Annotated in this window: 44 protein-coding genes (1 of these 44 running past the window's edge); 14 read left to right on the forward strand and 30 right to left on the reverse strand. The window is 71.0% G+C overall.

Annotation, left to right across the window (positions count from 1 at the left end; genetic code table 11):
- Nucleotides 1–264: 264 nt before the first annotated feature.
- From ettA to ABZV38_RS23950, 3 genes are read left to right on the forward strand one after another with little or no spacing between them, the layout of a single operon-like run.
- Nucleotides 265–1,929: an energy-dependent translational throttle protein EttA gene (gene ettA, locus ABZV38_RS23940; RefSeq protein ID WP_356330037.1), complete on the forward strand. Its 1,665-nt coding sequence runs from the start codon at nt 265–267 to the stop codon at nt 1,927–1,929.
- Between the two features lie 5 nt (nt 1,930–1,934).
- A complete protein-coding gene (locus tag ABZV38_RS23945; protein WP_356330039.1) occupies nt 1,935–2,357 on the forward strand; it encodes a thioesterase family protein in 423 nt (140 codons plus the stop codon).
- The gene (locus ABZV38_RS23950; RefSeq protein ID WP_356330041.1) at nt 2,354–3,052 is read left to right on the forward strand and encodes a hypothetical protein; all 699 of its coding nucleotides are present in this window, start codon (nt 2,354–2,356) and stop codon (nt 3,050–3,052) included. Before ABZV38_RS23945 ends, ABZV38_RS23950 begins: the two co-directional genes overlap by 4 nt.
- A gap of 37 nt (nt 3,053–3,089) precedes the next feature.
- Here the strand turns inward: ABZV38_RS23950 and ABZV38_RS23955 are convergent, their stop codons facing one another.
- From ABZV38_RS23955 to ABZV38_RS23970, 4 genes are all read right to left on the reverse strand, one after another.
- On the reverse strand, nt 3,090–4,052 hold the full coding sequence (locus tag ABZV38_RS23955; RefSeq protein WP_356330043.1) for an ABC transporter ATP-binding protein: 963 nt from the start codon (nt 4,050–4,052) through the stop codon (nt 3,090–3,092).
- Entirely contained in the window at nt 4,049–6,889 is a 2,841-nt protein-coding gene (locus ABZV38_RS23960; protein ID WP_356330045.1) for an FtsX-like permease family protein, read from the reverse strand. The genes ABZV38_RS23955 and ABZV38_RS23960 overlap by 4 nt, the downstream gene beginning before the upstream one ends.
- Nucleotide 6,890: 1 nt before the next feature.
- A complete protein-coding gene (locus tag ABZV38_RS23965; protein WP_356330047.1) occupies nt 6,891–10,205 on the reverse strand; it encodes an ABC transporter permease in 3,315 nt (1,104 codons plus the stop codon).
- 195 nt (nt 10,206–10,400) lie between these two features.
- On the reverse strand, nt 10,401–10,805 hold the full coding sequence (locus ABZV38_RS23970; RefSeq protein ID WP_356330049.1) for a globin: 405 nt from the start codon (nt 10,803–10,805) through the stop codon (nt 10,401–10,403).
- A gap of 109 nt (nt 10,806–10,914) precedes the next feature.
- Here ABZV38_RS23970 and ABZV38_RS23975 point away from each other — a divergent pair, with 109 nt between their 5' ends.
- On the forward strand, nt 10,915–11,907 hold the full coding sequence (locus tag ABZV38_RS23975) for a methyltransferase domain-containing protein (RefSeq protein WP_356330051.1): 993 nt from the start codon (nt 10,915–10,917) through the stop codon (nt 11,905–11,907).
- A gap of 9 nt (nt 11,908–11,916) precedes the next feature.
- On the opposite strand, the gene ABZV38_RS23980 is transcribed toward ABZV38_RS23975, so the two are convergent.
- The 14 genes from ABZV38_RS23980 to ABZV38_RS24045 all read right to left on the reverse strand — a co-directional run bounded on the left by ABZV38_RS23980 (nt 11,917) and on the right by ABZV38_RS24045 (nt 30,933).
- Nucleotides 11,917–12,993 (reverse strand): FHA domain-containing protein, encoded by a 1,077-nt coding sequence (locus ABZV38_RS23980; protein ID WP_356330052.1) that lies wholly within the window; start codon nt 12,991–12,993, stop codon nt 11,917–11,919.
- Between the two features lie 97 nt (nt 12,994–13,090).
- Nucleotides 13,091–14,452, reverse strand: a complete 1,362-nt coding sequence (locus ABZV38_RS23985) for a VWA domain-containing protein (RefSeq protein WP_356330054.1) — start codon at nt 14,450–14,452, stop codon at nt 13,091–13,093.
- A gap of 83 nt (nt 14,453–14,535) precedes the next feature.
- Nucleotides 14,536–15,951: a PP2C family serine/threonine-protein phosphatase gene (locus ABZV38_RS23990; protein ID WP_356330056.1), complete on the reverse strand. Its 1,416-nt coding sequence runs from the start codon at nt 15,949–15,951 to the stop codon at nt 14,536–14,538.
- 2 nt (nt 15,952–15,953) lie between these two features.
- Nucleotides 15,954–18,707, reverse strand: coding sequence for a tetratricopeptide repeat protein (locus ABZV38_RS23995; protein WP_356330058.1), 2,754 nt, complete (start codon nt 18,705–18,707; stop codon nt 15,954–15,956).
- A 67-nt stretch (nt 18,708–18,774) separates the two neighbouring features.
- Nucleotides 18,775–20,100 carry a hypothetical protein gene (locus ABZV38_RS24000; protein ID WP_356330060.1) on the reverse strand — a complete coding sequence of 442 codons (1,326 nt, stop codon included), beginning with the start codon at nt 20,098–20,100 and terminating at the stop codon, nt 18,775–18,777.
- Between the two features lie 50 nt (nt 20,101–20,150).
- Nucleotides 20,151–21,182 (reverse strand): glutamate ABC transporter substrate-binding protein, encoded by a 1,032-nt coding sequence (locus tag ABZV38_RS24005; protein ID WP_356330063.1) that lies wholly within the window; start codon nt 21,180–21,182, stop codon nt 20,151–20,153.
- Between the two features lie 11 nt (nt 21,183–21,193).
- Nucleotides 21,194–22,525 carry a hypothetical protein gene (locus ABZV38_RS24010; protein ID WP_356330130.1) on the reverse strand — a complete coding sequence of 444 codons (1,332 nt, stop codon included), beginning with the start codon at nt 22,523–22,525 and terminating at the stop codon, nt 21,194–21,196.
- A gap of 370 nt (nt 22,526–22,895) precedes the next feature.
- On the reverse strand, nt 22,896–23,879 hold the full coding sequence (locus ABZV38_RS24015) for a BadF/BadG/BcrA/BcrD ATPase family protein (protein ID WP_356330065.1): 984 nt from the start codon (nt 23,877–23,879) through the stop codon (nt 22,896–22,898).
- A complete protein-coding gene (locus tag ABZV38_RS24020) occupies nt 23,870–25,135 on the reverse strand; it encodes a 6-phospho-beta-glucosidase (RefSeq protein ID WP_356330067.1) in 1,266 nt (421 codons plus the stop codon). The genes ABZV38_RS24015 and ABZV38_RS24020 overlap by 10 nt, the downstream gene beginning before the upstream one ends.
- A gap of 3 nt (nt 25,136–25,138) precedes the next feature.
- Nucleotides 25,139–26,041 (reverse strand): carbohydrate ABC transporter permease, encoded by a 903-nt coding sequence (locus ABZV38_RS24025; protein WP_356330068.1) that lies wholly within the window; start codon nt 26,039–26,041, stop codon nt 25,139–25,141.
- A 1-nt stretch (nt 26,042) separates the two neighbouring features.
- Entirely contained in the window at nt 26,043–26,984 is a 942-nt protein-coding gene (locus tag ABZV38_RS24030; protein ID WP_356330070.1) for a sugar ABC transporter permease, read from the reverse strand.
- A 7-nt stretch (nt 26,985–26,991) separates the two neighbouring features.
- Complete coding sequence (locus ABZV38_RS24035; RefSeq protein ID WP_356330072.1) at nt 26,992–28,329, reverse strand: ABC transporter substrate-binding protein; 1,338 nt, start codon at nt 28,327–28,329, stop codon at nt 26,992–26,994.
- Nucleotides 28,330–28,430: 101 nt separating this feature from the next.
- Complete coding sequence (locus ABZV38_RS24040; RefSeq protein WP_356330074.1) at nt 28,431–29,654, reverse strand: ROK family transcriptional regulator; 1,224 nt, start codon at nt 29,652–29,654, stop codon at nt 28,431–28,433.
- 211 nt (nt 29,655–29,865) lie between these two features.
- Entirely contained in the window at nt 29,866–30,933 is a 1,068-nt protein-coding gene (locus tag ABZV38_RS24045) for a mechanosensitive ion channel family protein (protein ID WP_356330076.1), read from the reverse strand.
- 364 nt (nt 30,934–31,297) lie between these two features.
- Between ABZV38_RS24045 and ABZV38_RS24050 the strand changes: the two genes are divergently transcribed.
- Nucleotides 31,298–31,834, forward strand: coding sequence for an HNH endonuclease (locus ABZV38_RS24050; RefSeq protein ID WP_018552807.1), 537 nt, complete (start codon nt 31,298–31,300; stop codon nt 31,832–31,834).
- Between the two features lie 53 nt (nt 31,835–31,887).
- On the opposite strand, the gene ABZV38_RS24055 is transcribed toward ABZV38_RS24050, so the two are convergent.
- The 4 genes from ABZV38_RS24055 to ABZV38_RS24070 all read right to left on the reverse strand — a co-directional run bounded on the left by ABZV38_RS24055 (nt 31,888) and on the right by ABZV38_RS24070 (nt 37,628).
- Nucleotides 31,888–33,231, reverse strand: a complete 1,344-nt coding sequence (locus ABZV38_RS24055; protein WP_356330078.1) for an FtsX-like permease family protein — start codon at nt 33,229–33,231, stop codon at nt 31,888–31,890.
- Nucleotides 33,221–33,964: an ABC transporter ATP-binding protein gene (locus ABZV38_RS24060; protein ID WP_356330079.1), complete on the reverse strand. Its 744-nt coding sequence runs from the start codon at nt 33,962–33,964 to the stop codon at nt 33,221–33,223. Before ABZV38_RS24060 ends, ABZV38_RS24055 begins: the two co-directional genes overlap by 11 nt.
- Nucleotides 33,961–34,521 (reverse strand): PadR family transcriptional regulator, encoded by a 561-nt coding sequence (locus ABZV38_RS24065; RefSeq protein WP_356330081.1) that lies wholly within the window; start codon nt 34,519–34,521, stop codon nt 33,961–33,963. The genes ABZV38_RS24060 and ABZV38_RS24065 overlap by 4 nt, the downstream gene beginning before the upstream one ends.
- Nucleotides 34,522–34,634: 113 nt before the next feature.
- Nucleotides 34,635–37,628 carry a beta-N-acetylglucosaminidase domain-containing protein gene (locus ABZV38_RS24070; protein ID WP_356330083.1) on the reverse strand — a complete coding sequence of 998 codons (2,994 nt, stop codon included), beginning with the start codon at nt 37,626–37,628 and terminating at the stop codon, nt 34,635–34,637.
- Nucleotides 37,629–37,935: 307 nt separating this feature from the next.
- On the opposite strand from ABZV38_RS24070, the gene ABZV38_RS24075 reads away from it, so the two are divergent.
- From ABZV38_RS24075 to alc, 5 genes are all read left to right on the forward strand, one after another.
- Nucleotides 37,936–38,166, forward strand: a complete 231-nt coding sequence (locus ABZV38_RS24075; protein WP_356330085.1) for a hypothetical protein — start codon at nt 37,936–37,938, stop codon at nt 38,164–38,166.
- Nucleotides 38,167–40,473: a 4-alpha-glucanotransferase gene (malQ, locus tag ABZV38_RS24080; RefSeq protein WP_356330087.1), complete on the forward strand. Its 2,307-nt coding sequence runs from the start codon at nt 38,167–38,169 to the stop codon at nt 40,471–40,473. It begins immediately after the preceding gene.
- Nucleotides 40,474–40,493: 20 nt separating this feature from the next.
- Nucleotides 40,494–40,724: a hypothetical protein gene (locus ABZV38_RS24085; protein WP_078878836.1), complete on the forward strand. Its 231-nt coding sequence runs from the start codon at nt 40,494–40,496 to the stop codon at nt 40,722–40,724.
- Nucleotides 40,725–40,867: 143 nt separating this feature from the next.
- Nucleotides 40,868–41,788 carry a LysR substrate-binding domain-containing protein gene (locus ABZV38_RS24090; protein WP_356330089.1) on the forward strand — a complete coding sequence of 307 codons (921 nt, stop codon included), beginning with the start codon at nt 40,868–40,870 and terminating at the stop codon, nt 41,786–41,788.
- Between the two features lie 65 nt (nt 41,789–41,853).
- Entirely contained in the window at nt 41,854–42,999 is a 1,146-nt protein-coding gene (gene alc, locus ABZV38_RS24095) for an allantoicase (protein ID WP_356330091.1), read from the forward strand.
- A 134-nt stretch (nt 43,000–43,133) separates the two neighbouring features.
- Here alc and pepN (ABZV38_RS24100) read toward each other — a convergent pair whose 3' ends face one another.
- Nucleotides 43,134–45,710, reverse strand: coding sequence for an aminopeptidase N (pepN, locus tag ABZV38_RS24100; protein ID WP_356330092.1), 2,577 nt, complete (start codon nt 45,708–45,710; stop codon nt 43,134–43,136).
- Between the two features lie 103 nt (nt 45,711–45,813).
- Here pepN (ABZV38_RS24100) and ABZV38_RS24105 point away from each other — a divergent pair, with 103 nt between their 5' ends.
- Nucleotides 45,814–46,038 (forward strand): ribbon-helix-helix domain-containing protein, encoded by a 225-nt coding sequence (locus ABZV38_RS24105; protein WP_030921349.1) that lies wholly within the window; start codon nt 45,814–45,816, stop codon nt 46,036–46,038.
- Complete coding sequence (locus ABZV38_RS24110; RefSeq protein ID WP_356330094.1) at nt 46,031–46,378, forward strand: type II toxin-antitoxin system PemK/MazF family toxin; 348 nt, start codon at nt 46,031–46,033, stop codon at nt 46,376–46,378. Before ABZV38_RS24105 ends, ABZV38_RS24110 begins: the two co-directional genes overlap by 8 nt.
- A gap of 91 nt (nt 46,379–46,469) precedes the next feature.
- Here ABZV38_RS24110 and ABZV38_RS24115 read toward each other — a convergent pair whose 3' ends face one another.
- The 4 genes from ABZV38_RS24115 to pepN (ABZV38_RS24130) all read right to left on the reverse strand — a co-directional run bounded on the left by ABZV38_RS24115 (nt 46,470) and on the right by pepN (ABZV38_RS24130) (nt 55,075).
- A complete protein-coding gene (locus tag ABZV38_RS24115; protein ID WP_356330096.1) occupies nt 46,470–47,498 on the reverse strand; it encodes an aspartate-semialdehyde dehydrogenase in 1,029 nt (342 codons plus the stop codon).
- Nucleotides 47,499–47,683: 185 nt separating this feature from the next.
- The gene (locus ABZV38_RS24120; protein WP_356330098.1) at nt 47,684–50,980 is read right to left on the reverse strand and encodes a S8 family serine peptidase; all 3,297 of its coding nucleotides are present in this window, start codon (nt 50,978–50,980) and stop codon (nt 47,684–47,686) included.
- 168 nt (nt 50,981–51,148) lie between these two features.
- The gene (locus ABZV38_RS24125) at nt 51,149–52,204 is read right to left on the reverse strand and encodes a hypothetical protein (protein WP_356330100.1); all 1,056 of its coding nucleotides are present in this window, start codon (nt 52,202–52,204) and stop codon (nt 51,149–51,151) included.
- A 261-nt stretch (nt 52,205–52,465) separates the two neighbouring features.
- Nucleotides 52,466–55,075 (reverse strand): aminopeptidase N, encoded by a 2,610-nt coding sequence (pepN, locus tag ABZV38_RS24130; protein WP_356330102.1) that lies wholly within the window; start codon nt 55,073–55,075, stop codon nt 52,466–52,468.
- Between the two features lie 131 nt (nt 55,076–55,206).
- Here pepN (ABZV38_RS24130) and ABZV38_RS24135 point away from each other — a divergent pair, with 131 nt between their 5' ends.
- On the forward strand, nt 55,207–55,857 hold the full coding sequence (locus tag ABZV38_RS24135) for a DsbA family protein (protein ID WP_356330103.1): 651 nt from the start codon (nt 55,207–55,209) through the stop codon (nt 55,855–55,857).
- 155 nt (nt 55,858–56,012) lie between these two features.
- Here ABZV38_RS24135 and ABZV38_RS24140 read toward each other — a convergent pair whose 3' ends face one another.
- Genes ABZV38_RS24140 through ABZV38_RS24150 form a run of 3 tightly spaced genes read right to left on the reverse strand, consistent with a single transcriptional unit; the run spans nt 56,013 to nt 57,090 of the window.
- The gene (locus ABZV38_RS24140) at nt 56,013–56,510 is read right to left on the reverse strand and encodes a hypothetical protein (RefSeq protein ID WP_356330105.1); all 498 of its coding nucleotides are present in this window, start codon (nt 56,508–56,510) and stop codon (nt 56,013–56,015) included.
- Entirely contained in the window at nt 56,459–56,899 is a 441-nt protein-coding gene (locus ABZV38_RS24145; protein WP_356330107.1) for a TIGR03618 family F420-dependent PPOX class oxidoreductase, read from the reverse strand. The genes ABZV38_RS24140 and ABZV38_RS24145 overlap by 52 nt, the downstream gene beginning before the upstream one ends.
- Nucleotides 56,896–57,090, reverse strand: coding sequence for an NAD(P)H-binding protein (locus ABZV38_RS24150; RefSeq protein WP_356330109.1), 195 nt, complete (start codon nt 57,088–57,090; stop codon nt 56,896–56,898). Before ABZV38_RS24150 ends, ABZV38_RS24145 begins: the two co-directional genes overlap by 4 nt.
- A 79-nt stretch (nt 57,091–57,169) precedes the next feature.
- Here ABZV38_RS24150 and ABZV38_RS24155 point away from each other — a divergent pair, with 79 nt between their 5' ends.
- Nucleotides 57,170–57,671 carry the 5' portion of a TetR/AcrR family transcriptional regulator gene (locus ABZV38_RS24155; RefSeq protein WP_356330110.1) on the forward strand. Its footprint extends 77 nt past the window's final position, so only the first 502 of its 579 coding nucleotides appear in the window; the start codon lies at nt 57,170–57,172; its stop codon lies beyond the right edge, outside the window.

The raw sequence follows: 57,671 nt of genomic DNA on the forward strand, positions 1-57,671 counted from the left end.
CGCGGTGGAGCCATGAATCCCACCGCAAGACCGCCCGAGCCAAGACCGTCGAGGACCTCATCGCGGCGTAATCAACCGGCCACCCGACAGGCTCTAAGGGGGCAACGTCGACCGGTGACGACCGACAGTGACCGCCCTTCCGGGCTTGATCGTCCGTGCCGCCCTGATCAGGGGGCTCCGAGGTACCCGTTTCCGTCCTGGGGTGGACGTCAGGCAAGATGGGGTGTATCTGCCCACACCTCTATTGCTGCCGGACGGTTTCTCTTGGCTGAGTTCATCTACACCATGCGCAAGACGCGCAAGGCGCACGGCGACAAGGTGATCCTCGATGACGTCACCCTGAACTTCCTGCCCGGCGCGAAGATCGGTGTCGTTGGCCCCAACGGTGCCGGTAAGTCCACGGTGCTGAAGATCATGGCGGGCCTGGAGCAGCCGTCCAACGGTGACGCGTTCCTGTCGCCCGGGTTCAGCGTCGGCATCCTCATGCAGGAGCCGCTGCTCGACGAGTCGAAGACCGTGCTGGAGAACGTCCAGGACGGCGCCGCCGAGATCATGGGCAAGCTCACGCGCTTCAACGAGGTCGCCGAGCTCATGGCGACGGACTACTCGGACGCGCTGATGGAGGAGATGGGCAAGCTCCAGGAGGACCTGGACCACGCCAACGCGTGGGACCTGGACGCCCAGCTGGAGCAGGCCATGGACGCCCTGGGCTGCCCGCCCGGCGACTGGCCGGTCGTCAACCTCTCCGGTGGCGAGAAGCGCCGCGTCGCGCTCTGCAAGCTGCTGATCGAGGCCCCGGACCTGCTCCTCCTCGACGAGCCCACCAACCACCTCGACGCCGAGTCGGTGAACTGGCTGGAGCAGCACCTCTCGAAGTACGCGGGCGCCGTCGTCGCCGTCACGCACGACCGGTACTTCCTGAACAACGTCGCCGAGTGGATCCTCGAGCTGGACCGCGGCCGCGCGCTCCCGTACGAGGGCAACTACTCCACGTACCTCGACAAGAAGTCCACTCGCCTCAAGGTCGAAGGCCGCAAGGACGAGAAGCGCGCCAAGCGGCTCAAGGAAGAGCTGGAGTGGGTCCGCTCCAACGCCAAGGGCCGGCAGACCAAGTCCAAGGCACGTCTCGCCCGGTACGAGGAGATGGCGGCCGAGGCGGACAAGATGCGGAAGCTGGACTTCGAGGAGATCCAGATTCCGCCGGGCCCGCGGCTCGGTTCCATCGTCGTCGAGGTCAACAACCTCTCGAAGGCCTTCGGCGACAAGGTCCTCATCGACGACCTGTCGTTCACGCTGCCGCGCAACGGCATCGTCGGCGTCATCGGTCCGAACGGCGCGGGCAAGACCACGCTGTTCAAGATGATCCAGGGCCTGGAGACGCCGGACTCCGGCGCCATCAAGGTCGGCGAGACCGTCAAGATCTCCTACGTCGACCAGAGCCGCGCCAACATCGACCCCAAGAAGACCCTCTGGGCGGTCGTGTCGGACGAGCTCGACTACATCAACGTCGGTCAGGTCGAGATGCCGTCGCGGGCGTACGTCTCCGCGTTCGGCTTCAAGGGTCCGGACCAGCAGAAGCCGGCCGGTGTCCTGTCCGGTGGTGAGCGCAACCGCCTCAACCTGGCGCTGACGCTCAAGGAGGGCGGCAACCTGCTGCTCCTCGACGAGCCCACCAACGACCTCGACGTCGAGACCCTGTCCTCGCTGGAGAACGCACTCCTGGAGTTCCCGGGCGCCGCAGTGGTCATCTCCCACGACCGTTGGTTCCTGGACCGTGTCGCCACGCACATCCTGGCGTACGAGGGCGAGTCCAAGTGGTACTGGTTCGAGGGCAACTTCGAGTCGTACGAGAAGAACAAGGTCGAGCGTCTCGGTGCGGACGCGGCGCGTCCGCACCGCGCCACGTACAAGAAGCTCACGCGAGGCTGATCGTCTTGGCTCGTCATATCTACAGCTGCCCGCTGCGCTGGTCGGACATGGATGCCTTCGGCCACGTGAACAACGTGGTCTTCCTCCGCTACCTGGAGGAAGCGCGCATCGACTTCATGTTCCGGCTGGCGCCGGGGGACGGCTCGCCGTCCTTCGCGGGCGGGTCCGTCGTGGCCCGGCACGAGATCGACTACGTGCGCCCGCTGGTCCACCGGCACGCGCCGGTGACCGTCGAGTCGTGGGTCACGAAGATCGGTGCCGCGTCGCTGACGATCTCCTACGAGATCAAGGACCCGGACCAGGTGTACGTACGGGCCTCGACCGTCGTCGTGCCGTACAACCTGGCCGAGGAGCGGCCGCGGCGGATCTCCGCGGAGGAGAAGCTCTTCCTCCAGGAGTTCCTGGCGGAGGAGCCCGCCGCCGCATGACGGTTCCCGTGCAGTCGCTGGAGTTCGCCGACATGAGGGAGGCGGCGGATCTTGCCGCCTTCCTCGGCCGGCTGCTCCATTACGACCGGGCGGCCGCCGTACGGCTGCAGGCGGGCGGCGGCGCGCTGGCCGTGTTCGGCAGGCCGCCGTCGTTCGAGGTCCTCGCGATCCGGACGGCGCGGCTGCGCGGCACGCATGACCTCGACGTCACCGTGTCCGCCGGTGAGCTCCTCGAATCGCTCGACATCGAGGGCGGAAGCCACGAGGCGTACCGCGTGGGCGCCCTGCCCGCGCCCGTCACCGGGCCGCCGTGGACGGGGGTCCTCCCGCCACGCGGCGGCTGGCACGAACAGCCTGGACTGCCCGGCCCCGTCTCCCTGCGCGCCGAGCTGAACGCCGCGGTGGCGGAGTTCCGCTCCCGCGACGAGGCGCTGCCCGCGGACCGCCGCACCAGAGCGGAACGGGACCTGATCGGCCGCGAGATCTGGTCGCACACGGTCGGCGACACGGAACTCCCGCTGCGCGCCGTCCACGCCGCCCAGTCCCTGGGCTTCCTCCGCCCGGCCCCGGACTATCCCGTTGCCCTGCTCGCCTCGGGCCCCTGGCTGCGGCTGCGTACCCCGTTCGGCTCGATCGCCCTGCGCGGTGCGGGCGGCGGCCTCGGCGATCTCGGGGTGACCGTCGGCGCCCGCTGACGCCGCGGCCGGAACGGACCTGCGGGAGAGATGCCCGCTACCCGCGCTGCTGGTCGTCCGGCCACACCCCGATGTGGTCCTGCTCCAGCTCCAGCATCACGCGGTGCTCCATCCCGAGCGTCTCCGTGTAATCGGCGGGCAGTTGCAGTCGCCCCGCGCGGTCGAGCATCGCGTACTCGCGGGCCACCTGGGACTCCTGGCCCGTCGCCGCGTCCACCTCCGTACGGCGCAGCACCTCGGACGACGTACGGCCGTCGCGGATGGCGACCGTACGGCGGACCTCGCCCGCCACCGCCTGGTCGTGGGTGACGATCACGATCGTCGTTCCCAGCTCCTCGTTGGCCCGGCGGAACGCGGCGAAAATCCGCTCGCCCGTCGCCGAGTCCAGCTCGCCGGTCGGTTCGTCGGCGAGCAGCACCGAGGGGTTGTTGGCGAGCGCCACCGCGATCGCCACCCGCTGCTGCTGGCCGCCGGACATCTGCGCGGGCCTCCGGTCGCGGCAGTCCGCGACCTCCAGCATCTGCAGCAGCGACTCGGCGCGCGCGGCCCGTTCGCGGCTCCGGCCGCGGCCGCGCAGCTGCATGGGCAGCGTGACGTTCTGGACGGCGGTGAGGTAGGGGAGCAGATTGCGGGCGGTCTGCTGCCAGACGAACCCGACGACGTCCCGGCGGTAGCGGAGCCGTTCCTTCGGGCCCATCGAGAGCAGATCGCAGCCCCCGACCTTCGCCGACCCGGCCGTCGGCACGTCGAGGCCCGCCAGAATGTTCATCAGGGTCGACTTGCCGCTGCCGGACGCCCCGACGAGCGCCATCAACTCGCCCTTGGTGACCAGCAGATCGAGGCCCTGGAGGGCCTGCACCTCCACCCCGTCCAGGCTGAAGATGCGGACCAGCCGATCGCAGGCGATCAGCGCGTCGTGCCCGTACGAGGGCCGGTCGCGGCGTGCGGCGGCCCGCTGTTCGAGCTCCGCCAGCGTGGTCTCGGTCGTCGACGACGTCATGGGGTGTCTCCTGCCCTGAGTTCGGTGATCGATCCACGGCGCCCGGCCCACCAGGCCTGTACGGCTGCCACGGCGGCGGCGAGGGCGACCACGCCGAGCGCCGGCAGCGCCAGCGACCACGGGTCGGCCCGCAGCGGAGCGGTGTCGAATGCGTCGGAGCCCGGTGCGCTGGACAGCGCCAGCTGTACCAGGTCGACGCCGGGTGCCAGCAGGGCGATCGTCGCCCAGCCGACGAGCAGCCCGCCGACGGCGGCCAGCAGAGCCTGCGGCATCGCCTCGAGGCCGAGGAGCCGTCGGCCCTGCCGGAGCGTGAGGCCCATGGTCCGCAGCCGGGCCAGCAGCGCGGTGCGTTCCGGTGCGGTCTGCAGCAGCGACAGCAGTACGGCGAGCAGCGCGTAGCCCGCGCCGGCCGCGATCGCCGTCGCGTAGATCCGCTCCGCGCCCGATTGCATGGGGGTGTCGACGAACGCCGCGCGCTCCTCGGACCGCAGCTGCACGGAGAACGTCGAGCCCGCCCGGTGCGCGGCCGCGCGCAGCGCCTTCGCGTCGAGGGAGCCGCCGGTGACCAGCAGGGTGGTGGTCTGCCGGCGGGTGAGGGCCGCGGCGTCGACGATCAGGAAGTCGGCGTTGTCGACGGCCGGTGTACTCGGCACCGTTCCGACGACCCGCATCGTGAAGTCCCCGGCCTGCGCGTGGAGGTCGTGCGGCCGTTTGCCGAGACGCTCGGCCACGGCCGGTGAGGCGAGGACGGGCAGCACCCGGTCCTGCGACGGTCGCGTGCCCTTCTTGGGCGTTGCACCGTCGGCCTTCAACAGGTCCGTGGGGAACGGTCCGAGACCGGTCGCGCGCGCCAGCTTCGCGTACGTCCCCGGATCGACACCGACCAGCGTGGCACTCTTCGTGTCCTCGACGCCGTCGTCGGACGGCAGAGGTACGACGTACTCGATCTGGACCGGCGCCACATCCCGTACGCCGCCCGCCTCCCGTACGTCCCGGACCAGCCGGTCCGGCACCAGCCGGTTCGGCAGCGGCATCGCTTCGCCCCCGCCACTGATCCGGGCGTCCGCACCGGTGGCGCGCACCGCCGCGCCGTCCCGGGCGTCCGCGACCCCCGCCAGCACCGAGCCGCCGAACGCCGCCGTCGTCAGCGCGACCAGCAGCGCCAGCAGGGCCGGTGCGCCGCTCACCGACGCGCGCCCGGCACGGGCCAGTGCGAGGAAACCGACCGCGCCGCGCAGCCGTGCGACGGTGCGGGAGGCGAGCCGCAGCGGCAGCGGGTACAGGCGGGCGAGGACCAGAGCCGCGATCAGCCCGACCAGTACCGGAGCGGCGCTGACCAGGAAGTCCGTACTGCCGCCTGCGGCGGTACCGCGGCGGCGCAGCGCGGCGACCGCACCGACGGCCAGCACCAGCACGGTGAGTTCGGCAACCGTGCGCCGTCGGGACGGGCGGGCGGTCATCATGTCGTCGCGGCCGCCGTGCAGCTGTGGTCTGCGGTGAAGGAGCGTCGTACCCAGCGGCAGAGCAACACAGACCAGTACGGCGACGGCTGCGGCCCCGACGACCGCGGGCCACAGCCGGGCCCGGCCGATGGCGGCAACGGCCAGCAGCAGACCGAGCGCCGCCGCGGGCACCGTCGTCACCGCGGTCTCGGCGAGCAGCCGCCCGCCGATGCCGCGCAACGATCCGCCGCGCGAGCGCAGCAGGGCCAGTTCGCTGCGGCGGCGTGCGGCGAGCAGACCGCCCGTCATCAGCAGGACTACGGCGGCGACGGCACCGATCCCGACGGCGGCGACCGTGACGACCGGACTGATCGCCGAACGCAGCGCGTCGTACCGGGCGAGGACCACGTCCAGGTCGGTAGTCAGCGTCGCCGTCGGACCCGCCAGCGCACGCAGCTTCAGCAGCTCGGGGCCGCTCTCCAGAGATGCCACCCGGGAACGCAGCCGGTCCACCTCGAGCACGGTGAGCCGGGAGGGGTCCGGCGCGATCCGCCAGTACGGCTCGGGCGCACCGGTCGTGGCGAGCAGTGCGGGCGCCGCGTCCGGCGGCAGCAGCAGGGCCGCTATCCAGTAGTAGCGGGGAGGGCGCTGCATGACGTCCTGCGGGACCAGTGACGGGGTGCGCAGCAGGCGCTCGAACGCCCAGTAGGCGGTATCCGGAAGCTTCGGGGCGACGATGCCGGTGATCCGTACGGTCAGCGGCTCGCTGCCCCGGGTCGGCACTGCGATCGTCGAGCCCACCTTGAGCCCGAGGGTCTTGGCGGTTTCTTCGGTGACCGCGGCCTCGACGTCCTTCGTGGCAGTGGTGACCGCGCCGTGGACGGCGGGCCAGGCGCCGTCGCGCAGCGTGGCGTGGGCCGGGAGGGCCGACGGGGTCGCGTACGTCAGCTTGGGGTCGAGGCCATAGGGCCGGGCCAGCCATTTCTCCCCGGCGGCGATCGGCTCCGTCGTGCGGATGCCATACGAGGACTGGAAGGCGTCGGCGCGCACCGGTTCGGGCAGTCCGGCCAGCACCTTGCGGTGGACCGCCCCCAGCGCCGCCTCGCGCACTGCGGCCGCGCGCTCCGCCTCGACCCCGAGGGCCGGCGGCGGAGCGGTCAGCTCCAGGACGCTGCGCCTGGGGTCCTCGACGACCAGGTCGTGGCGCAGCCCCTTGCTCTCGTACGTGTCGACGGCCCGTGGGAACGCGGCGGCGAGGAATGCCGTGACCAGTACCAGCAACCCGAGCGCGCAGGCGGCCCCGGGCGCGGTACGCAGCCGGGTACGGACCCACGGGGCAAGGGCTGCGGCCCGGGCGACGGCTGCGGAACGACCGCTGTCGGAACGTGGGCTCATGTCAGTTGTCCCCCTGGTGGCGCAGCGAAATCACCGGGTCGGTGCGGCGCAGGGCGATCGTCGCCACGATCAGCAGCGGCAGCGCGGCGACGCCCGCCAGCAGCGCGGTGACCTGCCCGGCCGGCAGCTGCACCAGCACGGGCGGCACCGGCTGGGCGGCCTGCCCGGTCAGCACGATGAGTGGCACGACGGCCCTGGTCAGTACGGCCCCGAGCGCGAATCCGACCAGGAGCGCGATGGCGATCAGCACGCCCTGCTCGGTGGCGATCATCCGGGCCGGCCCGCGGCGCGGCGCCCCCAGCGCCCGCAGCACGGCGAATTCGGCGGACCGTTCGCGCTGCGATCCGACGGCGCTCACCGCGAAGCCGACCGCTGCCAGCGCGGCGGCGACGACCGCCACGGCGAGCAGCGCGGACTGCGGTCCGGCGCCCAGCGGGTCGCCCAGCAGATCCCGGGCCACCTCGTCGCGGACCAGGACCTGCGCCGGGTCGGTGTCGGGCTGCGCACGGAGCGCGGCGGCGACCTTCCCGGCCTGGCCGGGGTCGGTGCTCAGCCACCATTCGGTGGCGGTGAGGACCGCGTTCGGACGGTCCGCGAAGACCTGGCCGAGGGCTCTGAGGTCGAGCAGCAGCGCACCGCCGTCCCGGAGCCGCGACGCCCCGGCGGCAATGGCGGTGGCGGCGCCGCCCGGCCCGGTGGTGGGCACCTGACGGACCGTCCGCACGATCTTCACCCGGACCGTTTCGCCGGCCAGCGTGACATCGACGTCCTGCCCCACTTTCGCCCCGGACGCCTTCAGATAGGCGTCGGTGGCGACCCCGCGGAGCGGCGGGGCCTCGGCGCGGGCCGCAGCGATCCGCACGTTGAGGGTCGGCACGTTGTAGTCCGCTTCCCCGACCGGAACGGACCCGGTGTCGTATCCGAGCGTCAGCGGGTCCCGGTCCGACGCGGCCGTGTGGACGAGGGCGCCCGGCCGCGTCTCGTTGAGCAGACTGGTCGTCAGAGCACCCTGCCAGCCGAACCCGGCCGGGACGGGGACCGGCTGCTCGCCGCCGTCCGCGGTCACGGTCCGCAGCCGGCTCACGGCGACCCGGTGCGTCTCGGCGCGGCCGACGGGCTGCCTGCTGTCCAGCTCGAACCCGGTCACGGCCAGCTCACCGGCGGCCGCCACCGCGAGTGACAGAGGGTGCGCCCGGCCGTCGGCCGGTACGGGTCCGACGAGCACCTGGTACTGAATGCCGTAACGGTCCTCCAACTCCACGGTGACCAGCGGGGCCATGCCGGACGGCGACGTCCGGTGCGGCGCGGCGGCCACGGTGATCCGCAGGTCGAACCGGATCTCCCTGCTGCCCTTCGGCAGCAGCAGCCCGGTCCGCGCGGCCTTCGGCGGTCCGAGCGCGCCGAGCAGCCGGTCCACCGGCTCGCCGGCGAGATCGTCGCGCATCAGCATCCGCTCGTCGGCGTGCGCGGTGTCCAGGGCGACCACGTCGGCCGTGCGGTCGCCGGACAGATCCACCGTGGTACGGAATGCGGGCGCCGCTGCCCGTACCCCCGGCAGCTGTGCGTACGCCCCGGCCTTCGTCGGATCGCTGTTGTTTCCGCCCACCATGCGCACCGACGCGCCGGTTCTGAAGTCGGCCTGGTCGCCCTGCGAACGGTTCCAGGACGCGCTCTGTCCGATCGACAGCATCCCCATCGCGGCAGCCAGGACCAGCAGCAGCACCGGTCCGGCGCCGCGCAGCGGACGACGGCTGAACTGCCAGCCGGCCAGCGCGGTGGACAGTCCCCGGCCGCCCGCCGCACGGCGTTCCGCCAGCCTGGCCGCCGGCGGCAGCAGCCGGAGCGTCAGTACGGTGCCCGCGAGCAGCAGGAGCGCGGGTGCGGCGACGAGCAGTGGGTCGATGCCGAGATCGCCCTCCCGGTCACCGCTGAGCGCACCGTTGCCGGTCTGCCGGTCGAGCTGCCAGTACGCCACCGCCGCGATCAGCAGCAGCCCGATGTCGGCGCCCGCGCGCACCGGCCCGGGCAGTGCGGCGGCCCGGCTGCGGCTGCGCATCCCCGCGCTGGCAGCCAGCGCGGGCGCGACAACGGCCAGCGCACAGGCCAGTGCGACGGCGGCGGCCACCAGCCACACGGTGCCGGTCGCGCCCGCGTCGAGCCGCAGCCCGATCCGGGTCAGCTCACTGCGGTCAGCCAGCAGCCGGGTCAGCGGCCCGGCCAGCAGGGGGGCGATGACGGCGGCGGGCAGCGCCAGCAGCAGCGCCTCGATCGCGGCGAGCGAGGTGATCCGGCCGCGCGAACCGCCGCGGGCCCGCAGCAGTTCCGTCTCCCCGCCGCGCTCCGTGCTCAGCAGCCGGGCCACGAGCAGCAGCGCGTAACCGGCGAGCAGCACCAGCTGCACGGCGACGATCATCAGGGTCGAACGGGAGACCAGCAGCGCCCGGTCGATCTGGTCGAGGACCGTGGGCAGCGAGGTCTGCGCGGTGGCCCCGTCCTTGAACTCCGGGGCGGCGAGGAGCGCCTTCGGACCTCTGGTCGCTGCGGTGTGCAGGGCGTCGATGCGATCCGTGGTGACGGTACGGAAGTCGGCGGCGGCCAGCCACGACATCTCGCCGGGGCTGATCCGCCCGGAGCCGAGCACGGCGGGATCGGTGAGCAGCGGACCGTACGTGGTGAAGACGACCTTGCGGATGCCGCGCCCGCCGAGCTCGTCCAACTGCCAGTACGGGTCGGCCTGGTCGGCCGCCTCGTAGAGACCGGTGATCAGGACCGGCAGCCTGGCGCCGCCGGCGAGCCGGTCGGTGAGCGTGAGTCGCGCGCCGGGCTTCAGCTTCAGGACATCGGCGGCGACGGAGGGCAGGGCCACCTCGACGGGGGCGCCGCTCTTCCCGCTCCCGGCGCCGGGCATGCGGCCCGCGGTGAGACGGACGCGGCTGCGGTCGAGCGAGGCGAACCGGGTGAGATCGGGATCGCCGCGACGGGCCGCCGGAGCCTGCAGGCTCCGCGGCAGCGCGTACGGCCCCGAGGCCTCCAGCGTCCGTACGGTCACCGGCAGGCCGTCGAATGTCTCACGGGCGGCCTTGCGCGCGGACGCGTCGGCCGCCTCCCTCTCCTTGCGCTCCACCTGCGCGGAGATGGCGAGCGAGGCGGACGTGGCGGAGCGGTGGGTGAGCGTGTGGCGCAGGGCCGCGTCGCCGATGGAGCCGGAGAAGGCGGTGAGCGCCGCCAGCACCGATGCGGTGAGCAGGACGGCCAGGACGGCTGCGGCGAGAAGGAGCCGATGCGCCCTCACCCGCAGAAAGACGAACCCCGTCACCTGACCCCCTCGACACAGTCACCCCGCACGCCCCCCGACGCTCCCAGGATGATTTCAGAGAGCACTCACTGCTGGAAACCGCTTACAGGTACACCTTGATACGATCGTGACCGTTATGCGGTGATGGAGCACCGTATTCCGTACAGTCCATGTATGCGGGAAGGGGCTGTGGGAAAGGGGACGGGGGCTGTGCCGTCAGCCCTCGGTGTTCACCATCGAGGCGGCGGCGTACGTGAGGTAGTCCCACAGCTGCCGCTCGTGCTCCGGGGACAGCCCGAGCTCGTCGAGAGCCACCCGCATCCGGGCCAGCCAGGCATCGTGCGCGGCCCGGTCCACCCGGAACGGGGCGTGCCGCATCCGCAGCCGGGGGTGACCCCGCTGCTCGCCGTACGTCCGGGGACCACCCCAGTACTGGATCAGGAACAGTGTGAACCGCTCCTCGGCCGGCCCCAGATCCTCCTCCGGATACATCGGCCGTAGCAGCGGGTCCTCGGCAACCCCCTGGTAGAAGCGGTGGACCAGGCGCCGGAAGGTCTCCTCGCCGCCGACCTGCTCGTAGAAGGACAGCTCCTGAAGCGTGTCGTGCGGATTCTCTGTCACCTGTACATGGTCGCAGACACACCGGCCGAGGACCCGGGTCCTAGGACCCGGGTCCGGACGGCCATCGTGCCTCGTCGCTTCCGGGGGCTGGGAGCGGGAGAGTGGAGGTATGGGCCCCTACCTGGATCAGTTCGCGGAGGCCGGCGCCGAGGCCCGGTGGGCGATGGTGCGGGGGATAGTCGCGGGCGGTGCGCTGAAGGACCCCGCCTGGCGTGCCGCGTTCGAGGAGGTGCCGCGCCATCTGTTCGTGCCGTACTACTTCGTGACCGGGACCGGCGGGCCCGAACGGCTCTGGTGCGAGGATCCCGACCCGGCCCGGCGGGCCCAGTGGCTGTACGGGGCGTACGCGGACGGGGCGCTGGCCACCCGGATCCGGGACGGCGAGCTCGTCTCGTCGAGCAGCCAGCCGTCGCTGATGGCCCGGATGCTGGAGGAGCTGGAGATGGAGGACGGCATGACCGTCCTGGAGATCGGCGCGGGCACCGGCTACAACGCCGCGCTGCTCGCCCACCGCCTCGGCGACGACGCGGTGACCACCATCGACCTCGACCCGGAGATCACGGAGTCGGCCCGCAGGCATCTCGCGGCAGCTGGCCACCACCCGGCGGTGATCACCGGGGACGGGGCGCGGGGGTGCCCCGAGCGGGGCCCGTACGACCGGATCATCGTGACCTGCACCCTGCCGTCCGTACCGCAGGCATGGCTGGCGCAGTGCAGGCCAGGGGCGCGGATCCTGGCGCCGTTCGCCAACGGTCTGATCATGCTGTGGTTGCGGGAGACGCCGCACGGGAGGTGTGCCGAGGGGCGGTTCCTGCACACCCCCGCCTACTTCGTGCCGCTGCGCGGGGCGGTGCCGCCGGTACGCCACCTGCACACCGCAGGACTGCCGAGGCGGGTGGCCGAGAACGAACTGTTCCGGTTCCTGCTGGCGCTGACCGAGTCCACTCTCGACCCGCGCGAGGCCCTCTCCCTCTGGGAGCGTGAGAGAGGCCCCGAGCGGGAGAGGTTCGGCGTCACGGTCCGGGACGGACGGCAGTGGGCCTGGCTGGACGACCCGGAGGGGCCGTACGCCTGGCCCCTGCCCATCGACCGCACGGACTGAGCGTTCCGGTCAGCCGCGCCGGATGGTGATCGTCGTCCACGCCCCGACGTGTACCTGGTCACCGTCCTGGAGCGGAACGGGGACGTAGGGCTGGATCGGGTCCTCGGCGCCGTTGAGCGTGGTGCCGTTCGTGGAGTTCTGGTCGACCACGGCCCAGCTGCCGTCGGGCTGCTGCACCAGCACCGCGTGCTGGTGCGACACTCCCGGGTCCTCCGGCGGCACGGACAGATCGACATCGGGGGACTCGCCGGTGCTGTGCCGACGACGGCCGATGGTGACCTGGTTGCCGGTCAGCGTAAGACGTTGTTCCGGGGAGTACGCGGGCAGGTTGAGCCCGGTCGCCTCGGGACCGCTGCGCTGCATCATCGCCAGGAAGTACTCACGGTCCGGGGCTATGACCGCCGTCCAGCTCGCGGGCGCCTGGTTCGGGACCTGGCTCGGGAACGGCTGCTGCTGCATCGGGGGCCGCGGAGCCTGCGGCTGCGAGGGCGGCGGCAGCATCCAGTCGTCACCGCCCGGCTGCTGAACCTGCGGCGGGGGCGGCGCGGTCTGCTGCTGGAAGGACGGCGGGGGCGGCGGGCCCTGCTGCTGGAACGGATTCGGCGGCTGCTGCGGCCCCGGTCCCGGAGGACCCGGATGACTGCCGGGACCGGACAGCGGCTCGGCCGGACGGTTCACCTGCGAGGGCCGTGAGCTCTGGTATTCGAACGGATCGCGCTGCTGCTGAGGCAGGGGCGGCGGGCCCTGCTGCGCCTGGAAGCCGGGCGGCAGGTTCAGACCGGGCACCGGTCCGCCGGGGCCCCCGGGCTGCGGGGCAAGCGGGGTGTACGAGGTCGCCGTGTTCGTGAGGAAGTTCCACCGGCACTCCTCGCAGAACGGCGCCATCGCCTCACGCGGGGTACGGCACTGCGGGCAGAGCTCGGCCTGTTGCGTCGCATCGGGGCCGGGCCCCTGCGGATAGCCGTAACCGGGCGCGGGCGGCGGGGGAGGCGGCGGGGGGACTGCACCCGCACCGGCCATGCGATGGCCGCAGACCTCGCACCAGTCGTCGGAACCCGACTGGTGTCCGTTCGGGCAGGTCGGCATGTCGGCGCTTCCCCCTCTCCTCGTCCGGCCCCGGGGGCCGTCATCTCTGTTGCTTCGCCGGGTCGCCGAGCCGGCTGGCTGCCGGTCGGCCATCAGGTCATTTCTTCACGCGAACGGTCTTGGTGGAGCGCGTCTCGAGGGTCATCTCGTCGGCCTCCGCGACCTTCGCCTTCAGTCGCACAGTACCCGTCGCCGCATCTACGACGTCCACCACCTTCGAAAGCAGTTTCGCAGTGTCCGCGTTCCCGGAAGCCGATGCCAGCTGCACAGCGCGGCCGAGTTTCGCCGTCGCGCCGTCGAAGTCTCCCGACTTGCGTGCATCGAGTCCCTGTTGGATGACTTGTGCCAGTTCCGCCTGTCCCGTGTAGTGCGCCACCTGCGGATTGATCGAGGTGGACGCCACCATGTCGTCGGTCCACACTGCCCGTACCAGCCCCTGCGAAAGCGTCTGCGGAGCCGCCGCCCCCGACGGGTCGGGGAGGATCAACGAGACGCGGGCCGCGAGCATTTCCTGCCCGATTCCGGCCTCCGGCACCTGTACACACACGTGGTAGTCGCGGGACTCGTCGCCCCAGGACCCGGTCGGGTAGTCCCCGGCGCGCGGGCCCGCCTCGGTGCGGCGGTCGGTCAGCTCGGCGACCGTCGGCGCGACCTGCTTCACGAACTTGATCTCGACCCCGACGGGCGTCCAGAGCCGCAGCGCCACGTCCGCGACCTCCTTGCCCATCGCGTTCTCCATCATCTGCGTGAAGTCCGCGGCGAGCCCTGCCGGGTCGGCGACGATGTCCGCGGTGCCGAGCAGCGCGGAGGCGATGGCTGTGACCTCTTTCACCTCCCAGTCGGTACCGACCCCGCGAGCGTCACAGGTGAAGCGGCCCGCGCATGCGTCGAGCGCGTCCCGCAGGTCCTGGGGCGACTCGTGCTCGTTGCGGCCGTCGGTGAGGAGGATGCCGTGCCGGATGTCCACATCGGCGGCGCCGAGCAGCCGGTCGGTCAGCCGCAGCCAGGTGCCGATCGCCGTACCGCCGCCCGCGCTGAGCCGGCGCAGCGCCTCTTTCGCCTGGGCCCTGGTCTGTGCGTCGGCGCGGGCGAGGCGGCCGTTGCCCGGGTAGACCTCCTTGGCGACGTGCGTACCGCCGACCACGGCGAACGACGTGCCGTCGCGCAGGGTGTCGATGGCAGCGGCCGTCGCGTCGCGGGCGTTGCGCATCTTCGTCGGCGGATAGTCCATCGAACCGGAACAGTCCACCATGATCACCACGGCGGCGTTCGGCCCCCGCCCCGGTATATGGGAGGGCGAGGCGGTCGCACCGGTCAGCGGGACGCCACCGGTGGTGCCGCCGCCGGTCGACGTGACCGTGACGATCGCGTTGACCTCGCGGCCGCCCTCCGGCAGATATTCGTTCTGATACACCTCGACGGAGAACTGCGGCACGTGGGACTTGGAGAAGTTGGCCATCTGATCGGCTCCTGGCGAAGGTGGCAGAGCGGGCAAAAAGTCGCACTGGGCGAGCGGACGGACGGAACGGGACCCAACAGGACTCAAGCGGTGCTGTAGGCCGATCCTGCCCCTTGGGGCGGTACGGCGAACGGCAGCAGAGCCACTGTTACGTTGTCGTGGCCCCCACCGTCGAGCGCGTGACCCACCAGCACCTGGGCACCGTGCAGCGGTCGTTCGTGCGCGTCCGGGGGAACGGCGGCGGCCATGTCGGCGGCCGACTCCGCGTAGTTCCACAACCCGTCCGTGCACACCACCACCAGGCCCGGCCGGTCCGGTTTGAACGAAGCGGTGTGCGGCTCCAGTTCGTACGCATCGGCGCCGAGCCAGCCCGTGATGGCGTGGGCGCGCTCGTCCGCGTACGCCTCGGCCTCGTTCATCAGGCCCGCAGCCACCATCTGCGCGGCCCAGGAGTCGTCCTCGGTGAGCCGTGCGGGCGGGGTGGTGCGGTCGTCCGGCACCCAGTAGACGCGGCTGTCGCCGACCCAGCCGACGACCAGCAGGCCGCCCGCCATGACCGCGCCGACCAGGGTGCAGGCCGGGGCGTTCTGGTGGTGGTGCGGATCGTGCTCCGGGGCCCGGCCGTCGTCGTGGGCCAGCGAGTTGACCGACTCGGCGGCGGCGACGATCGCCTCGTGCATCGCCTGCTGCGGGTGGGCGCCGCGCGGCAGCGACTCCAGCAGCGACTCGTTGGCGGCGATGGCGGCGGCGGCCGAGGCCTCGTCGGGGCGGCTCGCGGAGGAGACGCCGTCGCAGACGATCGCGACGACGGCCGGTGAGCCGTCCGGCAGGGCGGTGGTCGACACGGCGAACGAGTCCTCGTTGCGGTGATGGCGCAGCCCCCGGTCGCTGACGGCGGCCACCGAACCGAGTTCCTGCTCCATGTGGTCGCGCTCGCGGGGCTGGGCGTGACCACAGTTCTCGCAGTAGCCGTCGGGGTCGACATGACCGGCGCGGCAGGCGACGCACAGCTTGGTGCCGGCCGGCGGAGTGAGGGCCGCCTCCGGGGCGGCGGCGCCCGCGGGGGTACGGGGGTCGGGGGCGACGGGCGCGGCCAGCTCGAAGTCAGCCGAGCCGGAGCCGGAGCCGGAGCCGGAGCCCGGATGCGAGCCCGCGGTGTCCGGACGGTCGAAGCGGACCCCTGCGGGAGCATGTACGGGGGCACCGGCCGGGGCATCGCCCGGCGCGGGCGGCTCGGACCGGTCGGCCACGGGGGCGGCCGGCCACTCGACCGAACCCGAAGCCGCCGAGGTGGGTGCGCCCGGCCCGGAAGCCGCCGCTCCCCCCGGCGCACCGCCCTCCCAAGGAGCGGCCATCGCGATCGTCGGACGGTCCTCCGGCGGTGCCGGCACGACCGACAGGTCGTACCCGCACGCGCCGCAGAACAGGTCGCCCGATTCCAGCGGCTCCTCGCAGTTGGGACACCTCGACAAGGCGGTCTCCTGGTGCATCTGCGACATCTTCACACCCACGTCCGGGGGCGGAAGCGGTTGGCCCGCTCCACCAGTTCGATCCTCTCGTCGCCACGCTGTGCAAGCCGGGCGAGCATCCGGTACGAACGCTCAAGACCGAAACGCAGCCCGCGTTCGTCCACCTCACTGCCGAGCAGCATCCTCGGTCCGGCAGGAGCAGGGGCCTGCGGGGAGTCCGGCCGGTCCGTGGGGCTTCCGGAGAGTACCCAGTCCAGCGCCGTCCCCAGCACCTCGGTCGACAGCTGCTCGCGGCGCACCGCGTCCAGTCCGAAACTCTGCAGCCCGGACACCTGGTCGGCGGCAGCCGTCAGATCGGCGATCAGTGGCTCGTGCGGGGCGCGCTCACGCAGCCGGGCCCGCACGGCGGCGACCCGGGCGGCCGTGTAGTGGATCGACGCCTCGGGCACGGACTCCAGCGTCCGTACGGCCCCGGCCCGGTCCCCGGCCGCGGTCTGCACCCGGGCCAGGCCGAACGCGGCGCTGACGAAGCTCGGATCGGTCGTCCACACCAGGCGGTAGTACTCGGCGGCGTTGTCCAGCTGGCCGAGGACCTCCGCACAGATGCCCAGCGCCAGCTTGGGAGCCGGCTCACCGGGGAACGCGTCGTAGACCGCGTCGAACGACAGCGCGGCGTTCTCGTTGTCACCCGTCACCAATGAGGCGATCCCTCGGTACCAGACGACCCGCCAGTCGTCCGGGTGCTGCGCCTCCAGCCCCGTCAGGGTCTCTCCAGCGGCGCCCAGTTCGTTCATCTCCAGGCGGGCGCGCAGTTCCCGCAGCCTGGTCTCCAGCGAGGCGGCGGGCACGGTCTGCAGTGCGGCAATCAGTTCGACGGGTGCGGACGCCATCAGTCCGGCGAGGAAGCCCGCGTTGGGGTCGTTCGCGTCCACCCGGGGGACAGGCAGCGCGAGCGAGGTGGCCCGCGCGTCGAGCCCGGCCAGCCGGGGCGCGCCCGGAGCGTATGCATCCGGCAGAGGGCGGGGGGCGACCGGCGCGGGTGCGACCCGGGGCGCCGGAATGGCCGCCTGCGTCTGCGCGTACGGGGCGGCGGCGCCGTTGCCGCCCCGGACATGCGTGGCGGACGCCGACAGCGGTGCGGCCCCCGGAGCCGACTGCCCGGGAACGAACGGCGGTGCACCGGGCACCACGTGCCCGACCGTCCCCGGCGGGGCAACCGGAACCCCGCCGAACGCCGCAACCGCGGTCCTGTCCCTCCCCCTGTGCCGTCCGGCCGGCTCCGTACGTACCCCGAGCCGCGACACATCGTCCGTCAGCTCGGCGAACAACTGCGTGTCCGTGACCCGCAGTTCCGTGCCGAACAGCGTCGACAGCGCCGGCCGCGGTCGTCCTGTCTGCAGCGCCACGACCTCCCGCAACACTCCCGTCAGCTGCTCCGCCATCTCCGACGCCGAGGCGAACCGTCTCGCCGGATCCGGGTCCGTGGCCCGCACCAGCAGCCGGTAGAACGACTCGTACGTCCGGAACACCTCGATGTTGTCCGGGTCCGGCAGCGAGTCCACGAAGACGTTCGTGTACCCCTGGAAGTCGAAGGTGAGCACCGCGAGCGTCCGCGCGACCGTGTACAGATCGGAGGCGACCGACGGGCCGACCTCCGCGACCTCCGGCGCCTGATAGCCCACCGTGCCGTAGATGGCCGACTCCTCGTCGTCCATCCTGCGCACCGCGCCCATGTCGATCAGCTTGAGCTGGTCCTCGGTCTGGATCGCGTTGTCGACCTTGAAGTCGCAGTACAGCAGATTGCGGCTGTGCAGATGGCCGAGCGCCTCCAGCGCCTCGATGCCGTAGGCGCAGGCCTGCTCGACCGGCAGCGGGTCCCGCTTCCCGGACGGCGTGCGGCGGTCGTTCGCGATCTCCTTGAGTGCCTTGCCGCCGACGTACTCCATCACGATGTAGCCGTCGAGCGAGCCGGTCCGCTGGTCGAGATGCTCGACGAAGTTGTAGATCCGGACGATGTTGGAGTGCTCGATCTCGGCGAGGAAGCGGCGCTCGGAGATCGCGGCCGCCATGGCGTCCTGGTCACCGGTGTCCAGCAGACCCTTGAGGACCACCCAGCGGTCCGAGACCGCGCGGTCCACCGCGAGATAGACCCAGCCGAGCCCGCCGTGCGCCAGACAGCCCGCCACCTCGTACTGGCCGTGCACGATGTCGCCGCCGTGCAGCTTCGGTACGAAGGAGTACGGGTGGCCGCACTTGGTGCAGAACCCCTCGGTCCGGCCCGGCCGTTCCCCGCGGGACCGGCCCACCGGTGCTCCGCAGTCGGAGCGCGAACAGAACCGCTTCCGTTCCGGCACCTCCGGGTTCTCCATCACCGCGGAGCGCGGGTCGGGACGCGGCACGTCCGGCACCTGCACCAGGCCCGCGCCCAGCCGGTTGCGCCCGGACGCCCCCGTCGACGTACCGGAGGAGCGCACCGACACCGAGCGGGACGTGGCGCTGCCCGACAGGGAGCGCGACAGCCGCCCCGACACCGAACGCCGCGAGGTCGACGAGCGGGACGAGGAGCGCGAGGAGGCCCGGGAGGACGCCCGCGAACCGCTCCGCGCCGAACTGCTGTTGCCGGCCTTGCCGCTCGCGCCGCCGACCGAGATGCCGGTGGGCGGCGAGCTCACCATCCCGTTCGGCGAGACGACCGGAGCCAGACCGCAGGTGCCGCAGTACAGCTCACCGCCGCCCATGTCCTCGTAATTGCCCTCGCACGCGGGGCGCTGGCACTGCGTACTCATGGTCGGTCCGCCTGTTCGCCCCGCCGCCGCAGCGGCCCGTTGACCCTGCCTGTATGTGTGCGCCTGCTCATCGCCGGTCCTCCGGTGCGAACGGCCGGCGCGGGTTCAGCAGTTCCGCCACCGCCTCCTGGTAGCGCAGCACCGTCTGCGCGGCGACCCGCAGATCGCACGGCGCGCTCCACAGCATGCGGCGCGCCGCGTCATACCGCTCGATCAGCACCGGATCCTCCGCCAGGCCGTGCCGGGCGACCTTCGCCTTGTACGCGTCCAGCCGGCCGCGCAGCTCCGCCCGGACCGCCAGCGGTGCGGTGACCGCCGTCAGCGACTCGCGGGCACGCAGCAGTTCGTCCTCGGCCTCCCGCTCCAGGGACTCCAGCAGCGGTGAGAGCCGGTTCCACTGGGCGTGCCTGCGGTACTCCGACGCGGCGGCCAGCCGCTCCTGGAGCACCGTCGGCGGGCCACTGACCGCGGGCACCTCTGAGGCGGCGATCTTCGCCAGTACCTCGCCGCGCGCCGACCGGGCCTCGGCCAGCGTGCGGTCCGCGCGGGAGAGGACGTCGCGCAGATGGACTAGGCGCTGCTCGGCGTCCTGCCGGACCGCGAGGACCGCCTCGATCTCCCGGCGTACGTCGTCCAGGGCGCGGGCCGCCCGGTCGTAGCGCGCCGTGTCCGGATGGCCGCCGCCGGGCGCCGCGCTGCCGGGGCCAGGCAGCCAGAACGCCAGCGGATCGGAGATCACCTGCACCCGCAGCGTGGTCAGCTCATGGGTGATCGATTCCAGTTCGTCCCCCGCCGGATGCTCCCCGGGCCGTACGCCGACGGAGTGCGCCAGCGAACGCGTACGGCGCAGCTCGGCGGCGAGCAGATCTATCCGGGCGGGCAGCGCGGACCAGACGGAGTCGGAGGCGACGACCATGTCCAGCGAGCGCGCGTACAGGTCGTTCATCCGGGCGACCAGCTCCTCCAGCGAGAACCGCTCGGAGAGTTTGGCCGGGCCGGTGATCGACGGATCGGGCCGGGTGGCGGTGGACGCCACCGTGACGCTCTGGCCGCGCAGCAGTTCGGTCAGCGCCAACAGGTCGTCACGGTTGGGGGAGCGCCGCCTGGCCCGGATCTCACGGGCCTCCTCGATCGCTGCGGCGTAGGCGTCGAAATACCCCCACAGCAGCGTGATCGACTGCTCGGTGGCGGCCCAGTGCTCCTTGGTCACACCGGTCAGATCGGCGCCCTCCAGGAGCCGGCGGCCGGCATGGTCCTGCAGGGCGAGGAGCGAGGTCTCGATCGCCTCGTGCTCCGCACCGAGCCGGGCCAGCGCACGGTCCGCCTCGTCCCGGTCCAGGACCGGGCCGGGGGGCTTCCCCGCATAGCCGGGAAAGGGGCCCGCGACGCCCATCGATCACCTCTCTGCTCTCCCCGCCGGGCCGGGCCCGGCGGGATCAGGGACTAGTTGCTCCGGTACTTCGGCGCCGGCGGCGCCGATATCCCGGGCAGTCCGCTCGCCAGCCACTTCCGGTACGACACCATCCAGGGGCTGTCGGAGCCCCCCTTGCGGTAGTCGACCAGCACCTGATTGACCCGGGCCACCAGGTCGTTCGCGCCGTGCTTCGTGGCCACGCCGTAGTACTCGGTGGTGAACGGCTTGTCGCCCTTGAGGACGACGGCCGGGTCCTGGGCGGCCTGGCCAGCCGCCAGCGCGTTGTCCGTGACCACCGCGTCGACCTCGCCCATCTGCAGCCGGACCAGGCAGTCCAGCTGGTTGGGGACGGTGAGCTGGTCCTCGTCCGCCTCGGTGCCGTCGTGCCGGTCCTTGAACATCGCGCCGAACGACTGCTTCTCCAGCGCCTCGTACGCGGTGGAGCCCTCGGCGGTGCAGACTCGCTTGCCGGTCAGGGACTTGTCGTACCCCGTGATCGGCGAGTCCTTCGGCGCCAGGACCTGCTGACCGGCCTGGAAGTAGGCCGTGGAGAACGAGACCTGGTCCAGCCGGCTGCAGTTGATCGTCATCGTCCGGACGACGACGTCGACCTTGTCGTTCTCCAGAGCGGCGATGCGCTGGTTGGTGGGGATGGCCCGGAAGATCACCTTGTCCGGGTCGCCCAGAATGTTCTGTGCGATGGCCCGCACCAGGTCGATGTCGAACCCTTCGAGCTTGCCGGTCTCCGGGTTGCGGTACCCCCAGCGGAAGCTGTTCTGGTCGACACCGGCGATCAGCTTCCCGCGCTCCTTGATCTTCGTGATGCTCGGCCCGCCGGCGCTCGACGGCTGCAGGCTCGCCTCCGGGTCCGTGCAGTCGTCGGCGCTGGCCGGCACCGCCGTGGCCGTACCCGGCCCGGAGACACCGACGCCGAAGGGGCCGGAGCCGCCGTGCGAGAGCGGCAGCAGGGTGAGCGACGCCGTCACCGCACAGGCCACGGCCATCCCCGTCACCCCGCCCCAGCCGCGCAGCCTGCCCAGGGTGGAACTGGTCCTGGTCATCGTTCCCCCTCTCACCGGTACTCCGACAGTCTGCGGTTGACCCCGACGATCGCGGCGACCGCGGCCAGCGCGGCGAGAGCGGCCGCCCCGATCGGCAGCCCGCCCAGCGCCCCGCGCCCGTCCTCGGCGGCCCGGGTGAACTCGCCCTGCTCATGGGCGAGCGCCGTCTTCAGCGCCTCGTCCACCCGGTTGAAGGACTCCCCCGTGGAGTTCCTGGGCCCGATGATCTGTTTCAGGGCGCCCTCGTAGTCGCCGTTGTCGTCGGTCGTGCGGGCGGTCCGGTGGCGGCCCTGCCACTCGGAGACACCGCTGATGGCATCCGCCACCGGCCCGCTCCCCTGGGAGTCGTCGGCGAGCTTCCTGGCCGTCCCCAGCTCTTCGCGGAGGGCCTTCATGCCCGTGGTGTAGTCGGTCTCGTACTTGTCGTTCTTGCCGTCCGCGGTCAGCACAGCGCCACGGGCGACGAGGGTGAGGTTCTCATTGGCGCGTGCCTTCAGCGAGTTGATCCGCGCGTGGTTGAGCACATCGAGGGACTGCTGCCCGTGCACATTGGCGTCCTGCAGTTCGGACCGCGCGACCGTGTGCCCCACGCCCAGCCACAGCAGCAGCACCGTCGATGCGGCGGTCGCGGCGAGCAGTCCGTGGTTGAAGACCCGATTGGTCCTCCGGTAGTTGCGCCGCTGCGCCCAGAACAGCGCCCCCAGCGCCACGACACCAAGACCCAGCGAGAGGAACGGCCACGCTCTCGCGGAGTCGTAGTCCTGGTCGAGCCGGCCGGTCTCCGCCGTGTACAGCCGCTCGGCGGCCGGCAGCAGCTCGGTGGACATCTTCTGGTTCGCGTACCGGAGATAGGCGCCGCCCAGAGGCAGCCCCTGCCGGTTGTTGGCGCGGGCCCGCTCGATCAGACCGGTGTATTGGGGGAGTTCCTGGTTGAGCTTGGTGATCTCCTGGCCCGACGGCGACGACGCGTCCGTGGTGGACGCCGCCTTCACCAGCAGCCTGGACGCTTCCTTGATGTCCTTCTCGTACCGCTCGTGGACATCGCGCGGCTCCTGTGCCCCCGCGAGGAATCCGCTTGCCGCCGCCGTGTCGGCATCGGCGAGCGAACGGTAGATGTTCGCCGCCTCGGCGCTCAGCGGCTGGCTGCGGCTCACCACGTCGTCGGCGGCGGCCGCCCGGGCGGAGATCTCGAACGCTGTCACGGCCCCGAACGCAATCACGAGCACCGCCAGCGCGGCTCCGATGATCTGGAGCCTGCCCGGTTCGGTCGTCGCCGCAGCTTTCAGCCGCGCCGTCGACTCGGACCAGGCGCTGCGACGCGGCGCAGGTACGGACGCGGGCACGGGCGCAGACGGCTGGGCCGGTGCGTGTTCCGGCGCCGTGCGCACATTCGGCGGGTATGTCACGTGACCTCCCCCTCGGTCGCTGACGGTGGCCCGCCCCCCGGCCGATCGGGGGACTGGTACCCGGCCAGAAGTATGGCCGCAGGGACTGACATCCACACCAGGAACACCTGGATCCTGCACCGGGCCACGGATGCACCATGCATTCGATCAAGGACGGCGCCGTCGATCAAGGCGATCGGCGGAGCAATCCCCGAAGCGGACCGATCTCCCCATCCATGAACACGTTCGGGACAACTGATCGGTTCCCGTACGCAAGGGGCGTCCCGCAGCACATGGCCGCAGGACGCCCGTTCACGTGCCCGATGCGTCAGCCGTACTGCGCGCGCAGCCTGTTGTGGACCTCCGGCGCAGCCCCCGTGCGATCCAGGCCCAGCAGCCCGGCGCCCAGCACCGGCGGCTGCGCCACCACCCGGATCACCGCCTTCGGGGCGCGTACCGCGAGGAGTTCGGCGACCGCGTCGTCCAGCTGCGGGTGGCGGGCCGCCAGCACGCTGCCGCCCAGCACCACCGGTGCCTCCTCGTCCAGCAGCCCGAGGCGGGTCAGTGCGACCGACGCCATCGCGACGACCTCCTCCGCGAGCCGGTGCACCAGAGCGCGGGCCACCGGGTCCCCGGCCGCACCGGTCGCGAACAGCACCGGCGTCAACTCGTGCCGGCGCTCGAACCCGATGCGCCCCAGATGCACCGCCTCGATCAGCGCGTACATCGAGTCGAGCCCGAAGTGGGCGGGGAGCGTGCGGGCCAGCTCCGTCGGCTCACCGCGCCCGTCCTCGGCCCGCGCGGCGAACCACATGGCCTCCTCGGCGAGACCCGAACCGCCGCCCCAGTCACCGGAGATCCGGCCGATCGCGGGGAAGCGAGCGGTCCGCCCGTCCGGCACCATGCCGACACAGTTGATCCCCGCACCGCAGACCACGGCCACACCCCGGGGTTCGTCGACGCCCGCGCGCAGGATCGCGAAGGTGTCATTGCGTACCTCGACCGTGCCGCCCCAGCCGCGGGCCCGCAGCGCCTCGGTCAACTCCCGCTCCTCGACCGGGAGATCGGCGTTGGCGAGACAGGCCGACACATGGCCGACGGAGTCGACGGGGCCGCCGGTCTCACGCGCTTTCGTCAGCGCCTCGTCGAGCGTCGCACCGAGGACGTCCACGGCCGCGCCGACGGAGACGGCCTGCGGCTGGAAGCCGCCCCCGCGGGACGTGCTCAGCAGCGTTCCGTCCGGTCCGATCAGTGCCACATCGGTCTTGCTGTTCCCCGCGTCGATGGCGAGCACCGCAGCGTTCACGCCCACGCCAGGTGCTCCCGGTTGTGCGCGATCAGCTTGTCGGTGAGCGCCTCGGCGTACTCGAACTGGCCGATCAGCGGGTGGGCGAGCAGCGCCTTGAACACGCGGTCCCGGCCACCGCGCAGCGCCGCTTCCAGGGCGAGGTCCTCGTACGCCGTCACGTTGGCGATCAGACCGGCGTACAGCGGGTCCAGCCCGGGCACCGCGAGCGGTGTGGCCCCCGCGGCGTCGACCCGGGCCTGCACCTCGATCACCGCGTCGTCCGGCAGGAACGGCAGCGTCCCCCGGTTGTACGTATTGACCACCTGCACCGCGGATCCGCCCGAGCCCAGCAGCGAGGAGGCCAGGTCCACGGCCGCCTCCGAGTAGAACGCGCCGCCGCGTCGGGCGAGCAGCGCGGGCTTCTCGTCCAGCGCCGGGTCGCCGTACATGGCGAGGAGTTCCTTCTCCATCGCGGCGACCTCGGCCGCCCGGGACGGCTTGGTGCCGAGCTCCCGTACGACCTCGTCGTGCGCGTAGAAGTACCGCAGGTAGTACGACGGGACGACGCCGAGCCGGTCGACGATCGCCCGGGGCATGTGCAGATCGTCGGCGATCGCGTCGCCGTGCTCGGCGAGCAGCTTCGGCAGCACGTTCTCGCCGTCCGGACCGCCGAGCCGGACCCCGAGCTCCCACGTCAGGTGGTTGAGCCCGACATGGTCGAGGTGCACCTCGCCGGGGGTGACGTCGAGCAGCGCGGCGAACTTCCGTTGGAATCCGATCGCCACGTTGCACAGGCCGACGGCCTTGTGCCCGGCCTGGAGCAGCGCCCGGGTCACGATGCCGACCGGGTTGGTGAAGTCGATGATCCAGGCGTCGGGGTTGGTACGGCGGACCCGCTCGGCGATGTCGAGGACGACCGGGACGGTGCGCAGCGCCTTGGCGAGACCGCCGGCCCCGGTGGTCTCCTGGCCGATGCAGCCGCACTCCAGCGGCCAGGTCTCGTCCTGGTTGCGGGCGGCCTGACCGCCGACGCGCAGCTGGAGCAGGACCGCGTCGGCGTCGGCGACGCCCGCGTCGATGTCCGAGGTGGTCACGATCCGGCCCGGGTGGCCCTGTTTGGCGAAGATCCGCCGGGCGAGACCGCCGACGAGTTCGAGCCGGTCGGCCGCCGGGTCGAGGAGCACGAGCTCCTCGACGGGCAGCGTGTCCCGCAGCCGGGCGAAGCCGTCGATCAGTTCAGGTGTGTAGGTGGACCCGCCACCAACTACTGCGAGCTTCATAGGTCAGCCCTTTACTCCGGTCAGTGTGACGCCCTCGACAAAAGCCTTCTGGGCGAAGAAGAAGACGAGGATCACAGGGGCCATGACCAGTACGGTCGCGGCCATGGTCAGGTTCCAGTCGGTGTGGTGTGCGCCCTTGAAGGACTCCAGGCCGTAACTGAGCGTCCAGGCGGCCGGGTTCTCGGAGGCGTAGATCTGCGGACCGAAGTAGTCGTTCCAGGCGTAGAAGAACTGGAACAGCGCGACGGCGGCGATGCCCGGCCTGGCCATCGGTACCACGACCTTCAGCAGGGTGCGCAGTTCGCCGCAGCCGTCGACCTTCGCCGCGTCGAGGTACTCGTTCGGGATGGTCAGCAGGAACTGCCGCAGCAGGAAGATGGAGAACGCGTCACCGAAGGCCATCGGGATGATCAGCGGCCAGAGCGTGCCGGACATGTCCAGCTGCTTCGCCCAGAACAGATACATCGGGATGACGACGACCTGCGGCGGCAGCATCATCATCGAGATGACGAGCATCAGCGACAGTTGCCGGCCGCGGAAGCGGAACTTGGCGAGCGCGTACGCCACGGGCAGCGACGACACGACCGTGAGGACGGTGCCGAGCCCCGCGTACAGCAGGGTGTTCTTCCACCAGGTCAGGAAGCCCGGGGTGTCGAACACCCTGCGGTAGTTACTCCACTCGAAGGGGTGCGGCCACAGATCGCGGGTCAGTGCCTGCTGGTCGCTCATCAGCGAGGTGAGGAACAGGAAGACGAACGGCAGCACGAAGAAGAGCGCGGCCGCGACGCCGAGCGCGTGCACGGCGATCCAGTTCAGCAGCGCCTTGCGGCGTGCGACACGCTCGGCCGGGGTGACCGGTCCGGCCGGCGGGTCGGCGGCCTTGAGGGTGTCGAGAGCCTGCGCCACGTCACTCACCTGCCTGGATCAGCCCGCTGCGGCGCCGCATCAGCAGTGCGGTGAACGCCATGGCGAGTACGAAGAGAACGAGCGCGACCACACAGGCGGACCCGTAGTCGAAACGCTGGAAGCCGAGGTTGTAGACGAGCTGCGGAAGCGTCAGTGTCGACTTGTCGGGATAGCCCGGTTCGAACTGCTGCCCGGAGCCGCCCATCACGCCCGAGGCGACCTTCCCCGCCACGAGCGGCTGGGTGTAGTACTGCATCGTCTGGATGATCCCGGTGACCACGGCGAACATCACGATCGGCGAGATGTTCGGCAGCGTGACGAAGCGGAACCGCTGGAACGCGGTCGCCCCGTCCAGTTCCGCCGCCTCGTACTGCTCCTTCGGTACGTCGAGCAGCGCGGCCATGAAGATCACCATCAGGTCGCCCACCCCCCACACCGCGAGTGCGGTCAGGGCCGGCTTGGACCAGGCGGCGTCGGTGAACCAGCCCGGCGTGGGCAGCCCCAGATCGCCGAGGATCGAATTGACCGGCCCCGTCCCCGGGTTGAGCAGGAAGACGAAGCCCAGGGTCGCCGCGACCGGCGGGGCCAGATACGGCAGGTAGAACAGGGTGCGGAAGACACCCGTACCCGTCTTGATCCTGGTGATCAGCAGGCCGACGCCGAGACCGAAGACGACCCGGCAGCTGACCATCACCACGACCAGCCACAGGGTGTTCCGCAGGGCGGGCCAGAACAGCGGGTAGTCGTTGAAGACGTACGACCAGTTCTTCAGTCCGTTGAATTCCGGGGCCGCGAAGCCGTCGTAGTGGGTGAAGGAGAAATAGAGCGTGGAGATCAGCGGGTAGGCGAAGAAGACACCGAACCCGATCAGCCACGGCGACATGAAGGCCGCCGTCCGCAGGGCGGCCCGGCGGCGCTTCAATCGGAGTGTGTAGGTGGTCATTGAGGTGCTACTTCGCCTGTGCGATCGCCGCGTCGATTTCCTTGGCGGTCTTCTCCAGACCCGCCTTGATGTCCGTCTGCTTGCCCTTCTCGATGTCGAATCCGAGGTTCTGCAGGGACACCAGGTACGCGCCGCCGTTCACCGAGGGCGGGGTGGTGGTGCTGTGGGGGTTCTCGGCAATGTCCAGGAAGGTCTTGAACCGCGGGTCGTACTTCAGCTTCGGCGACTTCAGCGCCTCCATCGTCGACGGCACATTGTGAATGGCGTTGGCGAAGTCGACCACCGCGTCGGTGTCGGTCGTCATGAACTTCACCAGCTCCCACGCCGCGTTCTGCTTGGTGGAGGTGGACGCGATACCGGCGATGGTGCCGGTCAGGTAGCCCTTGCCGTAGGTGTCGGCCTCGTCGTCGGCGACGGGCATCGGGGCCACCCCGATCTCGAACTTCGGCTGGGTGTCCTCGGCCATGCCGAGCCGCCACTCGCCGTCCAGCTGCATGGCCACCTGGCCGGTGTGGAAGGGGTGCTTGGCGCCCCACTCGTCACCGAACGAGGTGCGGAACTTCTCCAGCTTCGCGTAGCCGCCCAGCTCGTCGACCAGCTTCTTCTGCGTGGTGAGCATGGACGCGAAGGCCGGGTCCTTGGCGATGTTCGACTTGCCGTCGGCGTCGAAGTACGCCGGGTTCCAGCCGCCGAGGTAGTGCTCGGTCGTCGACTCGTAGCCGTGGTAGTTCGGCATGAAGCCGAGCTGCTCGTACGAGTCGCCCTTGGTCTTCGTCAGCTTCTTGGCGTCATCGGCCAGTTCCGACCAGGTCTTCGGCGGGGCGGTGATCCCGGCGGCCTTGAACGCGTCCTTGTTGTAGTACAGCCCGTACGCGTCACCGAGCAGCGGCAGCGTGCAGCGCACCCCGTTGTACTGGGTGTAATCGTTCATCGCCTTCGGGAACGTCTTGTCCGGGTCGATCCCGTCCTTCTTCAGGAATGAGTTGAGATCGACGAATGCCTTGGACGAGCAGAATTTGCCCACATTGTTCGTGGTGAACGAGGAGACCACGTCGGGGGCCTTGGAACCGCCCGCCCGCAGCGCCTGGTTGATCTTGTCGTCGGTCATATTGCCGACGACCTTCACATGGATATTGGGGTGTGCCTTCTCGAAGGCGTCGACGGTGGCCTGAATGGCCTTGACCTCACTCGGGGCGCTCCAGCCGTGCCAGAAGTTGATGGTCGTCTCCTTGGACGGATCATCACTGGCGCCGTTGCTGCTCTGACCGGTACAGGCAGAGGCGAAGAGGGATATCGCGGCGGTCGCGGCGAGCGCGGCGGCCGCCTTCCGACGGTTTCCGGACATGGCAGTGTCTCCCGATGGGTTGGGACGGGGAAGAGGCTGGGTCTGCGGACGTGCGGGTCTGTGAAGGTGCGGGTCTGCAGAGGGACGGCTGCAGCAGGGGGTCAGCGTGAGGTGTCGAAGACTTCGTCGCGGGTCGTGGCGAGGGCGCTCTCCAGCGCCCCGCGCAGTACGGGCCGGTGGGTCACGTCGCCGGTGATCAGCCGGGGCCGGGAGGCCGCCAGTTCGGCGAGTTCCGCCTGCACCCGCTCGCGCAGCGGTTCACCGCCGGCCGTGATCAACTCGCCCGAGAGCACCACGAGTTCGGGATCGAGTACGGCGATCATGGAGGCCAGACCGGTCGCGAGCCCGGTGGCGAACAGATCGAGCAGCCGGAGGTACGGGCCGTCCTCGCCGCGCTCCGCGGCCTCGGCGGCCCGGGCGACCAGGCCGGCCGCGACCTCATGGTGGGTTCCGTCCGCGCGGCTCAGCTCGTCGTCGATGCCGAGCTGCTTGGCCAGCCGGGACAGCACCTGTGCGCCCGCCAGTTCCTGGAAGCCGCCCGAGTTCGCCTTGGTGACCTGGCGGACCAGCGGGGCGCCGGGCACCGGCAGGAAGCCGACCTCACCGGCGCCGCCGGTGAAGCCGCGGTGCAGCCGCCCGTTGATGACGAGGGCGGCGCCGAGCCCCTCCTCGTTCCACAGCAGGACGAAGTCGTCGTGACCGCGGGCCGCCCCGAGCCGTTGCTCGGCCACGGCGACGAGGTTCACATCGTTCTCGTACTCGACCGGCATCGGCAGGAACGCGGCCAGCTCGTCGAGCAGCGTGGGGGAGTGCCAGCCGGGCAGGTGGGAGGCGTACCGCAGCCGTCCGGTGCCGGGGTCGAAGGCGCCCGGTGTGCCGATGACCACCCGGTGCACCTCGGCGCGGGTGAGTCCGGCGTCCTTGACCGCGCCGTCCAGCGCCTCGGCCACCTGCCGCACCACGCTGTCGGCGCGCCGGCCGGGGGTGCGCAGCTCGAACTCGCCGACCGTCTCGCCGGTCACATCGGCAACGGCGGCGAGGATCCGCTGGGCGTTCACATCGAGCCCGGCGACATGGGCGGCCCGGGCGTTCACCGCGTACAGCTGGGCGTTGGGCCCCGGCCGTCCCGCGACGGTGCCGGTGGCGACGACCAGACCGGCCGCCTCCAGCCGGGCCAGCAGCTGCGAAGCGGTGGGCTTGGAGAGGCCCGTCAGCTTTCCGATCCTCGTCCGGGAGAGGGGGCCGTGCTCCAGCAGCAGATCGAGGGCGGCCCGGTCGTTCATGGCCCGCAGGACGCGGGGGGTGCCCGGTGTTGTTCCGGCCATGAGCACTGCCACCTGCCCTCTGTTAGGAAACTTTCCTATTCGATGAAGGGACGGTATGACGCACGTCACCGGCCCGTCAATGGGAAGGGCCTCTGTGGCAACCAAAGCGTTACCTGCAGGGCGGGTCAAGCCGCATTCACGCCGATTTCGCACCGAAGGGCGCCCCGCCCGGCCTCCTGGGACCGGCGGGACGCCCTTCGGGTGCGAGGTGCTACTTGCCGAGGTTCGGCGGCGGGGTGAGCGGCGACGTGGCCAGTGACTGCGGCGACGTCGTCGACGCGTACGCCGACGGGGCAGCCATTGCGGCCGTCGGGTCCGCCGCCGACGGCTCGTCCGGCTGCGCCGGTACGCCGCCGACCATCCGGATGCCCGCCTCGTCGAAGGCCCGCTTGATCCGCCAGCGCAGCTCGCGCTCCACGCCCAGGGACTTGCCCGGCATCGTCTTCGCCGTCACCCGGACCGTCATCGAGTCGAGGAGCACGGAGTCCAGGCCGAGAATCTCCACCGGACCCCACAGGCGCTCGTTCCACGGGTCCTCCTTGGCCATCAGCGCGGCGGCCTCGGTGATCACCGTACGTACCCGGTGGAGCTCCTCCGTGGGGCGTACCTGCACATCGACCCCGGCGGTCGACCAGCCCTGGCTGAGGTTGCCGATCCGCTTCACCTCGCCGTTGCGGACGTACCAGATCTCGCCGTTGTCACCGCGCAGCTTGGTGACCCGCAGCCCGACCTCGATGACCTCGCCGGAGGCGACACCCGCGTCGATGGTGTCGCCGACGCCGTACTGGTCCTCCAGGATCATGAAGACACCGGAGAGGAAGTCGGTGACGAGGTTGCGCGCGCCGAAGCCGAGCGCCACACCGGCGACACCGGCGGAGGCGAGCAGCGGGGCCAGATCGATCTGGAACGCGCCCAGGATCATCAGGGCGGCCGTACCGAGGATCAGGAACGAGGCGACCGACCGGAGGACGGACCCGATGGCCTCGGAGCGCTGACGGCGCCGTTCCGCATTGACCAGCAGCCCGCCGAGTGCGGTGCCTTCGACAGCCTGGGCGCTGCGGTTCATCCGCTCGATGAGCTTGCTGAGAGCACGACGGATCGCGATGCGCAACACGATCGCGATCGCCGCGATGAGAAGGATGCGCAGACCGGTGTTCAGCCAGGTGGACCAGTTCTCCTCCACCCAGCCCGCGGCATCGCCGGCCTGCTTGGCGGCTTCGTCCAGCGAGCCGCCCGGCTCGGGTGACGGGGCAGCGGCCAACAGCGCGGACAGGGACACAGCGGAACCTCCATAGCGGCGAGGACTGACCAACCACACTAACGGGGCATCGGAAGTGCTCCGTTGCCGTGACGGAGGGAGAGACCCGTCTCACCCGGGGATAAAGAAGGGGTGGGGGCCGGAGCCGAATCGGGGCGCCGGGGCCAGGTGTGGCCGATCGCACACCGGGCCGGGACCGCCGCGGCGGCGGCCCCGAAGCGCCTGATCCGGGGGTCTTCGGGTGGTGCGTGCGCAGCGGGCCGGAGAAAATCCTTTCGGCCCGTTACTCGCACGTGGTGGCGCTTCCACCAGGCAGGAGGAGAGACTGAGATCGGATCGTCCCGGCGCGAGCCACGCGCCGCCGGCGTACAAGGAGGCATCAACCGTGCCGCATGTCCTGGTTCTCAATGCGTCGTACGAGCCGCTCGGCGTCGTACCGCTCCGCCGCGCGCTCGTCCTCGTCCTCGAGAACAAGGCCATCTGCCTCGAGGAGTCCGGCGCCTTCATGCACAGTGCCACCCGTGCTGTACCGGCCCCCAGCGTCGTCCGCCTGAAGCGGTTCGTACGGGTCCCCTACCGGGGGCCCGTTCCACTCACTCGCCGGGCGCTCTTCGCCAGGGACGGCGGCCGCTGCATGTACTGCGGCGCCGCAGCCACCAGCGTCGACCATGTCATTCCCCGCAGCCGTGGCGGCCAGCACGCCTGGGACAACGTGGTGGCGGCCTGCCGCCGCTGCAACCACGTCAAGGCCGACCGTCATCTGCCGGAGCTCGGCTGGCGGCTGCACCAGCAGCCCGCCCCGCCGACCGGCCTCGCCTGGCGCATCATCGGGACAGGTCACCGGGACCCGCGATGGCTGCCGTACCTGCAACCGTTCGGCGCGGACGACGCAATGGCCCGGATCGACGGCATTTCAGCCTGACGATCCGGGCTTCTGCGTCTCCGGGGGGCTGCGGATCCGCGGAGCGCCGCGCGCTACGTGAACCGCAGCTCCGCGGGATGCGCCGCGCGCCGCAGCAGCGGCAGCGATGTCGCCGCGGCCGGCAGACAGGCGGCGTACACCACCACGGGTACGAGCAGCGGGAGCATCGAGGGCACGGAGCCGGGTGCGACGACGGCGGCGTACGCGAGGTGCACCGCCATGCCGCCGATGCCCGCGAGCAGGACCGCGGGGGCCAGTGGGAGCGCGGTCTCCAGGAGGAGGGTCCTGGCCAGCACCGCGTGCGGTACTCCGGCCGCGGCCTGGGCGGCGAGTCCTCTGCGGCGAGTGGCAAGGGACTCGGCGGTGCCCACGGCGAGGCCGGAGAGGCTGATGACCAGGGCCACCAGGACGGCGGCCCCGGCGAGGTCGATACCGGTGGTGTAGAAACCGAGGCCCTGCGCCATGTAGCCGCCAGGCCTGTGCAACGTGGCGAGCAGTACTTCCCGTACGCCCACGAAGCTCACCCCGACGACAGTCACCAGCAGCAGTGCGGCATGGGTACGCGCGGCGGCCCACGGGTCGTCCTTGAGTCGGCCCGCGGCTATCAGCACCGCGGGACTCTTCGCACGGACCGTCAGCCGTCGGCCCATGAAGGCGGCCGACGCCCCGGCCGCCCAGACCGCACCCGCTCCAGTGAGGAGCACCACGGCGAACGTCAGCAGCGGGAACCACGCGGCGCGGAGGCCGCTGCCCCGGAAAACGATGAGGAAGGCCGCCGCGGCGATCAGCACCGTCGGAATCAGGAGCGCGAGCAGCGTCCGGTGTCCGCCGTCCGGCCGTACACGGCGCACCCAGCCGAGCGGCGAGGCCACCACCCGGCGCAGGGCGAGCGCGCTCACCAGCGCGGCCACCACCGGCACGACGAGAACGACCACCACGAAGGCTGCCCAGGTCTGCGGTGCCGGCGTGTGACCGGAGCCGGCGAGGACCGCGGCGAAGACGGCGAATCCGCCGACCGATCCCGCCAGGCACGCCAGCGCGGACTCCAGCGCGGAGATGCGCCGCACCTGCGCGGGTGACGCCCCGGCGAGCCGCAGCCCGGCCATCCGCCGGTCGCGGTGCACGGCGCCGATGCGGGCGCACTGGCCGAGGAAACCGAGCACAGGGACGAGCAGGAGCAGCAGCGTGACCACCACACCGGCGCGCAGGCCGGGCTCGTTCAACAGGCCGTGCCCGTACGGGATCGACACCTGCCCCGAGACGGCGGCGACTGTGATCGCCGCGAGGGCGAAGCCCGTGGCGAGCAGGGCGCCCACCGCGGTGAGCGAGATCCGCCACCACTCACGGCGGTCCGAGCCGCGCGTCAGGATCCAGGCGATGCGGGCGTCAGCCTTCATGGTGGGCGACCTCCTGGGCGGTGAACTGCGGCGTGCCGGAGTGGACGGCCCCGTCCCGCAGCCACACCTCCCGGTCCGCGTACGCCGCGATCTGTGCGTCATGTGTGATCAACAGCACCGCGGTGCCGGACTCGCGGGCGGCGTGCACCAGAGCGGTCATCACCTGCTCCCCTGCGAGCGAGTCGAGCGCGCCGGTCGGCTCGTCCGCGAAGACGGCCTTCGGCCCTGTCACCAACGCCCGTGCCAGTGCGACCCGTTGACTCTGGCCGCCACTCAGTTCGCCGGGCCGCAGACCGGCTTGTCCGCGCACGCCGAAGCGCTCCAGCCACTCGTCGGCTCGACTCTGCGCCGCGGCGCGGGCGGTCCCCGCGAGCAGCAGCGGCAGCGCCACGTTGTCGAGCGCGGTGAGCTCGGGGATCAGCTGCCCGAACTGGAACACCACGCCGAAGTCGGTGCGCCGCAGCTCGCTGAGGCGCGCCTCGGGCATCCGGTCGAGCCGCTCCTGTCCGTACGAGACCGACCCCTCGTCGGGACGGACGATCCCCGCCAGGCAGTGCAGCAGCGTGGACTTTCCGCTGCCGCTGGCGCCGGTGACGGCGAGGATCTCACCTGCGTGGAGGTCGACCGACGCGCCGCGCAGCGCCTGGGCGGCCCTCCCGTACGACTTCTTCAGGCCTGTGGCCGTGAGCAGGGGCGCTGTCGCCCGGGAGGGCTGCTCGGGTTGCGTACTCATGCTGTGTCGACCTCCGCGGTCAGGGTGGCGAGACGGGTCGCTGTGGTGGTCATCCACCGCACGTCGGCGTCCAGATGGGCGAGGGCGTAGTCGGCGGAGAGCACCGTGCTGAGGTCGGTGCCCGGTGTTGTCTTGAGTTCGGTCAGTTCGCGCATGCGCGCCATGTGGGCGGCACGCTGGGCCAGGAGATAGGTGGCTGCGTCGGACGTGCGGTCGCTGCCGCCGGCGGCCGCTGCGACCAGGATCGAGACGACGACCTTGGCGAAGATCTCGTTCGTCACGAAAGGCGCAGGCGGGGTGACCTCGTCGGCCCACCTGGCGAGCTCGCGTGATCCTTCCTCCGTGGAGCGGTAGAGGGTGCGCTCGGGGCCACCGTCGGAATCGGTGCCTTCGACGGCGGCCAGACCGTCACGTACCAGGCGTTGCAGGGTTGTGTAGACCTGCCCGTAGGCCAGTGGGCGGGCCTGCGGGAAGCGTTCGTCGTACCGCCGTTTGAGGTCGTAGCCGTGCCTGGAACCTCCGGCGAGCAGTCCCAGAAGGACATGGCGGGTGCTCATGACGCGGACTATATACTCGATATATGTACTGAGTGAATACTTGGGCGGGAGCAGCTACCGCAGGAGTGGTGAACCATCCGTGTTTCACGGGAGTTCGTGCCGGACGTGCGCGGTTACTCCGCGACGGCGTACGCCTCCACCGACCAGAGCGAGTAGCCGAACTCGGTGCCCCGGCCGTCGCCCTGAATCCTGAGGAAGCGGGTGTCCTTCGCGTCCATCCGGACGGACTCGCGGCCGCCCTTGCCGTCCCGGACGGTCGCCGCCGTACGCCAGGTGCGGCCGTCCGCGGAGACCTGTATGCGGTAGCGGGAGGCGTATGCGTCCTGCCACTGCAGCACCACCTGCCCGATCCTGGCGGGCTCCGCCAGCTCCACCTGCCACCAGGCGCCGTCCTCGGCCGGGGACGACCAGCGGGTGGTGGGATCGCCGTCCGAGGCGGCCGCGGCCGGGAAGTCCGGGGTCTCGTCGCCGGACGAGGAGGCGGTGGCGGTGCGGACCAGGTCGGGGCCGGCGGTGCGAGGGTAGGCCCGGACGGTGAGAGTGCTCTCCTCGCCACCGAAACTGAAGGGCACCTGGTACTCGCCGGCCGGCGTGTTCGCCGGGACCGTGATCTCCACGGGGACGTCGGTACGGGACCCGCGCGGCACCGTCGTCCGACCGGGCACGGACACCTTGATGCCCTTCGGAGCCTTCGCGGTGAGTGCACCGTGCACCGCCGCGGGACGGCGGGCGGCGAGCCGTGCCTCGACCCGCTGCGGCCTGCCGCCGATCTCCGCGTCGGTCTCGCCGCGTACGAGATCGAGCCAGGCGGCGGGTTCGTCGCCGAACCATGGCACGAGGGCGCGTACCCGGGGGGCTTCGGGTGCGGTGACGGTTCCGGAGACGATCGGCGGCAGCGTGCCCGCGCTCGCGCCCGGGGCTGTCGCCACGGAGCCCGTCGGCCAGATCAGCCGGATCGCGTCGGTTCTGAGGCCCTCGGCCGCCGTCTGGGTCCAGCCGGTCCGCGACACCGGGCCGAGGCTGCGCCAGCCCTCGCCCGGCACATGGGCCTGCAGCGTCGCGTCCGCCCCGACGCCCGGAACGGTCATCGCGGTCACGGCCTCCATCGGGCGGGCCCGGTTCAGCCGGACCGTATAGCTGCCTGGGGCCTCGGTCACCGTACCGGCGTCCCGGTCGGCGCCGGTCCACGCGTCGGCCTCCTTGCGCACCCGGTCCAGGAACGGGCCGAGGACACCCTTGCCGACCGTCGCACCGCTCGCCCCGATGGCCTTCCGCAGCGGCTCCAGCGCCAGCGACGCCTTCCATGCCGCCGCGCCGTCACCGCGCGCCTGAGCCTGCAGCAGATCGACGGCGAGCTCGCCCGCCCGGCCGTACCGGGCCAGCTGTTCGGTCCACGGACGCACTTCGTCGTCGAGCCGCCCGTCCGCCGGGCCCTTCAGCCGCTGCGGTGCCTGGCGCATCACCGTGAACGCGGCTCGCAGCTCGCGCGCCGCATCCGCCTGCGCCGTGGCATCCGCCGTCGTACGGGACTTCCAGAATGCGGCGAACAGCGGCTGCAGATAGGCCGACTCGTCGCTGCCCAGTACGGACGTCGCATTGTTCCGGGCCAGCGCACGCAGCGAGTCCCGGGCCCCCGCGTCATCGCCCGCCAGATCGTCGATCGCCGCCTGCCAGGACTCCTGCGGCAGGTAACCCTTCGGGTTCCAGGCGAAGTCGGCGGCGGTGAACAGCGGGATGCGGGACGCGGACGGCTGCTTCATCGCATTGGCGAGCAGCGCCGCCGAGCCGATCGCGACCGCCGGGTCCCGGCCGGTGTACGGGCCGAGGAAGATACGGTCCTGCGCGTAGTCGTTGACCGGGTAGTTGTCCATCGTGACGAGCGGATGCCGGAACGTGGCGCGCGCACCGGCCAGTTCCCGTCCGGTGATGGTCCGCGGCACGACTCCGACCCCGGTCCAGGCGATCTGCACCCGGTCGTCCAGCTCCTTGGCGAGCGCGGTCCGGTAGTCCGTGGCGCCGTCCTGGTAGAACTCCGTCGGCATCACCGACAGCGGCTCCGAGCCCGGATGCCGCTGCGCGAGATGCCGGGCGACCTCGCTCGCGACCCGCGCCTGCGCCCTGGCCGCCGCCTTCGGGCCGCGACCGAACGTGTCGGCGTCGCTGTCGCAGTGCCATTCGCTGTAGCTGACGTCCTGGAACTGGAGCTGGAAGACGCGCACGCCCAGCGCCCACATCGCGTCGATCTTCCGGGTCAGGGCCTTCACATCGCCCTCGGAGGACATGCACATGGCCTGGCCGGGGGCGACCGCCCAGCCGAGGGTCACATGCCGGGCGCGGGCCTGTTCGGCGAGCGCCCGGAAGTCGGCGCGCCGATCGGCGGGGTACGGATCGCGCCAGCGGGCCTGCCGGTACGGGTCGTCGCCCGCCGCGTAGAGGTACCGGTTCTGCTTCGTACGCCCCATGAAGTCGATCTGCGCGAGCCGCTCCTCGTGGGTCCACGGCTGCCCGTAGAACCCCTCGGTCATTCCGCGTACGGCGGTACCCGGCCAGTCCCGCACGGTGACGCCGGCGACGCTCCCGTTCCGGATCAGCTGACGCAGCGTCTGCACGGCGTGGAACAGGCCGTCGTCGCCGACCCCGTCCAGGGCGACGGTGGATCGGCCCGCGACCGTGCCGACCGCGATCCGGTAGCCGCCGGACGGCAGATCGGCGCGCTCGGGGACGCGCAGCGTGCGCAGGGCGTCCTGCGCACCGTTGCCGCCGAGCCGGATGACCGGCCCGCGCCCCGGCAGCGCCTCGTGCACGGTCCGCACCCCCGCGTCGCGCAGCACCTGCCTGGCGGCGTCGACGGCGTACGGATCGGCGTGCGTGTCGCCGACGAGAGTCACCTCGGAGGAGAGCGGTACGGCCGTCCCGGACGCCTTGATGGTCTGTGGCCGCGGCCACACGGTGGGCAGCGCGCCCTCGTCCGTGCGGACGGGTGCGGTGACGGCGGGGGAGCCGGGGTCCGACGGTGCGGCGAAGGCGGCCGGGGTCCCGGTGGAGAGCAGTCCGCCGAGCACGGCGACAGCCACGGCCGCCGCGTGCTTTCTGTGCCTGAGCTGCATGCCGTACTCCCTCGCTCCCACCGATGGGCCCCGAGCCCACCACCCCACGCGTGAGGGTGTCAATGCGTGTGGCCGTTGTGTCGTATATGCCCGATGCGACAGGTGGGGTGCTCCGGGAGTGACCGGGGGGCCACAGGAGAGATGGCGCCGAATGGCCGAAAACGGCGGACAGCTTGCGGGTAACTGGCCGCTGGGGAACGGAATGTGACCCAGGGCACGTTGAAGTCGTTGTTGTAACGCCTATGTCTGCGGCCGTGCCCGCTGGGTAGGTCTGCTGTGTCCAGTTCTCCACGGCCAGGAGGCCGCCATGCCCGCTGCCGCGCAGCTTCTGCTCTCCGCCCTGTCCAAACAGGTGCCGGGCCCCGGACCGCTCACGGGCGAGCCCGCGTTCGCCGACGCCATACCCCTGACGAGCGAGCCGCCGCTCGCCGATGCCGCACCCCTGACCAGCGAGCCGCCGCTCGCCGTCATCGCCCCACTGACCAGCGAGCCGACCGCCCCCGGCACTGCGCGGGGCACGGAGTCCCCAGGAGTCTGAATGGGCTTGTCCCGGCTCGCCGCGCTGCACGGCGTCGCCACCTCCTACGCACCGTCCGCGGATGTCACGGTGTCCGTCCCCGACGACACGGTCATCGCCGTGCTCGCCGCGCTCGGCGTGGACGCCGCCACCCCTGAAGCGGTGCAGGAATCACTGGCCGCCGCCGAGTCGGTGGCCGCCTCCCGGCTGCTCCCGCCCACGCTGGTGGTGTGGACCGGCGAGCCGCTGCCGCCCGCCCTGACCGGGCTGCGGCCCGGCACGACACTGGAGATCGAGCCCGAGGACGCGGCCGGCTTGCCTCTCCCGCCACGGATGCGGGTGCCGAGCGGAGAGCCGAATCCGGCCGTTTCGACGACGATCGGCACGGTCTCCGGTGCCGCAGCCGACACTGTCTCCGGAACGGGCTTCGCCAAAGCCTTCGGAACGGCGCCCCCTGGGACGGCCCCCGTCGGATCGACTACCGGAACCGGCAGTACCCCTTCCGGTCCTGTTGCATCCGCTCCGGCCCCCGCCTGGTGGACCGAACCCCCGCTCGGGGTGCACCGGTTGACCGTCCGCACCCAGGACGGCCGGGCCGCGACCACCACCCTGATCGTCGCCCCGGCCCGGGTGCCCCAACCGCCGCAGCGCACCCACGGCTTCCTCGTCCAGCTGTACTCCCTGCTCTCCGGACGTTCCTGGGGCATGGGCGACCTCGGTGACCTCGCCGATCTCGCCGCCTGGTCGGGGCGGACCCTCGGCGCCGGGTTCGTACAGGTCAACCCGTTGCACGCCGCCGTGCTGGGCACACCCACCGACCCGTCGCCGTACCGCCCGTCCTCACGCCGCTTCCCCGACCCCGTCCATCTGCACATCGAGTCGATCCCGGAGTACGGGCACGTACAGGACCGGGCCGCCCTCGACGACCTGCGGCAGAGTGCCGAAACGCTCAGCGACACCGTGCTGAACAAGGGCGCCCTGATCGACCGGGACGCCGTCTGGGACCTCAAGCGCCAGGCTCTCGAACTCGTACAGGAGGTACCGCTGACCCCCGGCCGGCGTGCCGCGTACTGCGACTTCCTCGCCACCCAGGGACAGGCACTGGAAGACCATGCCCTGTGGTGCGCCCTCGCGGAGGTGCACGGCTCCGACTGGCACGTCTGGCCGCCCGCACTGCGCGATCCCCGCTCCCCCCGGACCGCCCGCGCCCGCGGCGAGCTGCTCGACCGGGTCGACTTCCACTGCCGGCTCGCCTGGCTGACCGACAGTCAGCTCGCCGCCGCCCAGAGCGCCGCGCGGGACGCCGGGATGGCCGTCGGCATCGTCCACGACCTCGCCGTCGGCGTGCACCCCGGCGGCGCCGACGCCTGGGCCCAGCAGGACGCCTTCGCGCACGGAATGTCGGTCGGCGCGCCCCCGGACGCCTTCAACGCGCGCGGTCAGGACTGGGGGCTGCCCCCGTGGCGGCCCGACGTCCTCGCCGCGTCCGGCTACACCCCGTACCGCGGGCTGCTGCGCGGCCTCCTCGCCCACGCCGGCGCCCTGCGCATCGACCACGTCATGGGTCTGTTCCGGCTCTGGTGGGTCCCTGAGGGAAGACCGCCCACCGAGGGCACGTACGTCAGCCATGACGCCGAGGCGATGCTCGCCGTCCTCGTCCTGGAGGCGTACCGGGCCGGCGCGGTCGTCATAGGGGAGGACCTCGGCACGGTGGAACCGGGCGTACGCGAGGCGCTCGCCCGGCGCGGAGTGCTCGGCACCTCCGTGCTCTGGTTCGAGCGCGACTGGACGGGCACCGGCCGCCCGCTGGCCCCGGAGCACTGGCGGGAAGGCTGCCTCGCCACCGCCACCACGCACGACCTGCCGTCCACCGCCGCTCGGCTGACCGGCGACCATGTGACACTCCGCCACCGCCTGGGTCTGCTCACCCGCACCCTGGAGCAGGAACAGACCGAGGACGCCACCGACACCGCCACGTGGCTCGGCCTCCTCACCCGGCTCGGCCTGCTGCCGGAGGGCGAGGGCGACGAGGAGGGGGCGGTCCGCGCCGTCCACCGCTTCCTGCTGCGCACCCCCGCCCGCATGGTCGGCGTCTGGCTCCCGGACACGGTCGGCGACCGCCGGCCGCAGAATCTGCCCGGCACCTGGGACCAGTACCCCAACTGGCGGCTGCCCGTCGCGGACGCGGAAGGCCACCCGGTCACCCTGGAGGAGCTTGCCTCAGCGCCCCGTCTGCACCATCTGATGGAGGTACTGAAGCCCATGGACAGACATCCGAAAGAACAGGTGGAGCCCCATACGGCACCCCCGGGCGCGCGCCGCTCCTAGACGTTCGCTACGTTTGCACCGTGGACAAGAAGAACGCAATGCGCGCCGGCGCCGTGGCGGCCGGTACGACGCTGATGATGCTGCTCATGTCGTCCCCCGCGCTTGCGCTGACCCGTGACGACGGTGACGACCCGGGCTCCGGCCTGAGCGTGATGGACACGATCGGCCTCTACGTCGTGGCACCCATCGCCCTGTTCGTGATCATCGTGGGCCTGGTCATGCTCCTGGACAAGTCCAAGAAGCAGGCCTGATCCGCCGGCTGCGCGGCGCCGGGTCTGCGCAGTCCCACCAGCGCTTTTCAGGGCGCCTCGAAGTGCGTGAGCACACCGAGGCGCCCTGTTTCGCGTTCCGGGGCCGGACGGGCCGGCCCCGCCGCGGCGGCTAATGTGCGGACATGACCGAGTGGGACATCAGGAAGCTCCGGATCCTGCGCGTGCTGAGCGAGCGCGGGACCGTCACGGCAGCGGCCGAGGCGCTGCTGATGACCCCCTCGGCGGTGTCCCAGCAGCTCTCCAACCTGGCCAAGCAGCTCGGCGTACCCCTGCTGGAAGCCCAGGGCCGCCGGGTCCGGCTCACCGACGCCGCACATCTCGTACTCCGCCACGCCGAAGCGGTTTTCGCTCAACTGGAACGCGCCGACGCGGAGTTGACCGGATATCTGCAGGGCGAGGCGGGGGAGGTGCGAGTCGGGGCGTTCTCGACGGCCGTGCCCGCCCTCGTCGTGCCGACGGTCCGGCTCCTGCGCGCGGACGACCGGCCCGGACCGTTCGTACGGGTACGGGAGGCGGAGGCCGCGGAGGCGTACGAACTCCTGTCGGCCGGCGACGTCGACCTCGCGCTCTCCCTCGCCGCGCACGCGCCGACCGCCCATGATCCCCGCTTCACCCTCCTCCCCCTGCTCGCCGACCCGCTCGACGTCGCCCTCCCCACCGGACACCGGCTGGCGGACGCCCCCGGGCTACGGCTGGCCGACCTCGCCGCCGAGCCGTGGATCTTCGGCGGTTCGGGCCCCTGGTCGGAGATCACCACGGCCGCGTGCGAGGCCGCCGGGTTCGTGCCGGAGCAGGCGCACAGCGCCTCCGGGTGGACCGCGATTCTCGCCATGGTCGAAGCGGGCATGGGCGTCGCGCTGATCCCGCGGATGGCGTCGGCGGAACGCCGTAGGGGTGTGGTGATGCGCGTCCTGGAGGCGGACCTGCCCCGGCGCCACGTGGTCGCCGCGGTACGGCAGGGTGCGGAGGACGGGCCGGCGGTGGCCCGGGTCCTGGCTGCGCTTCGGCAGGTCAGCGCGGCCCGTGCCGAACCATTCAGTTGACCTGAACGAATTGTGCGAAAACTTTCGATGGACCTGATGGTCCGTTCGGTACGACAGTTCCGTACATGACCTCCGACGTGAACGAGAACCCTGCCAAGGACAACGACCCCCACGCCAACGACGCAGCCCCGTACGGCGGGGGCGACCCGTACGCCGACTACCGCACCGGCGACTTCCCCTTCACAGGCCTGGTGGACCTCGCCGACCGCCGCCTGGGTGCGGGCGTGATCGCCGCGAACGATGAGTTCTTCGCCGAGCGTGAGAACCTCCTGAACCACGAACGCGCCGTGTTCGACCCCGAGCACTTCGGACACAAGGGCAAGATCATGGACGGCTGGGAGACCCGTCGCCGCCGCGGCACCGACGCCGCACACCCCTTCCCGGCCCTCGAGGACCACGACTGGGCTCTCGTCCGACTCGGCGCCCCCGGCATCATCCGCGGCATCGTCGTCGACACCGCCCACTTCCGTGGCAACTACCCGCAGCGCGTCTCGGTCCAGGCGGCCTCGGTCGAGGGCTCGCCCAGCCCCTCGGAGCTCCTCGCCGACGACGTGAAGTGGGAGGAGATCGTCCCGCCGACCCCCGTGCGCGGCCATGCGGCCAACGGCTTCGAGATCGCCGGCGGCCGCCGCTACACCCACATCCGCCTCTGCCAGCACCCCGACGGCGGCATCGCCCGCCTCCGCGTCCACGGCGAGGTGATCCCCGACCCCGCCTGGCTGGCGACCCTCGGCACGATCGACCTGATCGCGGTCCTCAACGGCGGCGCGTACGAGGACGCCTCGGACCGCTTCTACTCCTCACCGACCCAGATCATCCTGCCCGGCACCTCCCGCAGGATGGACGACGGCTGGGAGAACCGCCGCCGCCGCGTCCGCGACACGAACGACTGGGTCCGCTTCCGCCTGGTCGCCCAGGGTGCGGTCCGCGCGGTCGAGATCGACACGGCCTGCCTCAAGGGCAACGCGGCCGGCTGGATCGCCCTCCAGGGCCGCAACGGCGAGACGGGCGAATGGTTCGGCATCATCCCCCGCACCAAGCTCCAGCCCGACACCCTCCACCGCTTCCCTCTCCGCGCGCAGGCAGTCGTCACCCACGTCCGCCTCGACGCTTTCCCGGACGGCGGAGTGGCCCGCATGCGCCTGCACGGCACCCTGACGGAGACGGGCGCCGCCGAACTGGCCGCCCGGTACGAGGAGTCGGGCGCGTAACGCCCACCGCGCAGCGAGACGTGGCCTACTCGCCCAAAGCCTCCGAAGGTACGCAGGAGAGCAGGCAAGAGGGCAGACGAAAGGGGGCGCCCCCGAAGGGGGCGCCCCCCACTCGCTGCTCAGCTGCTGCTGCGCTACGCGGTCGCCGCCGCCGCGTCCGCCGCCTGGGCCTTCAGGGCGCGTTCCACGCCCGCCCGCGACTCCGACATCAGCCGGCGCAGACCCGCGCCGGCCTCCGTCGAGGCCAGCCAGGTGTCCGTCGCGTCCAGGGTCCTCTGCGAGACCTGGAGCGACGGGTAGAGGCCGATGGCGATCTGCTGGGCCATCTCGTGGCTGCGCGAGTCCCACACGCCCTTCACCGCCGCGAAGTACTGCTCCGTGTACGGCGCCAGCAGTTCGCGCTGGTCGGTCTGGACGAAGCCGCCGATGACCGCCTCCTGGAGGGAGTTCGGGAGCTTGTCGGACTCGACGACCGAGGCCCAGGCCTCCGCCTTCGCCTCGGCCGACGGACGCGCAGCGCGGGCCGTCGCCGCGTGGCGCTCGCCCGCGGCGGTCTTGTCGCGCTCGTACTCGGCGGCGATCTCGTCCTCGTCCAGCAGGCCGACCGCGGCCAGCCGCTCCACGAACGCCCAGCGCAGCTCGGTGTCGACGGCAAGGCCCTCGATGGTCTCCGTGCCGTCCAGGAGTGCCCGCAGCAGGTCCAGCTGGTGCGGGTTGCGGGCCGTCGCCGCGAAGGCGCGGGCCCAGGCCAGCTGATGGTCGCCGGCCGGCGCCGCGGCGCGCAGGTGCGCGAGCGTCGCCTCCGTCCACTGGGTCAGGCCCGCCTCGCGGAACTCCGGCGCCGCGTAAAGGTCCAGGGCCAGCTTCACCTGGCGGTGCAGCGACTGGACGACGCCGATGTCCGACTCCTTGCTGATACCGGACAGGACGAGCGAGAGGTAGTCGCGCGTCGCCAGTTCGCCGTCGCGGGTCATGTCCCAGGCGGACGCCCAGCACAGGGCGCGCGGCAGCGACTCGGTGAAGTCGCCGAGGTGCTCGGTGACGACCCGCAGCGACTCCTCGTCGAGGCGGACCTTTGCGTACGACAGGTCGTCGTCATTGAGCAGGATGACCGCCGGACGGGCGGTGCCCGCCGGGAACGGGACCTCGGTGCGCTCGCCGTCGACGTCCAGCTCGATCCGGTTCGTGCGGACCAGCTTCCCGGCCTCGTCGAGGTCGTAGCAGCCGATCGCGATCCGGTGCGGGCGCAGCGTCGGCTCGCCCTTGGCGCCGGCGGGCAGCGCCGGGGCCTCCTGGAGGACGGTGAACGAGGTGACGTGACCGTTCCCGTCGGTGGTGATCTCCGGGCGCAGGATGTTGATGCCGGCCGTCTCCAGCCACGCCTTCGACCAGGTCTTGAGGTCGCGGCCGGAGGTCTCCTCCAGCGCGCCCAGCAGGTCGGACAGGCGGGTGTTGCCGAACGCGTGCGCCTTGAAGTACGCCTGGACGCCCTTGAAGAACTCGTCCATGCCGACGTACGCCACGAGCTGCTTCAGGACCGAGGCGCCCTTGGCGTACGTGATGCCGTCGAAGTTGACCAGGACATCGTCCAGGTCACGGATGTCCGCCATGATCGGGTGCGTCGACGGCAGCTGGTCCTGGCGGTACGCCCACGTCTTCATGGAGTTGGCGAACGTCGTCCAGGAGTGCGGCCACTTCGAGCCCTCCGCGTAGGCCTGGCAGGCGATCGACGTGTACGTGGCGAACGACTCGTTCAGCCACAGGTCGTTCCACCACTCCATGGTGACGAGGTCGCCGAACCACATGTGGGCCAGCTCGTGCAGGATCGTCTCGGCCCGCGTCTCGTACGCCGCGTCCGTCACCTTCGAACGGAACACGTACTGATCGCGGATGGTGACCGCGCCCGCGTTCTCCATCGCACCCGCGTTGAACTCGGGGACGAACAGCTGGTCGTACTTGGCGAACGGGTACGCGTAGTCGAACTTCTCCTGGAACCAGTCGAAGCCCTGCCGCGTGACGTCGAAGATCGCGTCCGCGTCGAGGAACTCGGCGAGCGACGGGCGGCAGTAGATGCCGAGCGGAACGGACTGGCCGTCCTTCTCGTAGCTGCTGTGCACCGCGTGGTACGGGCCGACGATCAGGGCCGTGATGTAGGTCGAGATGCGCGGCGTCGGCTCGAAGACCCAGACGTCGTCCTTGGGCTCCGGAGTGGGGGAGTTCGAGATGACCGTCCAGCTTGCCGGCGCCTTCACGGTGAACTGGAAGGTCGCCTTCAGGTCGGGCTGCTCGAAGCTCGCGAAGACCCGGCGCGCGTCCGGGACCTCGAACTGCGTGTAGAGGTACGCCTGCTGGTCGACCGGGTCGACGAAGCGGTGCAGGCCCTCCCCGGTGTTGGTGTAGGCACAGTCCGCGACGACCCGCAGCACGTTGGAGCCCGCGTGCAGGTGCGGCAGTGCGATCCTCGAGTCGCGGAAGACGGCCGCCACGTCCAGGGCCTTGCCGTTCAGCTCGACCTCGTGCACGGCCGGGGCGACCAGGTCGATGAAGGTCTCCGCGCCGGCTTCGGCGGAGTCGAAGCGCACGGTGGTCACGGACCGGTAGGTGCCGCCCTCCTGCGCTCCGGAGAGGTCGAGATCGATCTCGTACGCGTCCACGGTCAGCAGGCGCGCCCGCTCCTGTGCCTCTTCGCGGGTCAGATTCGTGCCAGGCACGCGGTCATCTCCTTCGATGGTGACGTTTCCGGTCATCCTTCCACGTCGATCGCTGGGAGAAGCGGAGTAGCCACTGTTTGCCTACTGCGGTAGCATGGTTGGTATGAAGATCAGTGTGAGCTTGCCGCAGGAGGATGTCGCCTTCGTCGACGAGTACGCCATGAAGACCGATGCGGATTCCCGGTCCGCCGTGATACATGCCGCCATCGAGCTGCTGCGTGTCGCCGGACTCGAGGCGGAGTACACCGAGGCGTTCGAGGAGTGGGACGCGAGCGAGGACGCCGCGCTCTGGGACCGTACGGTGGGGGACGGAATCGCCGATGCGTAGAGGCGATATCCATCTGGTCGATCTGGAGCCGGCCAGGGGCAGTGAGGCCAACAAGGTCAGACCGGCTGTGATCGTGTCCAACAACGCGGCCAACCAGTCGGCGGAGCTCAGCGGGCGAGGTGTGATCACCGTGGTGCCGCTGACGTCGAACACCGCGCGTGTTCTCACGTTCCAGGTCCTCCTCAGGGCCGACGAGAGCCGTCTGCTGAAGGACTCGAAGGTCCAGTGCGAGCAGGTCCGGGCAGTCTCTCCGGACCGTGTCCTGAAGCGGATCGGCACCGTCCCGCGCCCGCGCATGGCCGAGATCGACGCCGCCCTGCGACGGCACCTCGCGCTCTGAGGCGTGCGAACTGCGGCGCCTACGGTCTCCGGCGCATGTGAAAGGGCGGCCACCGCACACCGGTGGCCGCCCTTTCACGTACGTACAGGCGTCAGCCGTTCAGCTCGGCCGCGACCAGCTCCGCGATCTGCACGGCGTTCAGCGCCGCGCCCTTGCGCAGGTTGTCGCCGGAGACGAAGAGCGCCAGACCGTTCTCCACGGTCTCGTCGGCGCGGATGCGGCCCACGTACGACACGTCCTGGCCGGCCGCCTGGAGCGGAGTCGGGATCTCCGAGAGCTCGACGCCCTCGGCACCCGCCAGCAGCTCGTGGGCGCGCTCCACGCCGATCGGGCGGGCGAAGCGGGCGTTGATCTGGAGCGAGTGGCCGGTGAAGACCGGGACCCGGACACAGGTGCCGGACACCTTGAGCTCCGGGATCTCCAGGATCTTGCGGGACTCGTTGCGGAGCTTCTGCTCCTCGTCGGTCTCGAAGGAGCCGTCGTCGACGATCGAACCTGCCAGCGGCAGCACGTTGAAGGCGATGGGCCGCTTGTAGACGGCCGGCTCGGGGAAGTCGACGGCGCCGCCGTCATGGGTGAGCTTGTCGGCGTCGGCGATCACCTTGGACGCCTGCCCGTGCAGCTCGGAGACGCCGGCCAGGCCGGAGCCGGAGACCGCCTGGTAGCTGGTGACGACCAGCGCGTCGAGACCGGCCTCGTCGTGAAGCGGGCGGAGCACGGGCATCGCGGCCATCGTGGTGCAGTTCGGGTTCGCGATGATGCCCTTGGGGCGGTTCTTGATCGCATGTGCGTTGACTTCGGAGACGACGAGCGGAACCTCGGGGTCCTTGCGCCATGCGGAGGAGTTGTCGATCACCACGGCGCCCTGGGCGGCGACCTTCTCGGCGAGCGCCTTCGAGGTGGCGCCACCGGCGGAGAACAGCACGATGTCGAGACCCGTGTAGTCCGCGGTGGAGGCGTCCTCGACGGTGATCTCCTGGCCCTGCCACTCGATCGTGGAGCCCGCGGAGCGGGCGGAGGCGAAGAGCCGCAGCTGGTCGGTCGGGAATTTCCGCTCGGCCAGGATCCTGCGCATGACTGTGCCGACCTGACCGGTGGCGCCGACGATTCCGACCTTCACAGGGACTCCTTCAAACGTACGAACTGGCACGGTTGCCGCTCCATCATGCGTATGTCCACGGCTTCCTTGTCCAATCCATTGTCCGGCAGACGGACAGTGTCCCGGTGCGGGCCGGGCAGAGCAGTGGGGCGGGCGCTCCGCAGAGCGCCCGCCCCACTGTCGTCACCGACAATGCATCCGGGCCGTTACGGAGTGACCTTCTCGATCACGACGCTGCCGGTGCCCGCCGCGGTGCCGCGGCTGTTCACCAGCTGCACCTCGCCGAAGAACTGGCGTCCCTCGGGAGCCGCACCGCCGACCACGACCTCCGCGCCGACCTGTGCCGAAGCGCCGCTGGCCAGGTTCACGGCCTTCGACTCGTCGACCTTGAGCGTGCCGAGCGACGGGGAGTAGTACACGTCGCGGTAGTCGTACGTGGTCGTCCCGGCCGGAACCGAGTAGCCGTCCACGACGATCGTGTACGTACCGGCGGCGGGGTTCGCCAGGCTGACCGACTCCTCCGCACCCGCGGAGGTGGAGCTGCCGACCTCGGTGTTGCCCTTGAAGACGTACAGATCGATGTCGGCGTTGGCGTCCGAGGTGCCGCCGATGGCGACGTCGAGCTTCTCGACGCCCTCACCGATGGTGACCGTGGTGACCTGCTGGTCACCCGTCTTGATCGACGGGGTGGCAACCTTCGCCGAGCCCAGCGAGCCGCCCTTGAGCTTGCCCTGCAGGTCGCCCGCGGAGTTGGTGACGGTCCAGTTCACCGCGGTCGGCGTGCCGATCTTCGCCTCGGGCAGCGTCTGCACGGCCGGGTCGAAGGACGCGCCGAGCAGGCTGACATCCAGCTTGAACGGGTTGTCCAGCAGCGGCGACGTACGCCGTGACTCGACCTCGATCTCCCAGACACCGGGGGCCGGGTCGGCGTACGAGCGCACGTCCGGGCGGCAGGTGTTGGTCGGGTTGTCGTAGTTCGGGTAGCAGAACGGCGTACCGCTGTTCTCCATCTGCACCCCGTACGGGTGGATGGAGATGAACCGGGTCTGGCTGCCCGAGCGCAGCGCGCTCATCGCGACCTCGAGGGTCCTGGAGCCCTCAGGCACGTTCACGAAGTACGACGTGGTGCCGTTGCGCTGCACCGAGCCGGACGCAGTGAACGCGTAGGCGGGCTTCACCAGGTCCTTGGCGACGACGACCGTGGCGAGGATCTGCTGGTCCACACCGGAGGTCTTCGCGTTATCGACCTGCAGGATCGCGCTGTGCACGCCCGCGCTGCCCGGCTTCGCCTGGACCTTGACAGTCACCGGCTTGCCCAGCGGCAGCGAGACGGTGCTGCTGCCGGTCAGGGAGAAGGTGCCGTCGTTGTTCTTCCAGGACAGCTTGTGCGCGACGGCCTTGTCCGGGCCCGTGGTGCGGGTGACCGTGACGTCGTACGACTTCTTCTGGCCGGCCTTCAGGCCGCCCTCGCGGTCGTACAGGCCGGTACCGAAGCCGGGGGTCTTCAGCGCGAAGTCGATCGCCGTGTCGACCGGGGCCTTCACGGAGTACTCGTGCGCCGGGGAACCCTGCTTCTCGATCTGCTTCCAGGCGCCGACGATGTTGATCAGGCCGGAACCCTGGGCGTGCGCGGGCACACCCTGGATGTGGGTCGCGGTGCTGGTCAGCGCGGTACGCAGGTCGGCCGGGGGCAGCTCGATGTGCTTCTGCTTCGCGGCGGACAGCAGCAGCGCGGTCGCACCGGCGGCCTGCGGCGAGGACATCGAGGTGCCCTGCAGCATGGAGTAACCGACCGGAAGCGAGTAGCCCGCCTCCTTGACCGGGCCACCGGGCAGCCAGGTCTGGGTCGTGTTGATCGACGCACCCGGAGCCGTCAGGATCGGCGCGAAGCCGCCGTCCTCACGCGGACCACGGGACGAGAACGGCAGCATGTCGTACTTCTTGGTGACGTTGGAGCCGTAGTTGGCGGCCCAGGTCTCCTTGGAGATGGACGCGCCGACGGAGATGACGTGGTCGGCGAGGCCGGGGTCACCGATGGTGTTCACACCCGGGCCCTCGTTGCCGGCCGAGATGACCAGCTGGACGCCGTAGGTGTCGATGAGCCGCTTGTACAGCGCGGCGCGGGCGTTGTTGCCGTCGTTGAGCGGCGGCAGGCCACCGATCGACATGTTGACGACATCGACACCACGGTTCACGACGAGGTCGATCATGCCCTCGGTGAGCGCGATGTTGGTGCAGCCGCCGGACCAGGTGCAGGCGCGCGAGGAGACGATCTTCGCGCCGGGCGCGGCGCCGTTCATCTTGCCGCCGAAGAGCCCGTTGGCGGAGGTGATGCCGGCGACGTGGGTGCCGTGCTCGGACTCGATGACACCGATGTTGACGAAGTCGGACGTGTCGCCGGCCGCGTTGTAGACCACATTCTTGCGGGTCTCGACGACGAACGGGATGCGCTCGACCACCTCGGTCCGCGGGTCGTCCGTGCCGAAGTAGGAGACCTGGTGCTTCTCCTTGTACGGCTTCAGGACGGCGTCGTCGGTGAAGTCGGCGTCGTTGTTCAGGTCGACGCGGGTGGTGCCGGTGACCGGGTCGTAGAGCACGGCCCAGGTGTCGGTGGTGTCACCGTCACGGTTGAGGTCGCCCGCCATGTCGCCACCCTTGGTGGCGTCCTCGGAGAAGAGCTGGATCTTGTACGAGCCCTCGGGCGCCGAGTACGTACGGTCCTGGTACGTGAACGTCGGGCCGGACACGGCGTCCGTCATCTGCAGCCAGGTGCCGTCGCCGTCGTCGACCGGGTCGGTGGCCGTCACCCAGTCGACGATCTTGCGCTCGCCGGTGGTGGTCTTCCGGAGCGCCGGGTGACCGAGGTCGACACCCGAGTCCAGGATGCCGATGGTCACGCCGCGGCCGTCGGCCTTCGGGTGCTGCTGGACGAAGTCGACCGCACCCGTCTCGAAGGACGGGTTGTACGGGTTCTTCGCCGGCGTCTTCTTGCTGGGCGCCGGGTAGCTGCCCGTGGTCTGCGTCTTCGCTCCGGCGGCCCGGTCGCCCACGGGCGTCGGGTCGTCGAGCATGATCTCCTGCTTGAGATCGATGCCGTGGACGGACGTCAGCTTCGAGGCCGCCTTGATGGTCGCCTCGGCGGTCGCGGTCGGTACGGTCGCGCGTACGTAACCGAGCTTGTCGTACGTACGACCCAGCACGGACCCCTTCACGGCGTCCAGCTGCTCGGCCACCTGCTCGGTCGCACCGGGCGCGGTGGCGACCATCATGGTGACGTTCTTCTGGCCCTTGGCCTTCGCCATGGTCAGTACATCGGCGTCGGCCGCGCCGAGCTTGTCGCTCGAGGCGGCTGCCTTCACGGGGGCATCGGCCGGATCGTCGGCGGCGAAGACCGGGGCCGCGCCGGAGGCGGCCAGTGCGGCCACCAGACCGGCGGCGGCCGCGACTCGGGCCACGCGTCTCGCCCCGGATATGGAGCTGGGGGATTCGGAGGTCATCAGCATCCCTGTATGTGAAAGAGAAAGTCCGGAATTCGGTACCGGATGACCGCTCAGCCTTTCGTAAATAACGTGGGTTTGTGGAGGGTTGAGGGAGGCGAGATGCGGTCATGGCGTACTTCCGCCATGGGGGCTGATGTGCCAGGAGGGACGAAAGGGTCGATAACTGCCCTGTCACCGGGGCAGGATGACCACATACGCGGCGGGTTCGCGGTCGGCCGCCGCCATCAGCGCGGTGCGCACCACGGTCGCCTGCTGCTCCTGCGCGATGCGCAGCTTCCTCGGCGTGAGGTGGACGACGGTGACCCCGAGCCGCTCCAGATGCTCCCGCTCGGCGGCGTACGCGAACCACCCGGCATCGTGCTCCTCCTGGCGCCGGTCGTCGTCGAGCGTGCTGTGCAGGGGTGCCCGGGCGTCGAGTTCGACAGCGACGGCCTGGTCGGGCCAGTAGGCGTCCACCCCGCCGAGGTGCGGGCCGCCCGGCAGCCGCAGGTCCACATTCCAGAGCGGCTCCGGCAGGTCGTACGTCCGCACCATCTCGTACAGCCGGTTCTCCGCCAGCGCCCGCCCCTCGGCGAGCAGCGAGTCGACGGCGTTCACGATGTGCGGTCGCCCCAGCAGCTTGCTGCGGCTCAGCTCACGTACGACCGCGGCGGGTTCGCAGTGCCCGCCGCGGACCGCCTCGGTGAGCAGCAGCCGTACGGCGCCAGTGTCCCCGAGGCCGGTGACCGCATCCGCGAGTGCCCGTGCCACGGGGGCCACCGGCAGGCCGGCGAGCTGCTCGGGGCGGGGCAGTTCGGTCGTCCGCACCACGTGCACGTACCGGACGGACCGCAGCCGCCGGGTGCGCGGCACCAGCACGTCGATCCGGTAGAGCGAACTCATCGGCGGTACGAGAGAGAACCCGTGGAGGGCGAGCGCGGCCGGGCCGGTGACCATGGCCTCGCCGTACCCGGTCGACCGCGCCGCGCCGCCCTGCGCGGGGACGGTACGCCGCCGCCCGACGTACAGCAGGGCGGACCGCAGGCGCTCCTCGCCGGTGGGCGGTCCTGGGTGCAGCACATACACGCCGGGCAACGGCTGCTGCCACGGACCGCCGGCCCGGCACTGCGCGGCAGCCCGTGCGGGGGACACGCCGAGTGTCTTCAACTGCTCGACGGACAGCACGCGTTGCCGTTCGCCGACGGGGAGGCGGAAGTGACAGGGGGAGAGAGGGGTGTTCTGGGTCATGCTCCGGGGTATGCCGCAGGCCGCGGTGCGGCTAACCCCTGTTACACGCCCGTCGACAATTCAGGACAATGCCGTCCTAAAGTACGGACGTTCGACAACCGAAAAGCCCGATCCTGCCGGGGATTGTGCGTCCCGTCAGCCCACGCGGGCCACTCCGGTCCGCCTCGGCCGATTCCGCCGGCCCCGGCCCCGGACGGGCCGAAAATCAAGCCCGTCCGGGGATTGAGGGCAACGCTGCCGTGCTCGCCCCGGGGCGCCCCGTCAGAGGCCGGCCCCCGCCCCCGCGTCACACGCCTGCGCCCGCAGCGCCCGCGCCAGATCGTCCCGCGCCTCCAGCACCAGCCGACGCAACGCCGGCGCCGCATCCGCATGCGCCTCCAGCCAGGCGTCCGCCGCCGCCAGCGTCGCCGGGTCGTCCTGCAGCGCCGGGAACAGCCCCTTGACCACGGACATCCCGATCTGGATCGACCGCTCGGCCCACACCCGTTCGATCGCATCGAAGTACCGGGCTGCGTACGGCGCCAGCAACTCCCGCTGCGACGACTGCCCGAACCCTGCGATCGTCGCCTCCACCAGCGCGTTGGACAGCGCGTCCGACTCCACCACGGCCGCCCACGCCTGCGCCTTGACCGCTGCCGACGGCCGCGAGGCCAGGCACCGCACCTGGTGCCGCTTGCCGGACGCCGTGTCGTCCCGGGCCAGTTCGGCATTTATCACCGACTCGTCGGCGACCCCGTGCGCGGCCAGCGAGGACAGGAACGCCCACCGCAGCTCCTGGTCGACCTCCAGCCCGTCGATCCGCGCGGACTCCCCCAGCAGCGAGGACAGCAGCTGGAAGTCCGCGTCCGAGTCCGCGACCGCCGCGAAGAAGCGCGCCCACGCCAGCTGGTGCTCGCTCCCCGGCTCGGCGATCCGCAGCTCCCTCAGCGCACCCTCGGCCAGCGCCCGTCCGCCCTCCTCACGCCACCCGGGGGTGGCGTAGTGGACGAGCGCGGTCCGGGTCCAGGCGTGCAGCATCTGCAGGACGCCGATGTCGGACTCCTGGCCGCAGAAGGCCAGCACGAGCGAGATGAAGTCCTGGGCCGGCATCAGCCCGTCCCGCGTCAGGTTCCACAGCGCGGACCAGCACAGCGCCCGCGCCAGCGGGTCGGTGATGTCCCCGAGGTGCGCGCGCAGGGTGGCGAGGGACGCCTCGTCGAAGCGGACCTTGCAGTACGTGAGGTCGTCGTCGTTGACGAGGATCAGCTCGGGCCGCTCGACACCGGCCAGCGCGGTGACCACCGTGCGTGGCCCCGCCACATCCACCTCGGCGCGCGCGTACCGCACCAGGTCGCCGCGGGTCGTGCGGCGGTACAGACCGACCGCGACCCGGTGCGGCCGCAGCTCGGGGTGCGAGTCGGCGGCCTCCTGGAGCACTGCCAGTTCGGTGATCCGGTCCGCCGCGCCGTACGTCACCACCGGCGTCAGCGAGTTGACGCCGGCCGTCTGCAGCCACGACCGCGACCAGGTGACCATGTCCCGCCCGGACGTCTCGGCCAGCACCGACAGCAGGTCGCCCAGCTGCGTGTTGCCGTACGCATGCTTCTTGAAGTAGCGCCGGGCACCCTCCAGGAACGCGTCCCGTCCCGCGTACGCCACCAGCTGCTTCAGCACCGACGCACCCTTGGCGTACGTGATGCCGTCGAAGTTCAGCTTGGCGTCCTCCAGGTCACGGATGTCGGCCGTGATCGGGTGCGTGGACGGCAGCTGGTCGGCGCGGTACGCCCAGGACTTGCGGTTGTTGGCGAAGGTGATCCAGCCGTCCTTGAAGCGGGTCGACTCCACCATGGCGAAGACGCCCATGAAGTCGGCGAACGACTCCTTCAGCCACAGGTCGTCCCACCACTGCATGGTGACGAGGTCGCCGAACCACATGTGCGCCATCTCGTGCAGGATGACGTTGGCGCGGCTCTCGTACGACGCCTGCGTCACCTTGCCGCGGAAGATGTACTCCTCGCGGAACGTGACACAGCCCGGGTTCTCCATCGCGCCGAGGTTGTACTCGGGTACGAACGCCTGGTCGTACTTCCCGAACGGGTACGGGTAGTCGAAGTTGTCGTGGAAGAAGTCCAGGCCCTGCTTGGTGACGAGGAAGATGTCGTCCGCGTCGAAGTGCCGGGCGAGCCCCTTGCGGCAGAGCGCACCGAGCGGGATGTCCAGCGTCGTGCCGTCGTCGAAGGTACGACTGTACGAGTCGGTCACATAGTGGTACGGACCGGCGACGACCGCCGTGATGTACGTCGAGATCGACTTCGTCTCGGCGAACCGCCAGACCCCGCCGTCCCGGGACTCCTCGGCCCCGTTGCTCCAGACCGTCCACCCCTCGGGCGCCGCCACCTCGAAGCGGAAGGGGGCCTTCAGGTCGGGCTGCTCGAAGTTCGCGAAGACGCGCCGCGCGTCGGCCGGCTCGTACTGCGTGTAGAGGTAGACCTCGCCGTCCTCCGGGTCGACGAACCGGTGCATGCCCTCGCCGGTCCGGCTGTACGCGCACTGCGCGTCGACCACCAGGACGTTCTCGCCCTCCGGCAGATCGTCCAGCGCCACCCGTGTCCCGTCGAAGACGACGGCGGGGTCGAGTGCCTGCCCGTTCAAGGTCACCGAGGTCACGCTCGGCGCCAACAGATCGGCGAAGGTCGACGCGCCCGCCCGCGCGGAGCGGAACCGGATCGTGGTCACCGAGCGGAAGGTCCGGGGGCCGACCGTCCGGTCCCCCCCGTCGCCCTCGGGATCACCGATCGCGGACCGCAGGTCGAGCACGACGTCGTATCCGTCGACGGTCAGCAGCTCGGCCCGCTCGCGGGCTTCCTCGCGGGACAGGTTTTGACCGGGCACAGGTGCACTCCTTTGTGTCACGTTCGAACAGTTTGATCCTCCCATGTGTCTCCCGGCCCGGGCGCGCGGGAATGGCAGGGCCGTTCGGCGGTGTTCTCGCGCACAGGTGCGATCGCCTCTTGAGGAGAGACATGTCTGAGAACGCCACGGCCAACGGCAAGACGCCCGCCGATTTCTGGTTCGACCCGCTCTGCCCCTGGGCGTGGATGACCTCCCGCTGGATGCTGGAGGTGGAGAAGGTCCGCGACGTCGAGGTCCGCTGGCATGTGATGAGCCTTGCCGTCCTCAACGAGAACAGGCTCGACGAGCTGCCCGACGAGTACCGCGACATGCTGGAGACCAAGGCCTGGGGTCCGGTCCGCGTCGTCGTCGCCGCCCGGGAGAAGCACGGCGACGACATCGTCGGCCCGCTGTACACCGCGCTCGGCACCCGCTTCCACAACCAGGGCGAGGGCCCCACCCGTGAGGCGATCGTGGCGGCGCTCGAAGACGTCGGCCTGCCGGCCGAGCTCGCGGAGTACGCCGACTCGGACGCGTACGACGCGGAGCTGCGCGCCTCCCACAAGGAGGGCATCGACAAGGTCGGCCAGGACGTCGGCACCCCGGTCATCGCCGTGCCGGGCTCCGACGGCGAGCAGATCGCCTTCTTCGGCCCGGTCGTGACCCCCGCCCCGAAGGGTGAGGACGCGGCGAAGCTGTGGGACGGCACGCTGCTGGTGGCGTCGATCCCGGGCTTCTACGAGATCAAGCGGACCCGGACGCAGGGCCCGATCTTCGACTGACCTACCCACCCGGTGCGGGTTCCGGCCACTGCCCGGAACCCGCACCGCGCTGCGTCACGCGTACAGCTGGGCGGGCTTCGGCAGCTGCCCGGCCACCCGGTGGAGCATCCGGACGGGTCCGGCAATCGGCTCCGGAGGGGCAACAGCCAGACCGTTCAGCGGAGTTCGTGGCGGTCCGCCCATGCCGCGACGGTTGTGGCGATCAGCAGCGGATGGTCCTCCGGACTGTGGTGTCCGGCGGCCACGTCGTGGTGCTCGATTTCGAGGCCGGCGATGTTCGCCGCGCACCAGTCGACAGTCTCCGGGCCCGTCATGGCTCCCGGTCCGGGCTCGAAGGTGAGCAGCAGTTTCGGCACGTCCGCGCTGGTCGCCAGCCATGCGTCGTACGCCTCGATCCTGGCCACGACGTCCGCGGGTTCGCCGCCCAGCGGCATCGATCGCGGCCACTGCAGCAACGGACGGCGGCTTTCCCTGGTGGGATACGGCCTGAGATAGATGTCCACGTCGCGCTGGTCGAGAGGGGTGGCGACGGTATCGGGCAGCGTCTGCTCGATGAAGGCGTTGTCGTCGAGGATCATGGACTCACCCACTCCTTGCGTCTTCATCGCCTCGAAGAGCGGACGGCCACCTTCCGGGAGCTCCTGCCAGGACATCGGCTTGACGATGGTCTCGCTGAACGCGATGCCCCCTCGACCACGATCCGGTCCGGCGGTTCGGGCGGCGGCGACCCGTACCGTGCGGTGTAGCGGTGCACGCCTTCGGCCACGCGGAGCGGGTCGGCACGGACCGTGGCGGTGCCTTCGAGCGTGATCCAGCGGAAGCCCGCCGCCTGGCAGAGGACGGCGCGGCTGCCCGGAGCGGCGACCAGGTTCCTGGCCTTGCGCGAGGAGGCCATCGTCATGACGCGCGCCAGGCCGGCGGCGCCGTCCCAGGTGAAGCGGACGGGCACCACGTGCGGCGAGCCGTCGGGCCGGATGGTGGTCAAGGTGGCGAGGAGCGGCTCGGCGAGGAACGCCTCCACCGAGCCGGGCAGTGGTTTCACAGTGCGTCGGCGCCGTCGAGCGCGGTGCGCAGGCTCTCCGGTTCGGCAAGATCGGCCCGCTGGTGCTGCACGCCGTCGGGCAGATGCGCCGGAGGCCGCCGGGAGACAGCCGTCACCTGCTCACCGGCCGAGGCGAGAATCCGCACGAGCTCCCGCCCGACGTTTCCGGTCGCACCCGTTGCAACGATCATGAGGACCCCCGAGTTAGTTAGTTGGCTGACTTAGTCATGACCATAGCCGGTCGCCTGTCGCCCGTCTACAGTTAGTCAGGTGACTCACTCAAAAGGTGTCCGGCAGCCGTCGGGCAAGCGGGAAAGGCTGGCGGCCGCCGCGGCCCAGGTCCTGCACGAGCAAGGTGTCGAACAGACCACGATCGCCGACATCGCGCGAGCGGCCGACGTCCCGTTGGGCAACGTCTACTACTACTTCAAGACCAAGGATCAGCTCGTCGAGGCGGCGATCGACGCGCACGCACAGAGCCTGAGGTCGATGATCGGCGTGCTCGACGAGCTTCCCGCGCCCCAGGACAGGCTCAAGGCACTCCTGAACGGCTGGGTCGAGCAGCGCGAGCTCACGGCTCGGTACGGCTGTCCGACCGGAACGATGGCCTCGGAACTCGACAAGAGGGCCGACGGTCTCGACCAGTCGGTCGCCCAGGTCATTCAGGTGCTGCTCGACTGGGTCGAGCAGCAGTTCCAGGCGATGGGCCGCAGTGACTCCCGTGAACTCGCGGTCGCTCTGATCGCCGCCTACCAGGGGATCTCGCTGCTCA

This window comes from Streptomyces sp. NPDC005181 (assembly GCF_040608395.1).
In the GTDB taxonomy this organism is placed as follows: Bacteria; Actinomycetota; Actinomycetes; order Streptomycetales; family Streptomycetaceae; genus Streptomyces.

Coding starts and splice junctions, on each gene's coding strand:
- ABZV38_RS23955 (WP_356330043.1), bottom strand. CDS start 4,052: ATGACGTCGTCGACGACCGAGACCACGCTGGCGGAGCTCGAACAGCGG.
- ABZV38_RS23960 (WP_356330045.1), bottom strand. CDS start 6,889: ATGAGCCCACGTTCCGACAGCGGTCGTTCCGCAGCCGTCGCCCGGGCC.
- ABZV38_RS24110 (WP_356330094.1), top strand. CDS start 46,031: ATGCGTAGAGGCGATATCCATCTGGTCGATCTGGAGCCGGCCAGGGGC.
- ABZV38_RS24060 (WP_356330079.1), bottom strand. CDS start 33,964: ATGAGTACGCAACCCGAGCAGCCCTCCCGGGCGACAGCGCCCCTGCTC.
- ABZV38_RS24005 (WP_356330063.1), bottom strand. CDS start 21,182: ATGACCAGGACCAGTTCCACCCTGGGCAGGCTGCGCGGCTGGGGCGGG.
- ABZV38_RS24040 (WP_356330074.1), bottom strand. CDS start 29,654: ATGGCCGGAACAACACCGGGCACCCCCCGCGTCCTGCGGGCCATGAAC.
- ABZV38_RS24120 (WP_356330098.1), bottom strand. CDS start 50,980: ATGCTGATGACCTCCGAATCCCCCAGCTCCATATCCGGGGCGAGACGC.
- ABZV38_RS24150 (WP_356330109.1), bottom strand. CDS start 57,090: ATGATCGTTGCAACGGGTGCGACCGGAAACGTCGGGCGGGAGCTCGTG.
- ABZV38_RS24090 (WP_356330089.1), top strand. CDS start 40,868: ATGACCGAGTGGGACATCAGGAAGCTCCGGATCCTGCGCGTGCTGAGC.
- ABZV38_RS23950 (WP_356330041.1), top strand. CDS start 2,354: ATGACGGTTCCCGTGCAGTCGCTGGAGTTCGCCGACATGAGGGAGGCG.
- ABZV38_RS23980 (WP_356330052.1), bottom strand. CDS start 12,993: ATGCCGACCTGCCCGAACGGACACCAGTCGGGTTCCGACGACTGGTGC.
- ABZV38_RS24070 (WP_356330083.1), bottom strand. CDS start 37,628: ATGCAGCTCAGGCACAGAAAGCACGCGGCGGCCGTGGCTGTCGCCGTG.
- alc (WP_356330091.1), top strand. CDS start 41,854: ATGACCTCCGACGTGAACGAGAACCCTGCCAAGGACAACGACCCCCAC.
- ABZV38_RS24020 (WP_356330067.1), bottom strand. CDS start 25,135: ATGAAGCTCGCAGTAGTTGGTGGCGGGTCCACCTACACACCTGAACTG.
- ABZV38_RS24065 (WP_356330081.1), bottom strand. CDS start 34,521: ATGAGCACCCGCCATGTCCTTCTGGGACTGCTCGCCGGAGGTTCCAGG.
- malQ (WP_356330087.1), top strand. CDS start 38,167: ATGGGCTTGTCCCGGCTCGCCGCGCTGCACGGCGTCGCCACCTCCTAC.
- ABZV38_RS24055 (WP_356330078.1), bottom strand. CDS start 33,231: ATGAAGGCTGACGCCCGCATCGCCTGGATCCTGACGCGCGGCTCGGAC.
- ABZV38_RS23995 (WP_356330058.1), bottom strand. CDS start 18,707: ATGAGTACGCAGTGCCAGCGCCCCGCGTGCGAGGGCAATTACGAGGAC.
- ABZV38_RS23975 (WP_356330051.1), top strand. CDS start 10,915: ATGGGCCCCTACCTGGATCAGTTCGCGGAGGCCGGCGCCGAGGCCCGG.
- ABZV38_RS24030 (WP_356330070.1), bottom strand. CDS start 26,984: ATGACCACCTACACACTCCGATTGAAGCGCCGCCGGGCCGCCCTGCGG.
- ABZV38_RS24075 (WP_356330085.1), top strand. CDS start 37,936: ATGCCCGCTGCCGCGCAGCTTCTGCTCTCCGCCCTGTCCAAACAGGTG.
- ABZV38_RS23990 (WP_356330056.1), bottom strand. CDS start 15,951: ATGTCGCAGATGCACCAGGAGACCGCCTTGTCGAGGTGTCCCAACTGC.
- ABZV38_RS24140 (WP_356330105.1), bottom strand. CDS start 56,510: ATGTCCTGGCAGGAGCTCCCGGAAGGTGGCCGTCCGCTCTTCGAGGCG.
- ABZV38_RS24035 (WP_356330072.1), bottom strand. CDS start 28,329: ATGTCCGGAAACCGTCGGAAGGCGGCCGCCGCGCTCGCCGCGACCGCC.
- ABZV38_RS24135 (WP_356330103.1), top strand. CDS start 55,207: ATGTCTGAGAACGCCACGGCCAACGGCAAGACGCCCGCCGATTTCTGG.
- ABZV38_RS23985 (WP_356330054.1), bottom strand. CDS start 14,452: ATGGCCAACTTCTCCAAGTCCCACGTGCCGCAGTTCTCCGTCGAGGTG.
- ABZV38_RS24125 (WP_356330100.1), bottom strand. CDS start 52,204: ATGACCCAGAACACCCCTCTCTCCCCCTGTCACTTCCGCCTCCCCGTC.
- ABZV38_RS24105 (WP_030921349.1), top strand. CDS start 45,814: ATGAAGATCAGTGTGAGCTTGCCGCAGGAGGATGTCGCCTTCGTCGAC.
- ABZV38_RS24000 (WP_356330060.1), bottom strand. CDS start 20,100: ATGGGCGTCGCGGGCCCCTTTCCCGGCTATGCGGGGAAGCCCCCCGGC.